Raw genomic sequence first — 56,389 nt, forward strand, 5'->3', positions numbered from 1 at the left:
GCCAGAAGCAGAAGGAGGATCTATTCTCCGAATTCTTCGCCAACTCGTCGATCACGCCGGAAGACGCACAGAAGCGTTTCGCCGACATCATCGCGAACGCGGAGTAACCGCAACTGCCTGATTGACCGGTCCCGCCGTAATGGCGTGGGCCGGCCAAGGCCTCCCTTTCGGTGCGGTGTGACCGCGCCGGTGGTCTGTGCGAACTCGGTTTCGCACAGCGCCTCGGGAGCGGTTGTCGCCCTGATGCGGCATGATGCCGGCGCGATCTCCGCGCGGTGCTGCCCATCGTCCGAAACCCAATGCAGTTCCGGAGGAACGAAACATGGCGGGTTACACTGAGGGTTCGGGCCGACCGAACCAGTGGCTGAGGAACCTGAACGCGAAGATTGCCTCCGTCCCGATGATCCTGACGGCCGTGGTGATTTTCCTCGGCGGCACGATCTGGACGGTCGTCTATTCCTTCACCAATTCCAAGCTCTTGCCGCGGCTATCCTTCGTCGGCCTCGATCAGTATGAGCGCCTCTGGGACGCGCCGCGCTGGCTGGTCTCGGTGCAGAACCTGGCGATCTACGGCATCTTCTCGCTGATCTTCAGCCTGGTCATCGGCTTCGTGCTGGCGGCTCTGATGGATCAGAAGATCCGCTTCGAAAACACCTTCCGCACCATCATGCTCTACCCCTTCGCCCTGTCCTTCATCGTGACGGGCCTGGTGTGGCAATGGCTGCTCAATCCGGAATTCGGCATCCAGTCGGTGGTGCGTTCGGCCGGCTGGGAGAGTTTCACCTTCGACCCGCTCTACAATGCCGACATCGTCATCTACGGCATCCTGATCGCCGCACTCTGGCAGGGCACTGGGCTCGTCATGTGCCTGATGCTTGCGGGGCTTCGCGGCATCGACGAGGACATCTGGAAGGCGGCGCGCGTCGACGGCATCCCGATGTGGAAGACCTACATCTTCGTCGTCATCCCGATGATGCGCGGCGTCTTCATCACCACGCTGGTCATCATCGCGAGCGGCATCGTCAAAGTCTACGACCTCGTGGTGGCGCAGACGAGCGGCGGTCCCGGCATCGCGTCGGAAGTGCCCGCCAAATATGTCTACGACTACATGTTCCAGGCGCAGAACCTCGGTCAGGGCTTCGCCGCTTCGACCATGATGCTGATCACCGTCGCCATCATCATCGTGCCTTGGGCCTATCTGGAATTCGGGGGAGGGCGCAAGCGTGTCTGATATCGTTGCTTTCAATTCGGTGGCTGACGAAGCCGCACCTCAGGCGCAGACGGACCGCGTTATTGCCGGCCCGCGTGGGCGCAAACCCCGCCGGGCGCTTTCGGGCCGTAACATCATGATCTACGGCACGCTGATCGTCGTGGCGCTCTACTACCTGCTGCCGCTCTATGTGATGGTCATGACCTCGCTCAAGGGCATGCCGGAAATCCGGCTCGGCAACATCTTCGCCCCGCCCGTCGAAATCACCTTCGAGCCCTGGGCGAAGGCCTGGGCCAGCGCCTGCACCGGGCTTAACTGCGACGGCCTTTCGCGCGGCTTCTGGAACTCGGTGCGCATCACCGTTCCCTCGACGATCGTTTCGATCGCGATCGCCTCGGTCAACGGCTATGCGCTTGCCAACTGGCGCTTCAAGGGGGCGGAGCTGTTCTTCACGATCCTGATCGTCGGCGCCTTCATTCCTTATCAAGTGATGATCTATCCGATCGTTATCGTGCTCCGGGAAATGGGCATCTACGGCACGCTGACCGGCCTCATCATCGTGCACACCATCTTCGGCATGCCGATCCTGACGCTGCTCTTCCGCAACTATTTCGCCGGGCTGCCGGAGGAACTGTTCAAGGCGGCGCGTGTCGATGGTGCCGGCTTCTGGACGATCTACTTCAGGATCATGCTGCCGATGTCGCTGCCGATCTTCGTGGTCGCGATGATCCTGCAGGTCACCGGCATCTGGAACGACTTCCTGTTCGGCGTCGTGTTCACCCGGCCGGAATACTACCCGATGACGGTTCAGCTCAACAACATCGTCAACTCGGTCCAGGGCGTGAAGGAATACAACGTCAACATGGCGGCGACGATCCTGACGGGTGCCGTGCCGCTCTTCGTCTACTTCGTCTCCGGACGGCTTTTTGTTCGCGGCATCGCCGCCGGCGCAGTGAAAGGGTAAGGACATGCAAAACGTCAGCGTATCGGTAAAGGACCTGTCGTTGAGCTTCGGTGCCGTCACTGTGCTCGACACGCTCAACCTCGACATCAAGGACGGCGAGTTCCTGGTGCTGCTCGGCTCGTCGGGCTGCGGCAAGTCAACCCTGCTCAACTGCATCGCCGGCCTGCTCGACGTCAGCGACGGGCAGATCTTCATCAAGAACAAGAACGTCACCTGGGAGGAACCGAAGGACCGCGGCATCGGCATGGTGTTCCAGTCCTACGCGCTCTATCCGCAGATGTCGGTGGAGAAGAACCTCTCCTTCGGGCTGCAGGTTGCGAAGGTCCCGAAGGAGGAGATCGACAAACGTGTGCGCCGCGCCTCCGAGATCCTGCAGATCCAGCCGCTCCTGAAGCGCAAGCCCTCGGAACTCTCCGGCGGCCAGCGCCAGCGGGTGGCGATCGGGCGGGCGCTGGTGCGCGATGTCGACGTGTTCCTCTTCGACGAGCCGCTCTCCAACCTCGACGCCAAGCTGCGCTCGGAGCTGCGCGTCGAGATCAAGCGGCTGCACCAGTCGCTGAAGAACACGATGATCTATGTCACCCACGACCAGATCGAGGCACTGACGCTGGCCGACCGTATCGCCGTGATGAAGAGCGGCGTGATCCAGCAGCTTGCCGACCCGATGACGATCTACAACGCGCCGGAAAACCTGTTCGTCGCCGGCTTCATCGGTTCGCCGTCGATGAACTTCTTCCGCGGCGAGCTGCAGCTTCGCGACCAGCGCGCCTACGTCCACGCCAACGACGTCGATTTCGACGTGTCCGCCTATCCGTCGCGAGCGCCGTTCGTGCATGGCCAGAAGGTCGTCCTCGGGTTACGGCCGGAACATGTGCGCGTCGACGAGGCGGCAAGCGGGGCTGCGGCCTCGCACCGGGCGGTGGTCGATATCGAGGAGCCGATGGGCGCCGACAATCTGTTGTGGCTGAAGCTCGCGGGGCAGTCGATGTCGGTGCGCATCGCCGGCCAGCGGCGCTATGCGCCGGGCACGGCGGTGACGCTCTCCTTCGACATGGCGGTTGCCTCGATCTTCGACGCGACGACCGAGAACCGACTCTAGCCGCATATCGCGCAAAAGTGTGAAGCGGTTTTGCGGAAACGATATGCGCGGAAGTAAAGAAATAAGGAGATGCCGGGCAGGGACCTCCGTCCGGCATCTCCCAGCAATGACAGCGCCGGCGCTCTGCCGGTCGATCGATGGAATACGACAATGCTCTCTGAGGACTACACCCGAACCGCCATCCGTCTCGACCTTTCGGGGGAATGGCAGCTCAGCTCCGTCGACAACAGCCATGCGCTGGCGATGGCTCTGCCGGGCGACGTGCACACGGCCTTGCAGAAAGCGGGCGTGATCAACGACCCCTATGTCGGCCGCAACGAAAACGACGTGCAGTGGGTGGCGCATAAGGACTGGGTGATCGAGCGAACGGTCACGGTCGCCGCCGACGAACTCGCGGGCTACTGGTATCTCGACCTCGAATGCCTTGATACTGTCGCCTCGGTCTTCGTCAACGACACGCTGGTGCTCGAAGCAGAGAATTGCTTCCGCCGCTATAGACCCGATGTTTCCCGCGCGCTCGTCGCCGGGGAGAACCGCATCCGCATCGTGCTGCATTCCTCGATCGCCGAAGGCGCGCGCCGGCAGGCCGAGCAGCCCTTCTACGTGCCTTACCATCCCGGCAATTCGCCGATCGCCAATGGCAACATGCTGCGCAAGCCCCAGTGCCATTTCGGCTGGGACTGGAACATCGCAATCGCGCCGCTCGGCGTCTATGGGGACATCGCGCTCTGCCGGCTGGAGATCGCCCGCATCGAGCATGTGACGACGAAGCAGGTCTGGCTTGAGGACGGTTCGGTCGACCTTCTGGTGACGGTGACGCTGTTTGCCGACGCGCCCGGCATCGTCCCCATACATTTTTCGCTCGACGAGGACCGCGAGCGGCTGGACTGCGCCGTCGGCAAAGGCGAGACGCGCATCACCCATGTTTTCACCGTTGCGAAACCGAAGCGCTGGTGGCCGGCGGGCAGCGGCGAGCAACATTTGTCAAAACTGACAGTCGAAGTGCCGCAGGAGCAGGCGAGCCGCCAGATCGGCTTCCGCACGATCGAGCTGCTGACCGACAAGGACGAGGCTGGCAGCCGCTTTGCCTTCCGCGTCAACGGCCGCGAGATCTTCTGCAAGGGTGCCAACTGGATCCCGGCCGATGCGCTGATGTCACGGGTGACGCCAGAGGGCGTCGAGGATCTGCTGACCTCGGCAGTGGACGCCAACATGAACATGATCCGGGTCTGGGGCGGCGGCTTCTACGAGCCGGACTGGTTCTACGATCTCTGCGATCGGCTCGGCCTTTTGGTCTGGCAGGATTTCATGTTCGCCTGCAATCTCTATTCCTCGATGCCCGATTTCCTGGAGAACGTCGCGTCCGAGGTGGATTACCAGGCCAAGCGCCTTTCGTCGCATCCGTCCATCGCGGTCTGGTGCGGCGACAACGAACTTGTCGGCGCGCTTACCTGGTTCGACGAGCCGCGCAAGGATCGCGACCGTTACCTCGTCTCCTACGACCGGCTGAACCGCACGATCGAGGTGGCGCTGAAGGCGGCGCTGCCCGAAGCGATCTGGTGGCCGTCGAGCCCGGCGTCCGGCTATCTCGATTTCGGCGACGCCTGGCATGCCGATGGCTCCGGCGACATGCACTACTGGTCGGTCTGGCACGAGAACAAGTCCTTCGACAATTACCGCACCGTGCGCCCGCGCTTCTGCTCGGAGTTCGGTTTCCAGTCCTACACGTCGATGCCGGTCATCCGGCAGTTCGCGGCGGAGAAGGACCTGAACATCGCGTCGCCTGTGATCGAGAGCCACCAGAAGAATGTCGGCGGCAACGAACGCATCGCCGGCACGATGTTCCGCTATTTCCGCTTCCCCAAGGATTTCCCGGCTTTCGTCTATCTCAGCCAGATCCAGCAGGGGCTGGCGATCCGCACCGCGGTCGACTACTGGCGCTCGCTGAAGCCCCATTGCATGGGCACGCTCTACTGGCAGCTCAACGACACCTGGCCGGTCGCCTCCTGGTCGAGCCTCGACTATGGCGGCAGCTGGAAGGCGATGCACTATATGGTCCGCCGGTTCTTCCAGCCGGTCTCGGTCGCGGCGATCCCATCGGCGGATGGCAGAGAGATCGCCTTCTCGATGGTCAACGACACGGCGGAGCCGGTGACGGTCGAGCTTCAGACCTTCCTGGTTTCTCTCGACGGGAAGCGCACGCCGTTGACGGCGGCCGCCGGCACCTGCAGCCCCGACCGGGCCGCCACGCTGGTGACAATTGCCGCATTCGACATTCCCGAAGGCGACCTGCTGTTCTGGAGCTTCGAGGCATCGAACGGCATGCGCGGCGAAGGGCACCACGTCAACGGCACCTACAAGGCGCTCGACCTTCAGCCATCTGGCCTGACGCTCGACGTCGCGCCGACAGGCGAGGGTGTGTTCGACGTCACGGTCAAGGCGAGCGGCCTGGCGCTGCATGTGATGATCGAGGCGGATGTCGCAGGGCGCTATTCCGACAACGCCTTTGATCTGCTGGCCGGCGAGACGAAAGTCGTTCGCTTCACGCCGAAGGTGCCGCTGGCAGCAGGCGAACGCCCGCGCTTTGCCGTCTTCGATCTCGAATCCTGCCAGGGGAAGGGTTGATCGCCATGAAACGCAGCCACGTCAACGGTATCATCGCCGAGAGCGATGCCTTCATGACGAGCTTCGGCTTCACGCTGCCGCCTTTTGCCTATTGGTCGCCGGAGCAGTTGAAGTCGCACGTTGCATCGGACAGCCCGACGATCTTCGAGGCCCGCCTCGGCTGGGACATTACCGACTACGGCAAGGGCCGCTTCGACCAGTTCGGGTTGGTGCTCTTCACACTGCGCAACGGCAATGCCGCCAATCTGAAAACCGGTCACGGCATGGTCTATGCCGAAAAGCTGATGATTACCGCCAAGGACCAGGTCAATCCGCTGCACCGCCATGCGGTGAAGACAGAGGACATCATCAATCGTGGCGGCGGGTCGCTGGTGGTGCAGATGTACAATTCGAAGCCTGATGGCAGCGTCGACGAGGAGAGCGACGTGGTCGTAGCTACCGATGCACGGCTGCGCACGCTGAAAGCCGGCGAACTGCTGAAGCTCAAGGCAGGCGAAAGCGTCACGCTTCTGCCCGGCAACTGGCACGCCTTCTGGGCCGAAGGCGCCGATGTGCTGATGGGCGAGGTTTCGACCGTCAACGACGATCTCACTGACAACTATTTCCGCGAGCCCGTCGGTCGCTTCTCGGCGATCGAGGCGGACGCGGCACCCACCCACCTGCTGGTGTCGGACTACGACACCTGGCTGAAGTGATCCCAACACAATCCCAAGACCCCCAGGACGAAATCGAGGAGGATTTCATGAAGGACGTCAGTTTCCAGCTTTATAGCGCCCGTAATTTCCCGCCTTTCGCCAATGTGCTCGAAGCGCTCGGGCAGGCCGGCTATAGCCAGGTCGAAGGTTATGGCGCGCTCTATGCGGCGCTCAGCGACGCCGAGATCGCCAGCTTCAAGGAAGGGCTCGACAGCAATGGTCTCGCCATGCCGACGGCGCACTTTGGCCTGGACATGCTCGAAAGCGATCCGGCCCGCGTGCTCGAAATCGCCAAGGCGCTCGGCATCAAGGCGATCTATTGCCCCTACCTGATGCCCGACCAGCGCCCGACGGATGCGGCCGGCTGGCGTGCCTTCGGCGAGCGGCTGCAGAAGGCCGGCAAGCCCTATCGCGACGCCGGGCTGATCTTTGGCTGGCACAACCACGACTTCGAGTTCTTTGCTCTTCCGGACGGCAGCATCCCGCAGGACCTGATCTTTGCAGGCGGACCGGATCTTTCCTGGGAAGCCGACATCGCCTGGATCATCCGCGGCGGCGCCGACCCGATCGCCTGGATCAAGAAATACGGCGACCGCATCACCGCCGTGCATGTGAAGGACATCGCGCCGACGGGCGAGAAGAAGGACGAGGACGGTTGGGCCGATGTCGGCGAGGGTACCGTCGACTGGAAGGGCCTGTTTGCGGCGCTTTCCGGCACCAAGGCCCGCTACTTCATCGCCGAGCACGACAATCCGAGCGATTTCAAGCGCTTCGCCAAGCGCTCGCTCGCCTCCATCCAATCCTATTGAGAAGCAGGTTCATCCATGACCAAGGAACTTGGCGTCGGCATCATCGGATGCGGCAATATCTCCACCACCTACTTCAAGCTCGCGCCGCTCTTTAAGGGCATCAAGGTTGTCGCCTGCGCCGACATCAACCCGGCAGCCGCCGAGGTGCGGGCGGCCGAATACGGCGTTAAGGCCCAGAGCATCGAGGCGCTGCTGGCCAATCCGGCTGTCGACATCGTCGTCAACCTGACGATCCCGGACGCGCACTATCCGGTCTCGAAGGCGATCCTCGAAGCCGGCAAGCATGTCTATTCGGAAAAGCCACTGGTGCTTTCGCTCGAGCAGGGCGAGGAACTCAAGGCGATCGCCAAGGCGAAGGGCCTCTCCGTCGGTTGCGCGCCGGATACCTTCCTCGGCGGCGCGCACCAGCTTGCCCGCAGCACCATCGATGCCGGCAAGATCGGCCGAGTGACCTCGGGCACCTGCCACGTCATGAGCCCGGGCATGGAGATGTGGCATCCGAACCCGGACTTCTTCTTCCTGCCCGGCGGCGGCCCGATCCTCGATCTCGGTCCCTATTACATTGCCAACCTGATCAACCTGATCGGACCAGTGAAGCGTGTGGCGGCTCTTGCCACGATGGCCAATCCGACCCGCACGATCACCAGCGAACCGCGCAAGGGCGAGGAAATCCCGGTCAAGACTCCGACCAACATCCACGCGCTGCTCGAATTTGCGAACGGCGCGACGATCACGCTGTCGGCGAGCTGGGATGTCTGGTCGCATCGCCATGCCAATATGGAGATCTATGGCACCGAAGGCTCGCTCTACGTGCCCGATCCGAATTTCTTCGGCGGCAAGGTCGAGGCCAGTGGGCGCGACAAGGATATCCAGCCGCTGGAGCCCTGGGATCATCCCTTCGGCATTGAGAACCAGGAACATCCGCAGGGACCGATGGCGAACTACCGCACCGCCGGCCTTGCCGACATGGCGCAGGCGATCCTCGAAGGCCGCGACGCCCGCTGCTCGCTCGACCGCGCGCTGCACGGCGTCGATGTCATGGTTTCGATCCTGAAATCCGGCGAGGAGGGTCGTTTCATCGAACTCTCCACCACCTGCACCCAGCCGGCCGGCCTCGGTATCGAGGAGGCAAGGGCGCTTCTGCGTGAGGTGGAAGAAGAGGTGTCCGTCGAACGAAGCGCCGCTGCCTCATAGCTGACCGCTCTTTTGTGACCAGGGGTTCACAACTACGCTCCCTGGTCATGAACACAGAAGGCTGGCTTTTGGGTAGGAGTGGCACCTATTCTCCCTCATCCTCGCCCTTGTGGCGGGGATCCAGCGACCCGACGTCCGTCGGGTCAAAAGACTTTTAAGCCCAAAGACTTGGGCTTGCTGGATTCCTGTGACAGGCACAGGAATGACGGAGGTTTTGGGTGGCGCCAAGCTTCCCTCGCGCGCTTTCGATGATAAGAGATGTCTTTGACAGCAGCTTGGGTTTCCGTACCGCGGAAACCCTTCTCCTTTAAGGGATGGTAGGTGCATGCCGCCATCCGGATACGGATCGCGGAGGATTGTGCGATGACCTGGCTACCGGCGGAAAACCGCTACGACACCATGAAGTATAACCGCGTCGGCCGCTCCGGCCTGAAGCTGCCGGCAATCTCGCTGGGGCTCTGGCACAATTTCGGCGGCGACACGGCCCATGACCGCAAGGTCGACATGTGCCGCACCGCGTTTGACCTCGGCATCACCCATTTCGACCTCGCCAACAATTACGGCCCGCCTCCGGGCTCGGCCGAGACTGCCTTCGGCGAAATCATGCGCACGGATTTCGCGCATCTGCGCGACGAGCTGATCATCTCGTCCAAGGCCGGCTATGACATGTGGGCCGGTCCCTACGGCGAATGGGGCAGCCGCAAGTACATGATCGCCTCCTGCGACCAGAGCCTGAAGCGCATGGGCCTCGACTATGTCGACATCTTCTATTCGCACCGCTTCGATCCGGACACGCCGCTCGAAGAAACCTGCGGCGCGCTCGACCATATCGTGCGTTCGGGCAGGGCGCTTTATGTCGGCATTTCCTCCTACAATTCGCAGCGCACCCGCGAAGCGGCCGCGATTCTGAAAGACCTCGGCACGCCGTGCCTCATTCACCAGCCGAGCTATTCGATGCTCAACCGCTGGGTCGAGGACGACGGTCTCATCCACACGCTCGAAGATCTCGGCATCGGCTCGATCGTGTTCTCGCCGCTTGCGCAGGGCATGCTGACGACCAAGTATCTGCAGGGCATTCCGACGGACAGCCGCGCGGCACAGAACCACTTCCTCAAGAAGGACTTCATCCGCCCGGAGATCATCGACAATATCCGCAAGCTCAACGGCATTGCCGAAAAGCGCGGCCAGACTCTGGCGCAGATGGCGCTTGCCTGGGTGCTGCGCAACGGCCGGATCACCTCGGCGCTGATCGGCGCCAGCCGCTCCGAACAGATCGTCGATTGCGTCAAGGCGCTGGAAAACGACACGTTCACGGCGGAGGAGCTGGCCGAGATCGATCTTTATGCGCGTGAGGCCGACATCAACCTCTGGGCATCGTCGGCCGAACGCTAATTTCGGCTGAAAACATTGATTTGCCTGCATTTTGGGCAAAATTGCCTGCTTTCCGGCGCATTAGACAAAAGTCGAATAGGTGCCGGAAAGCGCCTTCTGGACATGGTCCGGTGTTTCTGTAAGGTGCTGGAATGCCGGTCGATCGCGACGCCGATTTGCGTCGTTTCGGCAGGTTAACGAGGAGGAGCCACCGTCGTCCGGGAAGGGGCAGGGTGGATTGATGGGTGGTAGCGCTGATCGCGGCCGCCCTTTTGGCGAGAACTAGGGGAGGAACCATGGATCGCCGTTCATTTATCAAAAACGCAAGCCTCGGTGGCTTGGCCGCAGCGGGTGCTGCCGCGCTTGCAACGCCGGCCATTGCGCAGGCAAACCCCAAGATCAACTGGCGCCTGGCATCGTCGTTCCCGAAGTCGCTCGACACGATCTATGGCGGCGGTGAAGTGCTGGCGAAGCATGTGTCGGAAGCGACCGACGGCAACTTCCAGATTCAGGTCTTCGCCGCCGGCGAAATCGTCCCCGGCCTGCAGGCTGCTGACGCGGCGGCTGCCGGTACGGTCGAGGCTTGCCACACGGTTTCCTACTATTACTGGGGCAAGGACCCGACCTGGGCGCTTGGTGCCGCCGTTCCCTTCGCGCTCAATGCGCGCGGCATGAACGCCTGGCACTACCACGGCGGCGGTATCGATCTCTTCAACGAGTTCCTGGGAACCCAGGGCCTCGTCGGTTTCCCCAATGGTAATACCGGCGTGCAGATGGGCGGCTGGTTCCGCAAGGAGATCAAGACGGTCGCCGATATGCAGGGCCTGAAGATGCGCATCGGGGGCTTCGCCGGCAAGGTCGTCGAGAAGCTCGGCGTCGTGCCGCAGCAGATCGCCGGCGGCGACATCTATCCGGCGCTCGAAAAGGGCACCATCGACGCCGCCGAATGGGTCGGCCCCTATGACGACGAGAAGCTCGGCTTCTACAAGGTCGCGCCCTACTACTACTATCCCGGCTGGTGGGAAGGTGGCCCGACGGTCCACGCCATGTTCAACAAGGCGGCCTTCGACGGCTTGCCGAAGAACTACCAGTCGCTGCTGCGCACCGCCTGCCAGGCGACCGACGCGAACATGCTGCAGAAGTATGACTACCTGAACCCGTCGGCAATCAAGCGCCTGGTGGCTTCCGGTGCCAAGCTCAGCCCGTTCAGCGCCGAAATCCTGTCGGCCTGCTTCGACAAGGCGAACGAAGTCTATGCCGAAATGGAAGACTCGAACCCGACCTTCAAGAAGATCTGGGACTCGATCAAGGCCTTCCGCGGCGAATACTACCTCAACGCCCAGATCGCCGAATACAACTACGACACCTTCATGATGATCCAGCAGCGCGGCGGCAAGCTCTAAGCTTTCGCTGTTGCTGATGATTAAAGGCCGCTCGCAACGTCTGTTGCGGGCGGCTTTTTCGTTTCGGCCGGAGGCCGCCGGCGTCCCGACGACCCTGCATTTCTGATCCCTACGCATGCGCAGGAGGCGCGGCACGGCAGCGGTTTCGTGGTATGGTTGCGGCCTTGGATGGAAGGGAGAAGGTGCAATGCCAAGCGAAGGCCAATCGGTCGTGCTCCGCCCCGACGAGGGCCGTCGATACGACATGGGCGCCATACAGGCTGTCTTCAAAGCCGATGGTCCGGAAACCCTAGGCCGCTTTTCGATCTCGGAATGGTGGCTCGATGCCCGGCATGAAGGGCCCGGCGCTCACAAGCACGACGACAATGACGAAATCTTCTACGTCATCGAGGGCACCGCCAGCATCCTGGTCGGCGACACCTGGCACCAGATGGCCAAGGGCTCGCTCTGCGTCATCCCGCGCGGAACGATGCATGATTTCCGCAATGAGAGCGCATCGCGCATGGGTCTGCTCAACGTCTATGTCGGCGGCCCGTTCGAAGAGATGATGCCGATGATCGTCGACTGGTATCGAGACAATCCGGCGAAACGGCTGGAGTGAGTGGCATCGGTGGTCGAATACAGCAATCGCTCAGGTGGACGGACGGCACAAAGGGCTGCTCTTTGGCTGAAGTCAAAGTCGGAAGATGATCTCTCGGCGAGTGGGGTATTCCACTCCCCTCATCTTCGCCCTTGTGGCGGAGATCCAGCGAGCCGACGTCTGTCGGATCAAAGACTCTTTAAGCCCAAGGACTTGGGCTGACTGGATTCCTGTGACGAGCACGGGAATGAGGGAGGTTTTGGCAGGCACCAGCGCCTCTCGGCAAGCTTCCGATGATCGGATGCATCTTTTCGCCAAAATAGAAGGGCGGCCCTTTGCGGGGCCGCCCTCTGTCTGTCTGCCGGTCGCCCTACTTGAACGAAGGCGGCTGGCTGAGGTCGTTGGACGGAGCCGTCTGGGGCTGGGCGCCCGAGCCGCCGTTCTGATCGGCAGGCTTCTGGTCGAGCGGGCTGCCGCCTGGAAGCTGCAGGCCGCCGGGAAGGCCGAGGTCACCGCCATTGTCCGGCAGCGTCAGGCCGCCGCCCGGCGCAAAGCCCGGCACCTCGATCTTGATCGTGTTCGGATCGACGCCAGTGCCCGTTCCCTTGTAGTGCATGACCATTTGCGGGAACATGATCGTCAGCGCCACCATCACAATCTGGATGCCGACGAAGGGGACCGCACCCCAGTAGATCTGGCCTGTGGTGACAGGCTGGATCGTCTTGCCGGTGATCTTGTCCAGATAGGGCACCTTTGCCGCGACCGAGCGCAGATAGAAGAGCGCAAAGCCAAAGGGCGGGTGCATGAAGCTCGTCTGCATGTTGATGCCGAGCAGAACGCCGAACCAGATGAGGTCGATGCCGAGCTTGTCGGCGGCGGGCGCCAGGAGCGGCACGATGATGAAGGCGAGCTCGAAGAAATCCAGGAAGAAGGCCAGGAAGAAGACGAGCAGGTTGACGGCAATGAGGAAGCCGGTTTCGCCGCCCGGCATCGCCGTCAGCAGGTGTTCGACCCAGATGTGGCCGTTGACGCCATAGAAGGTGAGCGAGAAGACGCGCGCACCGATCAGGATGAACAGCACGAAGGCCGAAAGCCGGGTCGTTGCCGTGAGCGCCCCGCGCACCACGTCCATGTTGAGACGGCCCTTGGCGGCTGCCATGATCAGCGCACCGACGGCGCCCATCGCACCGCCTTCGGTCGGCGTCGCGATGCCGAGGAAGATGGTGCCGAGGACGAGGAAGATCAGCGCCAAGGGCGGGATCAGCACGATGATGACCTGCTGGGCAAGCCTCGACATTGCGTTGATCTTCAGACCGCGGTCGATAAGCGCGACGACGTAGATGACGATGACGCCGACGGTGCCGCCGAGGATGTCGGCATTCTCGCCCTGGGTCGGGTAGAGATAGACGTGGGCAGCATACGCGATGCCTACCGCCACCGCCAGCGCAACGGCGAGCGACGTGACGCCGGAACCGAGCGTGCGGGCTTCCAGCGGCAGGGCCGGCATCGAATCGCGCCGGATGAAGGTCATCAGCAGGATGTAGACCATGTAAAGGCCGGTCAGCACGAGGCCCGGGATCAGGGCGCCGGCGTACATGTCGCCGACCGAGCGGCCGAGCTGGTCGGCAAGAACGATCAGGACGAGCGATGGCGGGATGATCTGGGCAAGCGTACCCGAAGCCGCGATGACGCCCGAGGCGACCTTCCTGTCATAGCCGTAGCGCAGCATGATCGGCAGCGAGATCAGGCCCATGGCGATGACCGAGGCGGCAACGACACCGGTGGTGGCCGCGAGCAGCGCGCCGACGAAGATGACCGCATAGGCGAGACCACCGCGAATCGGGCCGAAGAGCTGGCCGACGGTGTCGAGCAGGTCTTCGGCCATGCCCGATTTCTCGAGCACGATCCCCATGAAAGTAAAGAAGGGGATGGCGAGCAATGTGTCGTTTGACATCACCCCCCAGAACCGGTCCGGCAGTGCATTGAGCAGCGGCCAGGAAAGATTGATCGAGTCCGACAGCGGCGCGAGCTCGACGCCGATGATGAAGAACAGCAGGCCGTTGGCGGCGAGCGAGAAGGCGACCGGGTATCCCAAGAGCAGGAACACGATCAGCGACGCGAACATGATCGGCGCCAGGTTTTCAGCAATGAATTCGATCATGGACGGGTCTCCGGAGACACAACATCGTCAAGCGGCGCATGGGTCGGCACATAGGGTGTCGGATCTTCCATGTTTCCGGTCATGATCGCGATCTTCTTGATGATTTCCGACACACCCTGGAAGGCGAGCAGCAGGAAGCCGACAAGCAGGATGGCCTTGGCCGGCCAGATGATCAGACCGCCGGCTGAGGAGGAGACTTCGCCCGAGATGTAGGACATCTTCACGTAGGGGAAGAGGTAATAAAGCACCAGGAGAACGAAGGGCATCAGGAACAGCAGGTGTCCGAGCAGATCGATCCAGTGCTGCACGCGGCGCGAGAACTGGCCGTAGACCACGTCGATGCGGATGTGCTCGTTCTGGCTCAGCGTGTAGGCGGCGGCAAACATGAAGGCGGCGCCGAACAGATACCACTGTGCCTCGAGCCAGGCGTTCGACGACATGTTGAAGATCTTGCGGATCACGGCGTTGCCGGCGCTGACGAGCACAGCCGCCAGGATCAGCCATGAAACGCTCTTTCCGATGAATTCCGTGATCGTGTCTATTAATCGGCTGAAGCCGAGCAAAGCTCTCATCGATTTCCTCCCCGCGATGGCTTTTTATGGTTGTTGTGCCAAGCACAGCCAGAGTGCCGATTTCAAGCGCGCGTTCAAGTCCGAGGTACGATTTTCCCGTGTAGTTCGGCCGCCTCCGACTAAAGTAGAATAAGCTGTCACGGCGCTCTGCCCATTGTTTGTGCAAACCCGTTACTCTTCGTCGGTTTGAGCACGGGCGGACGGTTGCCGCCGGCGCGTCAGCCGCGCGAATCGGTGTGGAAAGACGGCCACAGAGAGGTGCCTGAACGTCTTACTGCAACGTTGCAGTCTTGAAATCGTATGATTTTTGAGATCGGATGTGCGCACCAACGGAGGACGCCGAAACCCATGACTGCCATGATCCGCAACCCGATCCTGAAGGGGTTCAACCCGGACCCTTCGATCTGCCGCGTCGGCGACGATTACTACATCGCGACCTCCACCTTCGAATGGTATCCGGGCGTGCAGATCCATCATTCGCGCGATCTGGTGAACTGGCGGCTCGTGCGTCGGCCGCTGGAGCGGGCAAGCCAGCTCGACATGCGCGGCAACCCTGATAGCTGCGGCGTGTGGGCGCCGTGTCTGTCCTACAACGACGGGCTGTTCTGGCTGGTTTATACCGACGTCAAGCGCTTCGACGGCAACTTCAAGGACGCGCACAACTACATCGTTACGGCGGAGGCGATCGAGGCGACCTGGTCGGATCCGGTCTACGTCAATTCCTCCGGATTCGATCCGTCGCTCTTCCACGACGACGATGGCCGCAAGTGGTTCCTCAACATGAAATGGAACCATCGCACGGAGAGTTTCGGCGGTTCGCCGAAGCATCCGGCTTTCGACGGCATTTTGCTGCAGGAGTGGGACGAACGTACACGCAAGCTCGTCGGTCCGGTGAAGAACATCTTTGCGGGCTCGGCGCTCGGCCTGGTCGAAGGGCCGCATCTCTTCAAACGCAATGGCTGGTACTACCTGACGACGGCGGAAGGTGGCACCGGATATGATCATGCCGTGACCATGGCGCGGTCGCGCACGATCGATGGTCCCTACGAGATGCATCCGGATACCTACCTGATCACATCAAAGGATCACCCGGAGGCGCCGTTGCAGCGCGCCGGCCACGGGCAATATGTCGAAACACCTGATGGTCAGGCCTATCACACCCATCTTGCCGGCCGGCCGTTGCTGCCGCAGCGCCGCTGCACGCTCGGCCGCGAGACGGCGCTGCAGAAATGTGTGTGGCGAGACGACGGCTGGCTCTATCTCGAAAGCGGCGGCCCGGTGCCGGAGGTCGTGGTGCCTGCGCCGGCACCGGTAGAGCAGGTGGCGGCCCCGAGCGTCGTTGAGACGGATTTCAATGACTATGCGCTTCCGATCGAGTTCCAGTGGCTGCGCACACCGCAGCCGGAGCGGATCTTTTCGCTGGAATGGCGGCCTGGGCATCTCCGGCTCTTCGGGCGCGAGAGCATCGGCAGTTGGTTCGAGCAGGCGCTGGTCGCCCGCCGACAGGAACATCACTCCTTCCGTGCCGAGACGACAGTCGATTTCAAGGCCGAAACCTATCAGCAGGTCGCGGGCCTGACGCATTACTACAACCGCCACAAGTTCCATGCGCTCGGCATCACCTGGCACGAGACGCTCGGGCGGGCGCTGACCATCCTCTCATGCCCCGGCGATTTCCCGCATGGGCGGCTGGAGTTCCCTGTCGGCAGCGGCATCGCCATCCCCGACGGTCCGATCGACCTTGCCATGGAGATCCGCGACAACGATCTGCAGTTCTTCTGGCGGGAGACGCGAACAGGGGATTGGCACGCGATCGGTCCGGTTCTCGATGCGGGCGCCGTTTCGGACGAGGGCGGTCGCGGCGAACATGGATCCTTCACCGGCGCTTTTGCCGGCCTGTTCGCCTTCGACACGTCGGGGGGCGGCAAGTCGGCCGATTTCGACCATTTCCGCTACGTCAGCCTTGCGGAAGGTTGAATAATGGATATTAGGAATACAGCATAAGCGACGGATATCATTACGTATTTGTAACGCGGGGTTTCATATTCGGTTCAGGAAGCGGGGCCTATTTTCCGGGTGAAGACAACGAAAGGACACCCGAATGAAACGTCTCCTGATCGCGCTCGTCGCCAGCTCCGTTCTGATCACGCCGGTCGCGGCACTTGCCCAGCCGGCAGGATCCTTCGAGGTGGCGCAGAACTATGACCGCACGCGGCGCCCCGTTGATCGTCACGTCGATCGCCATGTGGATCGCCACGTCGACAAGCACGTCACGATCGAGAAGCGGGTGATCGTCAGGAAGAAGGAACGCTGGGCACGCGGTCATCGCCTGACGCCGGCCGAGCGTCGCCACATGGCCCAGGTGCGCGACTACCGCTACTACAGGCTGCGCCCGCCGCCGCGCGGCCAGCAGTGGGTACGGGTCGACAACGACTTCCTGCTGATCAGCCTTGCAACCGGCGTCATCGTCGGGCTGGCGAGCGCGCGGTGAGGATAATCTTCTGGCCAGGGGCGGTTGCGCCGCCCCTGGCCAGCAATGGCATTTCTATCATTCTGAGGATGCCCCCGGACGCCTGGCACCGACCAAGACCTCCCTCATCTCTGTGCTTGTCACAGAGATCCAGCCGCCGTGCGTCGGCACGGCGAAAGGAATGCTGGACGCCTGGAGTTTTCTCGCGCCGCCGACGCGGCGCGGCTGGATTCCTGTGACAAGCACAGGAATGAGGGAGGTTTTTGCGGCTGGTGCACTTCACAAGCGCCTCTTCGAGCCTTTGTTTGCCCTTTCACTTGGCGCGCACCGCTACCGTTCCGAGGGTCGGCGAGTTTCCCGCTCGCCAAACAGTAACCACTCGACCTCGCCCGGTACCTCAGGTGTCTCCTCATCCCCAGCCGTTTCCCCTAGAAACGGATCGAACATCGGCACCGGCCGCCCGGCGGCGCTGAGCGCCATGCACATGAAGCGCAGTCGGCGTGGAGTATGCACGGCTTCTGCCATCAGTCGGCTCGCGGCGACCAGTTGGCGAAGGGATCGGCGAGGTCACGCCAGCGCTCCGGTCGGAAGGCTTCCTCCGCGATGAGGCAGGCGTCGAGTTCGGCGCGAAGCTCTGCCTCGCTCATCGGATCTGCGCCGATGAAGACGATCTCCTGTCGTCGGTCGCCCCAGACCGGATCGATGTAGGGACCGACCGCGGCGAGAAACCCGGGTTCACGCGGCCATTGCTCCTTCGGTACTGCGGACCACCAGAGGCCCGCCTTGCCGGTCCTGACGAGCGGACCCGCCTGGCTGATCCCGCCGACATAATGCGGACGGGTTGCGAGCCAGAAGAAGCCCTTGGCGCGCAGAACCCCCGGCCAGGAGCGGTTGAGGAACGCGTGGAAGCGCATGGGATCGAGGGGTTGCCGCGCGCGATAGACGAAGGAGCGGATGCCGTATTCCTCCGTCTCCGGAATATGGTCCTTGAAGCCATTGAGCTCCTTGTACCAGAGCGGGTGCTGCTCGGCCTTGACAAGATCGAAGCGGCCGGTGCCGAGCACGTCGCGAAGCCTGACCTTGCCGAAGTCGGTTTCGATCAGGTGAGCATCCGGATTGAGGCCGACGATTATCTTGCGGGCAGCGTCCACCTGTTCGGGCGTGGCGGTGCCGATCTTGTTCAAAACGACGACATCGGCAAACTCGATCTGCTCGACAAGCAAGTCGACGAGCGTGCGCGCATCGCCTTCGCCTGCCGTCTCACCGCGATCGGCAAGGAAATCGAGCGAGGAATAGTCCGCGATCAGGTTCACGGCATCGACGACGGTGACCATCGTGTCGAGGCGGGCGACATCGGCAAGGCTATCGCCGTCCTCGTCGCGAAAATCGAAGGTGGTGGCGACGGGCAGGGGCTCGGAAATGCCGCTCGATTCGATCAACAGATAATCGAAGCGGTTCTGTTCGGCGAGGTTGCGGACCTCTTTCAATAGGTCGTCGCGCAGCGTGCAACAGATGCAGCCATTGGTCATTTCCACCAGCTGCTCTTCCGTGCGCGAGAGGCCGGCACCGCCATCGCGCACCAGCGCCGCGTCGATGTTGACTTCGCTCATGTCGTTGACGATGACGGCGACGCGCAGCCCGTCGCGATTGGAAAGCACGTGGTTGAGCAGCGTCGTCTTGCCGGCGCCAAGGAAGCCGGAGAGAACGGTGACAGGGAGCTTCTCCATCGATTATTCCTGTATGTTATATCGTTACGTTTGTTGCGGGTAAAAAGGGCGAGCACGATCGCCCGCCTCAGCCTGCTGACAAAGCCGCCTCTGATCGGGAGGGCCCGCCGATGAAGGCAGGGCCAACGCCTCCGTCATTCCTGTGCTTGTCACAGGAATCCAGCTGGCCCAAGTCATTGGGCCGGAGGATTCTTTTGACCCGACGGACGTCGGGTCGCTAGATCCCCGCCACAAGGGCGAGGATGACGGAGTGTGGGGTAACCGCTCGCAAGCATGCCATCTCACGCTTTGCCAGCGGAGCGAGGCGGGCGCTTCCCCACATTCGAGAGAAGCGAACGCCCACCCATACCGTCTTGGGAGGACGGATCAGCTTGCCGAGGCGAGGCAGGTTTTCAGCGACGTGCCGATTCCTTCCATCAGCTGGAAGTAGAGATCCGGGCCGGCATCGAGCGTTCCCGCTTCCGCGTCGAGTGTGCCGGACTTCGCTGGTGTTCCCTCGATCACCACGTTGATCAGCTTCGGCTCGAACTGCGGTTCGGCAAAGACGCAGGTCGCGCCAAGTTCCTTGATCTTGGCGTGGATCTGAGAGAGCCGCTCGGCACCCGGCAGCACTTCCGGGCTGACCGTGATCGAGCCGGCGACGCGGACCTTGTAACGGTGCTCGAAATACTGGAAGGCGTCGTGGAAAACGATGAAGGGCTTGTCCTTCACCGGCGCTACCGTTTCCGTGAGTTTGGCGTCGAGCCCATCCAGCCGCTTGTTCAATGCCTCGAGATTGGCCTTGTAGGCGCTGGCATTGTCCGGATCGGCTTCGGCGAGCGTCTTCTCGATCTCGGCAGCCATTGCCTTGGCGTTCACAGGGTCGAGCCACATATGCATGTCGGTATCGCCGTGGCCATGCTCATGATCATGGCCGTGATCGTGCCCGGCGGCAGCTTCCGGGGCTGCGGCGTGATCATGCTCCGCTTCGCTCTCTTCGTGCTTGTGTCCTTCTTCCCCGTGGCCCTCATCTCCGTGGTCGTGGGCTTCGAAGGCGCCGCCTTCGCGGAATTTCAGCTTCTCGATGCCCGGCGCTTCGCTGAGTTCCACCACCTTGGCGCTGCCCGAGAGCGCATCAAGCGGCTTGTCGAGGAAGGCTTCAAGGCCGGGGCCGACCCAGAAGACCACTTTTGCCGCCTGCAGGGCAGAGGCGTTGGACGGCTTCATGTTGTAGGTGTGCGGCGAAGCGGCGCCCTCGACGATCAGCGACGGTTCGCCGACGCCCTGCATGATCGAGGCGACGAGGGAGTGGATCGGCTTGATCGAAACCACCACATTGGGACCGGCAGCGGTGGCGGGCGCGGCAAGCAGCATGGTGGAGGCAAAAAGCAGGGCGGAAGTCGATTTCATCGGGTTCTCCGGGCTTGAATGGCGCGCCTGGCCCTATCGACCGGGCACGCTGTCGGGCATGCAAAGCATCGATGCAACAGGCCATTGAAGGGCTTGAAGCAGCAATGTAATGTTATTACATCAATTGCGTTATGCTATAACGTGTGCGATAGCCAGTGGCAACCATCCAATTCGGAATTTTTTCATGCTGAATGTCCGCTCCCCAGAAACGCTGCCGCTGGTCAATCTCAGCAATGCCGGCGTGCGCCGCAACGGCCGCTGGCTGGTGCGCGGCGTCGAGTTCTCGATCAGCCCGGGCGAGATCGTCACGCTGATCGGGCCGAACGGCTCGGGCAAGTCGACGACGGCAAAGACGGCGATCGGTGTGCTTAAACCCGACGAGGGCTATGTCGAGCGCAAGCCTGGCCTCAAGGTTGGCTACGTGCCGCAGAAGCTGGCGGTCGACTGGACGCTGCCTTTGACGGTGGAGCGGTTGATGACGCTGACCGGACCCTTGAAGGGCAGGGAGATCGAGGAGGCGCTGTCAGCGACCGGCGTGTTGCATCTGGCCAAAGCCGAAGTCCAGCATCTCTCAGGCGGCGAGTTCCAGCGGGCGCTGCTTGCCCGTGCCATCGCCCGCAAGCCCGACCTGCTGGTGCTGGACGAACCGGTACAGGGCGTCGATTTCAGCGGCGAGATCGCGCTTTACGAACTGATCAAGCAGATCCGCAACCGCACCGGCTGCGGCATCCTGCTGATCTCGCACGACCTGCATATCGTGATGGCGGAGACCGATACGGTCGTCTGCCTGAATGGCCATGTCTGCTGCCGCGGCACGCCGCAGGCCGTCAGCCAGAGCCCGGAATACCTGAAGCTCTTCGGCAGGCGCGCGGCCAATACGCTTGCGGTCTACAGCCACCACCATGACCACACCCATCTGCCCGATGGCCGGGTGCTCCATGCCGATGGATCGATCACCGAACATTGTTTCCCCGGTGACGGCCACCACCACGAAGACGAGGAAAACGTGCACGACCATGGCGAGGATTGCGGGTGCGGCCACCATACGCGGCTGCATGGTTACGACATGAAGGAGAAGCGCGATGCTTGACGATTTCTTCGTGCGCGCGCTCATTGCCGGCATCGGCATCGCCGTCATGGCCGGGCCGCTCGGCTGCTTCGTCATCTGGCGGCGCATGGCCTATTTCGGCGACACCATGGCGCATTCGGCGCTGCTCGGCGTGGCGCTGTCGCTGCTTCTTGAACTCAACCTGATGCTCAGCGTCTTCATCGTTGCCGCCGTCGTCTCGGTGCTGCTTCTCTTCCTGCAGCGGCGCGGGGCGCTTTCAACCGATGCGCTACTCGGCATTCTCTCCCATTCGGCGCTCTCCTTCGGCCTCGTCATCGTCGCCTTCATGACCTGGGTGCGCATCGATCTCGTCGGCTTCCTCTTCGGCGACATTCTGGCTGTCTCCGAATCCGACATCGACATCATCTGGGGCGGCGGCATCCTCGTCATCTTCGCCATCGTCTATCTCTGGCGGCCGCTCTTGGCCTCCACGGTCAATCCGGAACTGGCGGAGGCGGAGGGGCTGCAGCCCGAGCGCACGCGGCTCTTCTTCATGCTGCTGATGGCGCTTGTCATCGCGATCGCCATGAAGATCGTCGGTATCCTCCTGATCACCTCGCTGCTGATCATCCCGGCGGCAACCGCGCGCCGCTTCTCGACCTCGCCGGAGGTGATGGCGGTTCTCGCCTCCGTCATCGGTGCGCTTGCCGTCACCGGCGGACTTTTCGGTTCGCTGCACTGGGATACGCCATCGGGTCCGTCTATCGTCGTTGCAGCCGTTGGGCTTTTCGTTCTCAGTCTACTACCGATCGGCCGCCGCCCGGTTGAGGCGGCGCATCATTCTACGCCTGGAGGGCACCACTGATGGCTACGCAGCAACTGACCAAGAACCAGACGCTGGTGATGGATGCGCTCAGCCATTCCGAAGGGCCGATGAGCGCCTACACCATCCTCGACAAGCTGCGCGATCACGGCTTCCGCGCGCCGCTGCAGGTCTACCGGGCGCTCGACAAACTGCTCGAATACGGCATGGTGCACCGGCTGGAGAGCCTGAACGCCTTCGTCGCCTGTAGCTGCCCGCATGATCATGAGCACGACCATGGCGTCACCGCCTTTACCATCTGCGAAGGCTGCGGCCAGGTCACGGAGTTCCATGACGAGGCGATCGAGCAGCGGCTTTCGACGCTGACGCGGGGGCAGAACTTCAAGACCGAGAAGACCACGATCGAGATCCGCGGCCACTGCCAGAGCTGCGCCTGAGTCCGGTTCCGCCAATTCAGGGCGGAACCGCTTTCGCGCCTTTCGTTCCGTTGATCTGCTTCAGTCCAGCCGGGTCAGGTCCGAAGCGTAGCGCCGCCAGTTCTTGACGTAATGCGCTGCCGAGCGCTTCAGGCCCTCGACGGCCGCATCGTCCAGCGTACGGATCGCCTTGGCAGGCGCGCCGACGATCAGCGAATTATCCGGGAATTCCTTGCCCTCGGTCACCAGCGCATTGGCGCCGACCAGGCAGTTACGGCCGATCTTGGCGCCGTTGAGCACGGTCGCGCCCATGCCGATCAGCGAGTTCTCGCCGATGGTGCAGCCATGGATGACGGCGCCGTGGCCGATGGTGCAGCCTTCGCCGATCGTGACCGGGAAGCCCGGGTCGACATGGATGACGACATTTTCCTGGATATTGGTGCGCGCGCCGAGCCGGATCGGCTCGTTGTCGCCGCGTAGCGTCACGCCAAACCAGATGCCGACCTCGTCGCCAATCTCGACCTGACCGATGACGTTCGCATCCGGCGCCACCCAGTAGCTGCCTTTCGGTGGCGTCTGCGGGCGAAGCGATCCAAGGGCATAAAGCGGCATCGGCAGGTATCCTTCGTGTCGTCTGAAATGATGCAATGCCAGGAAGCGCGCGTCACGCCGCTCCTGGCACGGTTCCCCTAGAGAACTGTAACCGCAAGGGCCGCAACGCCATCGACGCCACAGGTGACCTCGTCGCCGCGCACCACGGCGCCCACGCCCGATGGCGTGCCGGTCATGATGACGTCACCGGGAGCGAGCGTGAAGAGCTTGGAGAGCTCGGCGATGATCTCCGGCACCTTCCAGATCATCTGCTCGAGATCGCCCTGCTGGCGCATTTCGCCATTCACCTTCAGCCAGATATTGCCGTTGATCGGATGGCCGATCGCTTCGGCCGGCGCGATCGCCGAGACCGGGGCGGAATGTTCGAAGGCCTTGGCGGCGGTCCAGGGCTTTCCGGCCTTCTTGGCCTCGGCCTGCAGGTCGCGGCGGGTGAAGTCGATGCCGACGGCATAGCCGTAGACGCAATCCAGCGCGTCCTCGACGGCGATGTCGCTGCCGCCGCGCTTCAGCGCCACGACGAGTTCGACCTCGTGATGGACGTCGGAGGTCAGTGGCGGATAGGGGAAGGCGCTACCGGCGGCAAGCAGGTTGTCCGGATTCTTCTGGAAGAAGAACGGCGGTTCGCGATCCGGGTCGTGACCCATTTCGATCGCGTGGGCGGCATAGTTGCGGCCGACGCAATAGACCCGGCGAACCGGAAAGCCGACCAGACTGCCGGAGATCGGCAGCAGCACGGGAAGCGGAGGAGGGATGATAGTTTCCATGATCGTCCGGTCTTGGGCGTCCATCGGTCTCAACGGACAGAAAGATCGCTGCGCATTTGATGGGCGCTCGCCGTCGACCGAGTGCGGTTTCAAGCGAGGCAGGGAAGATTCCGGACGTTACTGCATAAATCCGCGAATCGGAATCGATCCGATGAAAAATAAGACGAAGGATTGAGAAGGGTTTTTGTGGCTGAAGCGCGCCCGGACGGGCGCGCGAGATCACGGCACCAGAGAGGCTGCCGTGATCGGCAAACTCAGGCGCAGTGTGCGTAGGCCTGAAGCTGATCTCTGGTCAGGAACCGACCGTCGGAACGCGAATTGAGCTCCGGGTGGCTGTATTCGAGGCTGGGGACTTCGGGAAGCTGAAGGGCCTGGCGCACGGTCATGATGCCGAGATCGCGGCGGCCGCCTTCACGCTTCACGGTGACTTCAACGATGCGATAGAGATTGCTCTCGCTCATATGTTCTCTCCCGTATATCGTTTTTTTTGGTATCCCTTATGGGAATTAAGCGCTCCGAAATTGGTTTTTGTGAGGCACCTCAGAATATAGACGGAAGAAGTGAAGGCTTCACGACAGAAATCGGGCCGTTTCTGGAAAAATCATGCATGATTGGGCGATAATGCGCCGAAAAAATGCAGTTTTTGGGCAAATGCCCGGTATCTGAGCCGTTCATCGACGAGTATCGGGGTCTGCGGCTTCAACTAAAAGGCCATCTTGCGCCCGCCGTTGGCGAGCGTTCGCCGCTTGGAGCGGCGGGATCCGGTCCGGCGCGGCTGCGCCTCAGTGGGCGTCCAGCTCGGCCTCTTCGGCGGCCGATATGAACAGCGTTCGCGCCTCTTCGGCCGTGCGGCGCCCATCGATGGCGGCGCGGCAGGCACTGCGGGCGGCAACATAGAACGGCCCGCGGCGGGGCCAATGGTCGGCAAGGCAGGCGAGCGCGTCTGAGGGGCCTTTCACGGTGCGGCACATACCGCCAACAAAGTCGAGCTCGATCGGCTGTTTCCAGACTAATTGCATGCGTCTCCTCCTCGAGATCATCTCAATGAATGTCGGCACTGCGGCTGTCGGCCCCTTGGCTCCTCTCAAGTGGCATCGACAGTCGATCTTGCTAATGTAGCGCAGGAGGACGGATTTGTAAGCAGCTTTTCCGTGTTTGATCAGCGCGCTGCAAGCGCTGGCGGTGCGCGACGATGGCCGAAATGGACGCCGCGATCCTAAAGGGAGGCGTCGTGCTGTAGGCGCTCGGCAAAGACGCGGCCGGCAAGAAGCAGGTGCATCTCGTTGGTATTGCCGGCGAGGTAGTCGTCGATCAGCATCCGGGCATGCCGCCGCGCCCGTTCGCCGTCGCGTGCCCAGCCCTGTTCCCGGCAAAGCTCGTCGAAGACACGCTGCAGCCTCTCCATGTCGCCCTTCGACAGGGCAAGGCATTGTGTCGCTCGCAAAGGGGCCACCTGTTCCTCCCGCAGCACCCATTTCCCCGCCGGGCACTATGGCAGAACGCGGCCGAATTGAACCCCTTGGGAATGAGGGGTTCCAATGGTCCAGCGGTTGATCGGAGATCGGCGTATCAGGCCGCCGGCGCGACGCGGTCGACCTTGGTGCGGCGACCGCCTTCTTCTATGCGGTAATAGTCGGAGCCGATCAGCGCGTACTGGTCGCAGCGCCGGCCGCCGTCTTCGAATGTGATGCAGACTTCGTCCCCGGTGATCGTGTAGGTCCCGCCGTCGCGCACTTCGTAGTCACGATAGCCGTAGCGACCGTCGGCGAAAAAGGTGGAATTGACGCCGTTGAGGTTGTAGCGCAGCGTCTTGCCAACGAGGAAGGCCTGGAGCGCATCGCCCGAAAGCGTCGGTACGGAGGGGGCGGCAGGCCTCGGCCTTGCGACCTCAGGCGCCTCCAACTCCATCGACTGGCATCCGGCCAATAGAAGCGTGAGCAGTGCCGCGATCGCGCGTTTCATGCCGTCCGTCCTTTCCTTGCCAACTGTATCGATACAGGGGCATTGCCTTACCCTGCAGATCCCTCGTTCGAAATCGACTAAAGGGCGGAACTGGGGAGCGGGGTCTTGGCAGTGACCTCTGGCGTCTCGATAGACGCGCGGCGCTGTAATCGCCTTCGGTCGCTTCTGTCAAGTCCGGGAAGCGGTGTGACGGCGGATCGCGTCACGCGTCGTGGCGCGTTGGCGGGCCTGCGTAGTAGAGAAAGAGATCGGCGGACGACTGCGCGCCGGCCATCGCCGCTTCGCCGAACGAGCCTGCGTCTCCCACGTTCTGCCAGGCGGCCTTCAGATCGGCGAGGCAATTGGCGATGGAATCGACGATTGCCTGCTTGTCTTCGGCCTGCATGACGAGAGCCGCAACGGTCGCATTCAGGATCGACAATTGCCCGAGCTGGGCCGCGTCGCCGTGGAGGCGCAGCTCTTCATTGCTCATTTCGTCCGGGGATTTCGACATCGCGTGATTCCTTCGCTTGCTGGTTGCGGCGAAAGGCGATCATTTCCCGACGAAGAAGGCAAGTTGGCCGGAGTTCGGCAAGCGGTTCGGTCCGGCGTTGGTCCTGCAAATACAAGCAGGCGGCCTTTGCCGCCTGCTTCCCAAGAGGGTATCAGAAGATGCTGCCGGCAACGGCCGCGGCAACCGTGGCGGCCAGCGCCGCCAACAGGAACGCTGCACCTATGACGGTCGCTATTGCCCGCCGGCGCCGTGCGCCGCTCCAATCGTAGCTCATGTTTTCGCTCCGACGACGATCATGTCAAAGCGGAACAATCGGAGATTCTGCTTAACAAAACGGAAACCATGCTGCGGCAGACGCGCCCGCCGCAGCCTTGGGGTGATGCCATCAGCCCCGTATCGCAAGCAGTTCAGGAAAGTTGTAGTAGCGTAGTCTCTTGTCGCCGCAGCGGGAATCATTCGTGCTCGCGTCGATGATCTGCCCATCGCGCCAGGCGTAGCCACTCATTAGCAGCCGATGCTGGATCCGTGTTTCCCTGAAGCGGACGCAGAAGGCATAGATCTTGGCATCGGGGTTGAGCAGCACCACGCTCGAGATCTCGGCCATCTTGAACTGGGCACCCTTGGCGCCAACGCCCCGCGCCAATTTCACATAGGCGTTGCGCATGGCTGCCGACGGCGGCTTCTGCGACGCCACAACGGATTCCGGCGCCGGCGGCTGGCAGCCTGAGAGCGCGAGAGCGGCCACGGCGAGAGTGAGGTATTTCAGCATTCAATGTCCCCCTTGAACAAGTCGCAGAGGTTGTAGCCGGCGTGTTTCAACGCCGCAATATCAATTGGATAGGTGGCGGCGCTCACCTGGGCCATTGAGACTTCAAGTTGCGCAAAACGGCAGATCGCGGTGTCGCTTCGCGCGATCTCGCCTTCTCCTGATTTACGCTGTATAAGGCGCCGTCCCGAATGGGAGCTTTGGCGCACCCAATGGCGCCAGCGCTTTGGATCCGCTGGGAGTGCTACATTGTAGCGCCGGAGCGCAAAACCTGAATAACGAGAGCTGATCGAGCATGGCAGAAGGCCGCGCACAGCCCGGAAATCCGGGCAACCGTCACTATTTCAACGCACCGGTTTTCGCCGTGGCGCCGATGATCGACTGGACGGACAGGCACTACCGGTTCTTTGCGCGGCAACTGTCGCGGCATGCGCTGCTCTATACGGAGATGATCGTCGCCGATGCGATCCTGCGCGGCGACAAGCAGAGATTGCTTGGCTTCGATGCTTCAGAGCATCCGGTCGCGCTTCAGCTTGGCGGCAGCGATCCCCGGAAGATGGCGGAGGCGGCTGCTATCGCTGAAGCCTTCGGCTACGACGAGATCAACATGAATGTCGGCTGCCCGTCGGACCGGGTGCAGTCGGGCACGTTCGGCGCGTGCCTGATGCAGGAGCCGGAGACGGTGGCTGCCTGCGTTGCGGCGATGAAGGCGGCGGTGAAGATCCCGGTCACGGTCAAATGCCGCATCGGCGTCGACGAGCAGGACCCGGAAGTGGCCTTGCGAGCACTGGTTTCGCGGGTCGTCGACGCTGGCACGGATGCCGTCTGGGTGCATGCGCGCAAGGCCTGGCTGCAGGGCCTGAGCCCGAGGGAAAACCGCGAGATCCCGCCGCTCGACTATGGTCTGGTGCATCGGCTGAAGCAGGAGAATCCCAATCTTTTCATCGGCATCAATGGCGGCCTTCAGACATTGAATCAGGCGCTTGAGCAGTTGCAGCACCTGGACGGCGTCATGCTCGGCCGTGCGGCCTATCATGATAGTGCCATGCTGACGGCGGCCGATGGGCATTTCCCGCATCCGCTGACGCGGGCGGCACCGGTGATGCAGGAAGCCAACGCCTTCTCCGAGCGCGGCCATCGTCTCGATCTCGATTTCTGGGCGGATGTTCGTGATGTGATGGCGGATTATGCCGCCGTGCATATCGCCAATGGCGGCCGCCTGATCCATGTGACGCGACACATGATCGGCCTGTTCCAGGGGTGGCCGGGGGCGCGGCGCTATCGCCAGTTGCTTTCGGCGGATGCCACCCGCCAAGGTGCCGGGCCCGAGGTCATCCACGCCGCCTTCGACGCGGTATTCGCGGCGACGGCAGCCAAGCAGGCGGCGGAATAGGGTCGACTAGCGCTCGAAGTTTCTTCCCTCATTCCTGTGCTTGTCACAGGAATCCAGCAGCGCCGCGTCCGCGGCGCAGAAGAGGACAGAGGTCAATAGTCGTTGGGGGAGGTCTCGCCGTACCGACGCACGGCCGCTGGATGCCTGTGACAAGCACAGGCATGAGGGGAGCAGATGTAGTGCCTTCCAAAACCTCGTGCCCCCAAACGAAAACGGCGCTCCTTGCGGAGCGCCGTTTCCAAATGAATGTCCGACTGGACGATCCGGCTTAGGCAGCCTGGATGTTGACGGCCTTCGGGCCCTTGCCCATGCGATCCGGCTCGGTGTCGAAGGTGACCTGCTGGCCATCCTTGAGCGTTGCGAGGCCAGCGGCCTGAACGGCGGAGATGTGTACGAACACGTCCTTCGCGCCGCCATCCGGCGTGATGAAGCCGAAGCCCTTGTCCTGGTTGAAGAATTTTACGATGCCCTTGGTGGCCATGGAAGAAGTCCTTTTCCTTCAGTCAATTTGCGTTGCCCGCGCCCCCGAGGGGATGTGGGCATCTCGTCTTCCGCTTGCAAGCGGAAAGGCGTCGAGTGGTCACGATTCGGGGAAAAGACGTCTACGGTGCCGATGCCGGCGGTCCCGGCACGAGGCCGGGCGCAGTGGAAAGTCCAGTCTCCGGGATAGAAATCGCCCGAACGGCGCAAGAAGTGACAGGATTTGCAGAAAAAGGCAAGCGCCTTGTGCGACGCATCAAGGCACGGAGTGTCAGGCTTTGCAAGGCTTTGGCCGGTTCTCGCCACTCCATTCACGCCTCCGGCAGAAAAATCGGGGACGGTCCGTTTCTCGACACAATTTCGTCCCGACCGCGACCGAACGTGCGCGCCGCCGACGAGGCCGGTCGCGGATCTCAGCGGATGACTGTCTCAACGGGGCACCGCGTGCCCGAGGCTTGCACATCTTCGGGATAACGCGCAGGCTTTACCGAAGGTTGGTTCCGTCTTCGCTGGCGATGGCGTAGCCAAGGGCAAAGACGGCGGGCCGACATTTCGCCTGGAGCGGACGAAGGGTCGCCTAGCCTGGACGACGAAGTCGCCTCGGCCGGGCGAATAACCGGGAAGACTGGGCGAAGTGTCGCCCAGAGAATGCGCCGGCTGGCTCGACCGGGTGGCGGAAATGACAGACGAAGTGGGGACAGCGTGATCGACCCTTACGAATTGCTTGGACTGGAACGCGACGCCGACAATCAGGCGATCCGCAGCGCCTATCGCAAGGCAGCGAAATCGGCGCATCCGGATTCCGGCGGCGATCCCGAACAGTTTGCGCGGCTGCAGGTGGCCTATGAGCTGCTCAGGGATCCGGTGCGCCGCAAGGTCTATGACGACACCGGCTACGATCCGCAGCTTGCCGATCCGCGCGACCTCAAGGGGCTGATGATGCTGGAAACGCTGGTCAACGAGTTCATTCTCGACGAGCGCGAGCCGGGTACTTTCGATCCTGTCGCCGCCATGCGGCGCAAGCTCTCCGACGATATCGTCAAGAGCCGCTTCCATATCCTCGAGCTCGAGCGTCACCGCGCCCGCGTGCGCAAGCACCTGGACCGTCTCGGCCGCCGGCCGGAGACCGACGTGCTCGGCTCGATGCTGCGCGCCCGCTCGCGGTCGATCGCCGAGGCAATCAAGAATGCCGACGAGCAGATCAAGACGATCGAGCAGGCCTATGAGATGCTGGAAGGCTACAGCTACGAGCTGGAGGCGCTAGAGATTAAGGCGCACGCGGCGGAGTAAGGCGCCGCCTCGGGCGCTGTCGTGTTCGTCCCGACGAAAGTGAGGCGGCGCGCTTGAAGCGCGGATGCCGGCCACGTGTTCGCCTTCGCGCCGCCGCTGTGCAGCGGTCTCAGTCGGTGTCATAGTCTCCGTCTGTCCCGGGGGCGGGACCTCGGCCGAGCTTAGAGCGAAGGAGAGTGGCATGAGCCGTCGCTTGAACATGCGCGTTGCCTTTCTCCTTCTGGCGATCGTGCTCGCCGCCTATCTCGCAGTCAGCTACTTCCTGGTCCCGGAGCTATGGCTCTTCCACGATGACCGCCGGAAGATTCCGCTCAACCCCATGGTGACATCCACGGAGCAGGGCATTGCCGGCGACCCGATCAATGTCGGACTGGTCGGCTCCAAGGAGCAGATCATCCGTGCCTTTAACGCCGCAGGCTGGGATGCCGCCGACAAGGTCACGCTGCGATCGTCCGTCGACATCGGCCTCAGCGTTGTGCTCGACCGCCCGGATCTCGATGCGCCCGTCAGTCCGCTGTTTTACGAGGGGCGCAAGCAGGATCTTGCCTTCGAAAAGCCGGTCGGCCGCAGTGCCGACCAGCGCAACCATGTGCGCTTCTGGCAGACCCCAACGCCTGCCGAGGGCGGCGGCCCGCTCTGGCTCGGTTCGGCGAGCTTCGACCGCGGCGTGGGCTTGAGCCACGACACCGGCCAGATCACCCACCACATCGGTCCCGATCTCGATGCCGAACGCGATCTGGTGATCGGCGACCTCGACAAGGCCGGACAGGTGTCGCAGACCTATGAAATCCCCGGCATCGGCGCCACGAAAACCGGCCGCAACGGCGGCGGCGACCCCTATTTCACCGACGGCAAGGTTTTGGTCGGCGTGCTCGATGCAGCGCGGAGGTAGCGAAGAGCATATCAAGACGATCGAGCAGGCCTATGAGATGCTGCAAGGCTACTCCTACGAGCTGGAGGCGCTGGAGGTGAAGGCGCACGCAGCGGAGTAGGGCGGGTTCGCCCCCTCGGCAGAAGACAATCGAATGAGGTAAGGACGATTGCTATCTTTGATCGCCGGGTCGAGCCGTCCGCAAGGTCTCGGATGGCAGCTCGCCATAGCTGAGCTGATAGTATCGCGCGAAGGCGCCCAGATTGCCGAAGCCGCAATCAAAAGCCACCGACGTCACGCTTGTTCCGGGGGCCGGAGCGGCAAGCATGGCGTGGGCCTGGGCGAGCCGGACGCGACGCGCGAAGGCGATCGGCGAAATCCCGCGTGCGCGCTTGAACGAATGGAAGAGGCTTCTGGCGCTGGTGTTGGCGACCGCCGCCAGCGCTTCGATCGTGATCGGCTTGTCCCAGTTGTCGCGAATGTATTCTTCGGCGCGACGCACCTGCCAGAGCGCCGCTGCCGGAGAGATCCCTTCCAGCGCCTGGGAGTAGTTGTGCCGCGAATGGCACAGGTACGCGACCATGATCGCTTGCTCCATTTCGGCGAGCAGAAGGGGCGGCATCGGGGCATCGGGCCGACCCAGTTCGCCGGCAGTGAATTCGACCAGCCGGAACAGGGCATCATTCGGTGCGATATCGGCGATCAGGCGCAACGGCGGGTCGACGGGCCTGCCGATCAGGTTCGCCAGTTTCCTCACAAGGCCATCCGGCCTGATCCTGAGGATCAGATGCTCGAAATCCCGCGAGTATCGCAAATACATCCGCGCACCCGGCCCACCGACGATTCCCCGGTTGCGGGCCAATGTGCCCGACGCCCGATCGATGGTCGCGTCACCGTTGCCGCGCAAGGGAAAGCCCTGCAAAAAATGGTCCGACTGCTCGACCAGCGCATGCATCGGAGCGCCATAGCGCGCATAGGTCAGTCCGACGTCATCGATCTGGCAATGGTTCAGTTGGGCATCAAAATCGCGTCCGTGCCCGGGAAAATCTAGCGAGCGAACTGAAAACAGGCCCGACATCAGGGCCAGAAGTTCGTCCGGATCAGCAGTCACCAAATGTGGGAAGCGATCGAGCGGATGCGTGCTGACGGCGTCCATGGGCTGAATCCCGCGCTCCTCGCCCCTTATCCAGCTGCTTGCCGGCAGTCTGCGGCTGATTTTTGCGGGAATCAAGTAGCCCGTCCCCACCCGCTCAAATGAAACTCCCGGATGTCCCGCGGCCATCCTGCCTGTCGTGAAGGCGCGTGGCCAATGGATGCCTGCAGAGGAGGAAGGACATGAGCAAGGACATCAACAAGGACGTCATCGAGGCTCAAGCGGTCGACGGCAAGCCGGTTCGCAGTAGTCTCAGCCGCCGGAGCCTTCTGTTGCTCGGGGGCACTGCACTTGCCGCCGCAGCCTTTGCGCCGCCGGTCGTGACCAGGTCGGCCCGCGCGCAAACCGGCACGAAGCCGCCGAACATTCTTATCCTGTGGGGCGACGATGTCGGCTACTGGAACGTCAGCGCCTACAACCAGGGCATGATGGGTTACAAGACGCCCAACATCGACCGGATCGCCAGCGAAGGCGGGCTGTTCACCGACTACTATGGCCAGCAGAGCTGCACGGCCGGGCGGGCGGCCTTCATCACCGGCCAGTCTCCCTACCGTACCGGGCTCTTGAAGGTCGGCCTGCCGGGCGCGAAGGAGGGCATGCAGGCGGAGGATCCGACCCTTGCCGAACTTCTGAAGCCGCACGGCTATGTGACCGGCCAGTTCGGCAAGAACCATCTCGGCGACCTCGACGAGCATCTGCCGACCGCGCACGGCTTCGACGAGTTCTTCGGCTCCCTCTATCACCTGAATGCCGAAGACGAACCCGAGCATCCGGATTACCCGAAAGACCCGGCGTTCAGGGAGAAGTTCGGCCCGCGCGGCGTGCTCCATACCTATGCGGACGGCCGCATCGAAAACACCGGCCCGCTCACCAAGAAGCGCATGGAGACAATCGATCAGGAGGTCACCGACGCCTCGATCGATTTCCTGAAACGCGCCAAGGAACAGGACAAGCCGTTTTTCCTGTGGTGGAACACAACACGGATGCATGTCTGGACGCGCCTCAAGGCCGAAAGCCAGGGCAAGACCGGACTCGGCATCTACCCCGACGGCATGGTCGAGCATGACGAGATGGTCGGCCAGATGCTGAAGGCGCTCGACGATCTCGGCCTCGCGGAAAACACCATCGTCATGTACTCGACCGACAACGGTGCGGAAAAGTTCACCTGGCCGGATGGCGGCCAGTCGCCGTTCCGCGGCGAGAAGAACACCAACTGGGAAGGCGGATTCCGCGTTCCCTGCGCCGTGCGCTGGCCGGGGGTAATCGAGCCCGGGACGGTCTATAACGACATCGTCGCGCATGAAGACTGGATACCCACTCTTCTGGCGGCGGCGGGCGAACCAGACATCAAGGAGAAGTTGCTCAAGGGTCATTCGGTCGACGCCAAAACCTTCAAGGTGCATCTCGACGGCTACAACATCACCGATTACCTCGCCGGGAAAGGAGAGGATCCGCGCAAGGATTTCATCTACTTCGTCGATGACGGTTCGCTTGTTGGCCTTCGATATCAGCAGTGGAAAGTGGTCTTTGCCGAACAACGCGAGGAGGGCTTCAATGTTTGGCAAGAGCCGTTTGTGCCACTGCGCATACCCAAGTTGTTCAATCTTCGCTCCGATCCATTTGAGACGGCCGACCATGAGGGCATGGATTATGATCGCTGGCGCGTTGAACACATGTTCGTGCTGGTGCCGGCGCAGGCCTATGTCGCCAAGTTCCTGGAGACATTCAAGGAGTTCCCGCCCAGACAGAAGCCGGGCAGTTTCTCGATCGATCAGGTGATGGAGAACCTGCAGGCCTCGCGCGGGAACTAGGCGCATCGCGCCACTTCATGGCCCGACGTGTTGGTGCGCGCTATCGGGGCGGGCGAGGTGCTCCGCCCGCGTGATACGGACCGAATTGAAAACGCGCCGGGACCCATGGGCTCCCGGCGCACCGTCAGCTACTTCACCACCACGTGCAGCTTGCGGCCGAAGGAGAGCCGCAGCGGCAGCGTTTCGGGCCTGACTATCGTCTCGGCACCCTCGACGATGTCTCCAGCGATCCGGATGCTGCGGCCGGCGATTGCCCGCCGTGCCTCGCCCTTCGATGAGGCCAGTCCTGCCCGCACCACGAGGTCGACGAGACCTATGCCCATCAGGCGCTCGGCATCGCTGAGCACCACCGTCGGCAGCCCCTCGGCCGTTTCACCGTCGGCGAATGCCTGCCGCGCCGTCGCCTGCGCCCGCCGGGCTGCATCTGCCCCATGCACCAGCGCAGTCGCTTCATTGGCGAGGCGCTCCTTCACCGCGTTGAGGTCCGCGCCCTCGGCGCGCCCGAGCCTGTCGATCTCGTCGAGCGGAAGATCGGTGAAGAGTTTGAGGAAACGCACCACATCGGCATCCTCGGCATTGCGCCAGAACTGCCAGTAGTCGTAGGGCGACAGCCGGTCCTCGTTGACCCAGATGGCGCCGGCCGCCGTCTTGCCCATCTTGACACCCGAGGCCGTCGTCAAAAGCGGCGTGGTCATGCCGAAGACTTCCGCGCCCTCGATCCGGCGCACCAGGTCGACACCACCAACGATATTGCCCCACTGGTCGCCGCCGCCGAGCTGCAGCCGGCAGCCGGTGCGGCGAAAGAGTTCGAGGAAATCGACCGCCTGCAGGATCATGTAGTTGAACTCGAGGAAGCTCAGGTTCTCCTGCTGCTCCAGCCGCGTCTTCACGCTGTCGAAGGAGAGCATGCGGTTGACGGAAAAATGTTTGCCGACATCGCGGAGCATGTCGATCCAGGCCATCCGGTCGAGCCAGTCGGCATTGTTGACCATCAGCGCATCGGTCGGGCCGTCGCCGAAGGTCAGCAGCCGCTCGAACACTTTCCGGATGCCGGCGACATTGGCTGATATCTCGTCTTCCGACAGCATCGGCCTCGCTGCGGAGCGAAAGCTCGGATCGCCGATCCGCGTGGTGCCGCCGCCGATCAGCACGATCGGCTTGTGCCCGGCCTGTTGCAGCCGTCGAAGCGCCATGATCGGCATGAGATGGCCGACATGCAGACTGTCCGCCGTCGCATCGAATCCAGCATAAACGGGCACGATGCCAGCCGCAAAGGCGCGATCGACACCCTCAAGGTCGGTCACCTGGTTGACATATCCGCGCTCGACCAGCGTCCGGGTGATCGTCGAACGCGGCTGGAAGGGATCGGTGGGGCTGGCGGAATGTGTCATCGGTACTCTCCATGGCATTGCCGCCAGGGAGCACTGAACAAGACAAAGCCGCCTGACGGCGGCTTGTTTCAAGGCATGATCGAAACGCGCCGCTCCCTATGGAGACGTCGCATAATAGTTGGCAGCGATGAGCGCGGTTTTGATCATGCTGTGGTTGTAGCGAGGAATGGGGGAGGCGGCAAGGGTGGGCAACCTTTGATGAGTGCGAGTCGAAAATTCAGCATAGCGTTAAAGACAGAAAAATATTCCGTGCTCAAAAAGGTGGAAATGGGCCGACTTGGCGAACATCTACTTGAATTTCTGCTCCCGTATTGCCAGCCTACGGTTGCAATTTTGCGAGCTGCAGTTTTCGGGTAGGAAATACGATAAATTATGTTCAAAAGAATTGAGCTTCTCAATTTTAGAAAGCACGAACGATTTAGCGTATCGTGCCGGGAAAGAAATATTCTAGTCGGCCCGAACAACGCCGGGAAATCATCAATTCTAGACGCGCTTAGGCTTTTTGCCGATGTTCAACGTTTCGCAAGTCGTCGTGTTCCGCACTTTGAAAGCTATCCAGAAATTGGGGTTTGCGCGGCCTATGAGGCGAGCAACAGCATTTTTAGCGTAACTCTAGAGAACATATGTCGGAACAATTCAGAAGAGTATGCTAAAATTGTCATTCATAGTGAGAATGGTAGCAAGCTTCATATAAATATAAACCCAGAATTGACGCCGAGGATATACATAGAGTCGGATACAAAACTTGTGAAAAACAAAAGCTTCTTTTCCCGGTGCTTTCCGGAAAGGGTCGTTGTCGTTCCAACTTTGAGCCAGTTCGAGGAGAGTGAAAAGCCGAATGATCCTGAGTATGTCCGCTCAGTTGAATACACGCGGCTTGCCGCGAGAAATTTTCGCAATATTTGGCGCAACAAAAGTACGGCTGAGTTTGAAGAATTCCGGGAACTAGTCAGTGCGCACTGGCACGGCATTGAGGTTCATGCGCCCGAACTAAATGGTCGCTATCCACCTCAAATTCAGATGTTTTTTCAAGAGAACGGCCTGCATCGGGAAATTTACTGGTCTGGATTTGGTTTCCAGGCTTGGCTCCAAATGATGACTCATTTTCTGCGAGGGGAGGAGAGCGATATTCTTGTCCTCGACGAACCTGACGTTTACTTACACGCAGATTTGCAGCGCCGACTATTTCACGTCGCAAAAAAGAGATTCAAACAGATCTTTATCGCTACCCACTCTGCGGAACTTATGAACGAAGCAAATGCTGCGGATGTTATCTTGATCAAGCCCGGACTTGTGAGCGGTGCACGTATCACGTCGGACGCGGGGTATCGTAGCGCTCACGCTTTGCTAGGTTCATCAGAGAATGCAGACTTTGCTCGCTTGGCTCGCGCGAAGAGAATAGTTGCGTTTGAGGGAAATGACAGGACGCTTTTTAAGAAATTTGAACAAAAAGTATTAAAGGGAGGCGTTCTTTCTGATCCAGATACGCTATCTATAAAAATCGGCGGCTACGAACATTGGCACAGAGTAGATAATCTAACTTGGATGTTCGAAGAATTATTCGGGATGGAGGCAAAGATTGTTGCTTTGTTCGATCGAGACTATCGTTCGGATGCGGAGATCGACGATTTCCAACGAAAGCTGTCGGACTCTGGCGTCGTTTGTCGAGTACTTCAGCGCAAAGAACTGGAGAACTACCTGCTGGAAACTGAGCCACTATGCGCTGCAATCCAGAAAGCTGGCCTTCGACGGGAAGTACGTATCTCTGAACGTGAAGCGCAAGATTTGATTGCGTCCGTCGCTGAAGTCCATCGCGAGGATTGCTTAATAAATATTCAGTCTTTTGCGACCAAGTACTCTAGCTTAAAAAGAGATGGGAGAGATCCGTCGACAGTTCTAAAAACTGCAAAAATCGAGTTTGACAAGGATTGGTCCACCATCGGTTTCAAGAAGCGTATCGGTGGAAAACAGTTTCTTATAGATCTCAATGTCGCTCTAAGGGACAAATACGGGATCAACATTTCAAACGCGATGATTGCGGACGAGTTTGAAGTGCGCCACGTCGATGATGACATGTTAAGTATCCTGGGATTGGTAAATTCTGCTTTGTCGTGAGTAAGCGCTCTCAGCTTCATCGGCCTCATTTACTCACTTAGATCGATTTACCTCACCGCCCCGGCCGCCCCGTTTTCCCCTTCGTCCGGCCCTTCTGCCGCTTCTCGTCCGCCGGATCCTCATAGGACCCCACGCCCGGCTTCGCCCGGGTGAGGATCGGTTTTTCGGGGACGTGGCCGATGACCGGTTTTTCGGTGCGGCCGACGGTCATTTCGTCGAGGGTGTTCCGGCGGAACAGCGACTGGTCCGCGCCGGCGGGTGTGGCGACGTCGCGGCCCATGTCGTCGAGGTCGGGTTTCTGAAAATAGATGTCGGATGAGGAGGGCTTACCCCCCTTCTGTCCTGCCGGACATCTCCCCCACAGGGGGGAGATCGCGCTGGGCTCGCCCTTGCCGGCCCGATTGCCTTCGGACATTATTGCTGGCTGCCAAATGAAACCCCTGGGCTTTACGGTGAGCCGGTAGGTTGGGCCTCGGTATGAAGGCTATCGAGCGATTTGTTGAGCGGGTTTCAAGCGTAAGGTTCGAGGATTGCTTCAATCCCTATGCCGATACATGTGCTGTACATGACCAGAAATCAGCGCCCAACATACGGCGGAACAATCTTACCCAGATCCTCTTCGCGCTCGCTTCGGCGCCTTCAGTGGACGTTTGGGTCGGCAGGGACCTGGGTTACAAAGGTGGTCGCCGTACGGGGGTTGCCTTAACCGACGAATTTTGCCTCGATATTTACGCGTCCCATCTCAAGCTCAAAACACTCCGTCGCGCGACCAATGGGCCCGCCGTGAAGGAACAAACGGCATCGAGCGTTTTTCGTATATTGCATGGCGTCGATGTGCCGATTTTGACCTGGAATGTTTTTCCGTTGCATCCCTATTCTTGCGGGTTTCCGCTTAGCAACCGTCCGCATACGAGAGAAGAAGCCGAGGTTGGCTTTACATTCTTGCAGGAACTCTGCGTCTTGTATGAGGTGCGGCGGATAGTGGCCATCGGCAACGACGCCGCTCAATGGGTTCGCAAAGTATCTTGCGCGCATCTTCACGTTCGGCATCCAAGTTATGGCGGCCAAGCGGAGTTTTTGGAGCAGATGCGTTTACTCTACTCGATAGAGGGAAAATAGCGGCAGTTGCCGCGACTTTAGTTCTTCGTTACCGCCCGGGTCTTCCCGTCTTGCCCTTCGTCCGGCCCTTCTGCCGCTTCTCGTCCGCCGGATCCTCGTAGGACCCCACGCCCGGCTTGGCCCGGGTGAGGATCGGCTTCTCGGGGACGTGGCCGATCACCGGCTTTTCGGTGCGGCCGACGGTCATTTCGTCGAGGGTGTTCCGGCGGAACAGCGATTTGTCCGAGCCGGCGGGTGTCGCGACGTCGCGGCCCATGTCGTCGAGGTGGGGTTTCTGGAACAGCGACTTTTCGTCCGTGGTCTTGGATCCTCGGGTCGATCCTCGGGTTGAACCCGAGGACGAGGATGACGGAGAAGAAGGGGACGTCGACGCGGAGGCACCCTTGCGGCCCTCCTGCGACCTTGCCTCTTCCCGTGCCATAGGGTCGTCCATCGCCGCCAGTTCGGCGGCCTTGAGGCGTTTGATTTCGTCGCGCAGGCGGGCGGCCTTTTCGAAGTCGAGGTCGGCGGCGGCGTCGCGCATCTGTTTTTCCAGAGCGTTGAGGTGTGCCTGCAGGTTGTTGCCGACGAGGTGGCCGCCGTCGGCAAAACCCTTGCCGGCGACGCCGGAGATGTCGGCGCGGACGTGGTCCTTCTCGTAGACCGAGTCGAGAATGTCGGAGATCTTCGCCTTCACCGATTCCGGCGTGATGCCGTTGGCCTCGTTGAAGGCCATCTGCTTTTCGCGGCGGCGGCTGGTCTCGTCCATGGCGCGCTGCATCGAGCCGGTAATCTGGTCGGCATAGAGGATAACCTTGCCGTCGACGTTACGCGCGGCTCGGCCGATGGTCTGCACCAGCGAGGTCTCCGAACGCAGGAAGCCTTCCTTGTCGGCGTCGAGAATGGCGACGAAGCCGCATTCGGGAATGTCGAGGCCCTCGCGCAGAAGGTTGATGCCGACGAGCACGTCGAAAGCGCCGAGGCGCAGGTCGCGGATGATCTCGATGCGCTCCAGCGTGTCGATGTCGGAGTGCATGTAGCGCACGCGAATGCCCTGTTCGTGCAGGTATTCGGTGAGGTCTTCGGCCATGCGCTTGGTGAGCACGGTGACGAGCGTGCGGTAGCCGGCGGCCGCCGTCTCGCGGATTTCGCCGAGCACGTCGTCGACCTGGGTCTTGGCCGAGCGCACTTCGACCGGCGGGTCGATCAGGCCGGTCGGGCGGATGACCTGTTCGGCAAAGACGCCGCCGGACTGTTCCAGCTCCCAGGAGCCGGGGGTGGCCGAAACGGCGATGGTGTCCGGGCGCATCGCGTCCCATTCCTCGAAGCGCAAGGGGCGGTTGTCCATGCACGAGGGCAGGCGGAAGCCGTATTCGGCGAGCGTCGCCTTGCGGCGGAAGTCGCCGCGATACATGCCGCCGATCTGGCTCACGGAGACGTGGCTCTCGTCGATGAACAGCAGCGCGTTGTCGGGGATGTATTCGAACAGCGTCGGCGGCGGTTCGCCGGGATTGCGGCCGGTGAGGTAGCGCGAATAGTTCTCGATGCCGGCGCAGGAGCCGGTCGCCTCCAGCATCTCGATATCGTAGCGGGTGCGCTGCTCCAGCCGCTGCGCTTCGAGCAGACGGCCGCCCTTTTCCAGCTCGGCGAGGCGATGCACCAACTCTTCCTTGATCGCCTTGATGGCGCCGTTCAGCGTCGGGCGCGGGGTGACATAGTGCGAGTTGGCGTAGATCTTGACCGACTTCAGGTCGCCGGTCTTCTGGCCGGTCAGCGGGTCGAACTCGGTGATCGCATCGATCTCGTCGCCGAACATGGAGATGCGCCAGGCGGCATCTTCCAGGTGGGCCGGGAAAATCTCGATGGTATCCCCACGCACGCGAAAAGAGCCGCGCTGGAAATCCATGTCGCGGCGCTTGTACTGCTGCGCCACCAGGTCGGCGAGCAGCTGCCGCTGGTCGAGCCGGTCGCCGACGCTCATCTGGAAGGTCATGGCGGTATAGGTCTCGACCGAGCCGATACCGTAGATGCACGAGACAGACGCGACGATGATGCAGTCGTCGCGCTCCAGCAGCGAGCGGGTGGCCGAGTGGCGCATGCGGTCGATCTGTTCGTTGATCGAGGATTCCTTCTCGATGAAGGTATCCGAGCGCGGCACATAGGCTTCCGGCTGGTAATAGTCGTAGTAGGAAACGAAATACTCGACCGCGTTGTCCGGGAAGAAGTTCTTGAACTCGGAATAGAGCTGGGCGGCGAGCGTCTTGTTCGGCGCAAGGATGACGGCGGGGCGCTGCGTCGCCTCGATCACCTTGGCCATGGTGAAGGTCTTGCCGGAACCGGTGACGCCGAGCAGCACCTGGCTGCGCTCGCCGGAGTTCAGGCCCTCGACCAGATCGGCGATCGCCGTCGGCTGGTCGCCGGCGGGCTCGTAGTCGGAGGACATGCGGATTTCGACGCCGCCTTCGGATTTCGGCGGGCGGGCAGGCCGGTGCGGCGTCCAGAGCTTGCCGTCCTTGAACAGCGGATTGCCGCTTTCGATCAGCGCCGACAGCGCTTCGACGGTGGCGGTGACGCCCGACTTGGCCGTCAGCCTGTCGGCATCCTCCAGCGACACGTCGAGGCCGGCGACCGGGTTGAGGCCGGCGGCGGCACGGGTCTTCGGGTCGGTCGAGCCGCCCATCGAGGTACCGCGGGCGGACTTGCTGCCGACGATCTCGACCTTGCTCTTTTTCGCACCCTTCTTCGGCGCCGCGTCGTCATCCGCGCCCGCGGCCTTGCGCGCCGCCTTGGAGGCGGCGATCTCCACCGTCTTGCGGTGCTTGCCGGCCTTGGAAGCGATCTCGCGCTGGGTTTCGAAAGCGGAGGCTTCCGCATCCGCCTCGAGCTGCTTCACCCAGTCGGAGACATTGCCGCTGAGCGGCGTGCCTGAGAGCGGCGCCTGGGGCGCTTCTTCGAAACCGGACGGTGTGGATTTCTGCGGAGGATTTTTCGGCGCTTTGGTCATGGCGGGGAATATGGCGAGAGTCCGGTCGAAAGAAAAGGGGCGAGTGAGTACAAAAAGGCAACATTCCGCAGCGCTTCGGCGCAGCTTTGCACGCGAAACGGCAGGGGCGTGGCGTTGAATTTGCGGGTGACTGGGCGCCGAACGAGTGGCAGCGCCACCACTCGGGCCGACGGCCGGGTCACGCATGCCTCAACCGCGACGAGCCGGACTGGCTCGTTGATATAACTCTTACGGTTGCGATGTGCCGTTACGTTACCCAATTGGGCGACAAGACATAAATCCCTGCAGCGTGATAACAATAACACTTTGGAGGGTGCCATGTTCTACTTGCGTGGCGCCGCACTCATCTCGATTTGTGCTGCGTTTTACCAACCGCTTCCTGTCAGCGCTGCAGAGCCTGTCGGCCAGGCGGTGCAGATTCGCACGTCAGTCAGCGGCGCACGCGGTCCGATCGCGGTCAAGGACCCGGTCTATCGCGACGAACGGATTTCGACGTCGAAATCCGGTCTCGGCCAGTTCGTCTTCCAGGATGGCACCAAGCTGGCGGTTGGTTGGGGCTCGTCCGTGGTCATCGACAAGTTCGTCTACGACGACTCGAAGTCGGTGAAAAAGCTGACGATCATGGCCGCCAAGGGCACATTCCGCTGGATCAGCGGCAAATCCGGCCATTCCGCCTATGAAATCGTCACGCCGGCCGGCACGATCGGCGTTCGCGGCACCGCCTTCGATTTTTATGTCGGCCGCGACGGCACCACCGCTGTCGTGCTGCTCAGCGGAGCCGCAAGCTTCTGTGGCGCCGGCGGCTGCCGGCAATTGACGCAGCGTTGCGACTGCGTCGTCGCCAAGCCTGGCGGCGGCATCAGCGATCCGAGAAGAGTCAGTCGCAATACATTGAAATCACTAGGCAATGCACAAGCCCTTCCTTTCCTCTCCGGTGGGCAACGACTGTCCGGAGCGCTGGGCTGGGCGGGGGGTGGCTGCAGCCTTGCGGCGGTGTTCCAGGAGGATCTCGAACGCCAACCGCGAACTGTGCAACCCCCCGCCGTCGAGCAGGAAAAGCCTGCCGAGGAAAAACCGAAGCCCGAGGAGAAGCCGCACAAGCCGGAGGAGAAACCTCAGAAGCCTGTGCAGGAAGAAGGCTACCGCAATCGCCACTGGGAGATGAAACATCCGGATATCCGCGGCGAGGATGCCAACCACAAGGATGTGCTCGAACATGCCAACGGCCATCAGAACAAGGGGCATCAGAAGGGGCGCAGTCATCACAATGACTGACGAACCGGCAGGCCGCCTGACGCTCGGTACCATCCCCGCACGCCGCCGATTGCCTCCAATGGCCGCGACTGGGCAAGCGGCCATGACCACCTAACTCTTACGGTCGCGGCATGGCGTTACCCCGATTGGGCGACAAGACATAAATCCCTGTAACGTGATAACAATAACGCTTTGGAGGGTGCCATGTTCTGCTTGCGTGGTGCCGCGCTCATCGCGTTTTGTGCCGTGACGTTCAGTCCGACCATCGCCGCCGAACCTGTCGGCCAGGCGGTGCAGATTCGCACGTCAGTCAGCGGCGCACGCGGTCCGATCGCGGTCAAGGACCCGGTCTACAAGGACGAACGGATTTCGACATCGAAGTCCGGTCTTGGCCAGTTCGTCTTCCAGGATGGCACCAAGCTTGCGGTCGGGTGGGGCTCGTCCGTGGTCATCGACAAGTTCGTCTATGACGATGCGAAATCGGTGAAGAAACTGACGATCATGGCCGCCAAGGGCACGTTCCGCTGGATCAGCGGAAAGTCCGGGCACAACGCCTATCAAATCGTCACGCCGGCCGGCACGATCGGCGTTCGCGGCACCGCCTTCGATTTTTATGTCGGCCGCGACGGCACCACCGCCGTCGTGCTTTTGAGCGGCGCGGCGAGCTTCTGTGGCGCCGGCGGCTGCCGGCAATTGACGCAGCGTTGCGACTGCGTCGTCGCCAAGCCTGGCGGCGGCATCAGCGATCCGAGAAGAGTCAGTCGCAATACATTGAAATCACTAGGCAATGCGCAAGCCCTTCCTTTCCTCTCCGGTGGGCAACGACTGTCCGGAGCGCTGGGCTGGGCGGGGGGTGGCTGCAGCCTTGCGGCGGTGTTCCAGGAGGATCTCGAACGCCAACCGCGAACTGTGCAACCCCCCGCCGTCGAGCAGGAAGAGCCGCGTCAAATAATACCGTTGCTACCCTGGACGCAGCGTCAGGAACAGAGGCAGCGGCAGGAGCAGAACGGACAGAGTCAGCGGCAGCAACAGTCCCAGCGGCAGCAGCAGGCACAGGGACAGGGACAGGGACAGGGTAGCCAACGGCAGCAACAGTCCCAGCGGCAGCAGCAGACACAAGGGCAGGGACAGGGCAGCCAACGCCAGCAACAGCAGCAGCAACAGTCGCAACAACAGTCGCAACAGGGCGGTGGAACGCAGAGCCAGAGCCAAAGCCAGAGCCAGAGCCAGACCCAAAGCCAGAATTGAGCGCCGGCCGTTTGCGCCGCTGACGGCCTGTCGGTTGCAGACGCTTTCGTCGCAGCGTTCGCGATGCGTCGGCCACGATCTCTCGCCATGCAGAAGCGCACCGGCGCTAAATCAACGACAAGTCAAAGCTTTGGGAACATATCTGAGAGGTGAAGCACGCCGGCGCGCCATCGGTGGTAGCCTTGCCGTCGCTCACTCGGCCGGGCGCTTGGCGTCTTCGACCGGCGTTTCGGCAAAATGCTCCGATCGGCGCGACATGCGGGCATAGAAGCCGACCAGGCCCGGTGCCAGGGCGGCAGACTTCAGCTTCGCTGCGTTGATGATGCTGCGGCTCGAGGTCGCGCGCGTTCGCAGGGCCGAGACCAGCCTGTCATGCAGGAGCCGCAATTCCGCGAAGGCGGCCGAGGCGGCAAGGCTTTCGTCACCGGCGACCGCGAAAAGCCGGGTTCGCGTCGTCTTTCCCTTGAGGCCCAGGCTTCCCGCATCCAGCAGCGCGCAATCCGGCAATGCCTCGGCCGTCGCTTCCGACACGAGCACGTCGAAGTTGACGTCCTTGCAGGCCGCTTCGATGCGGGCCGCGATGTTGACGGTGTCGCCGACCGCCGAATAGTTGAAGCGGGTTTCGGCACCCATGTTGCCGACGCAGGCGAGCCCGGTATGGATGCCGATGCCGATGCGGACCTCATGGCCGGAGCCGAAACCGAATGCGTCTTCGGCATTCAGCCGGGCCAGGGTCTCGCGCATGCCGAGCGCGGCGCGAAGTGCCTTTTGCGGATGGTTGACCACATCGACCGGGGCGTTCCAGAAGGCCATGATGGAATCGCCGATGAACTTGTCGAGCGTGCCCTCATTGGCGAGTACATGGCGGCTCAGCGCGTCGAGCAGCGTGTTGAGGAAGGCAACGACCTCGGTCGGCGTCATGCGCTCGCTCATCTCGGTGAAGCTGCGCACGTCGACGAACATCACCGTCAGCTCGCGGTCGTCGCCGCCAAGGCTCAGCGCATTGCGCGTGTGCTCGATGCGATAGAGCAGCGATGGCGAGAGATAACGCCCAAAAGCCTGGCGGACCTCGCGTCGCTCGCGATCCGTCACCAGGAAGCGATAGGCGGTGGCGGAGAAATGGGTGATCGAGGCGGCAAGGATCGGCGCCAGCGGATCGACGAGCAGCCCGCCATAGTAGAAGGCGAGCCAGGAGGCTGCGAGCGCCAACACCGTGACCGCGAGGCCGCAGACCAGCGCCACCACGGGGCTGACGAAAGTGGTCAGCAGCACGAGCAGCGTTCCGGCCAGTGCGATCGAGAGGATTTCGAGCCCGTCGGCCCAGTCGGGACGCGAGAGATAGCGGCCGGAGAGGATCTGCTCGACGATCTGCGCGTGGATGGAGACGCCGGGCACGTTCTGTCCGAGCGCCGTGGTGCGCACGTCCTGCAGCCCGGCAGCCGACGTGCCGATGAAGACGATGCTGCCTTCGATTGCGGCGCGAACGTCCGGCGAGGAGGCTTCGTCCGTGAGAACCCGCCGGGCGGAAATGTAGCGCTCCGTCGTGTCCGGCGTGACGTAAAGCCAGAGCTCGCCGGTCGAGGTGAGCGGCACGACGAAGTCGCCGATCTTGACGGCGGTGAGCGTGTTGGCGACGTTGGGTGCTGCGGCGAGCACATAGGTCGAGGCGCCCTGCGCCACGCGCAGCGCCTCCAGAGCGAGGCTCGGATAGAACTGCTGCCCGTCGCTGAGGAACAGCGGTGCGGCCCGCACCACCGCGGAGGAGAAGCCGGGATTGAGGCTGATATGGCCGAGCCCGGCGGCGTTGGCTTCGAGCTGCGGCCGCAGCGGCGTTGCGGCGTGCAGGCGCGGCGGCGCCTCGGTCGCGGTTTCGCCGGTGAAGGCAAAGCCCGCCTTGACCGGCGGCAGGTAACTGCCCTCGTTGGTGAGGCCGAAACCGAGCACGACCGGCTTGTCGAGGATCGCCTGGGCAAAGATCTCGTCATTGTCGGGCAGGGTGGCGACGAAGGATGGATCGACGCCACCGACGTCGCGCACGACGGTGCGCGGAGAGAGGCGGTCGGGCTCGGCAAAGAGAACGTCGAAGGCGATCGCTGCCGCGCCCATCTCGGTCAGCCGGTTGGTCAAATTCGCCAGGCGGTCGCGCGGCCAGGGCCATTGGCCGAATTCGCGCAGCGACGCCTCGTCGATATCGATCACCTTGACCGGCATGGTCTCGAAGCTGCGCGGTGCGATGCGCTGGTATTCGTCGAAGGTGACGTCGCGGGCCTGCCTCAGAAGCTGCGGATCGTTGGCACGCAGGACCGTGAAGAACGCCACCACTGCGAGGCCGATGAGAACGCCGAACAGCTGGGCTCGTGTCATGGCGGCCTACGGGACGATGGGCAGGCCCGCCTTGACGAGCCCGTCTTTGAAATGCGCGTGGTCGGCAGGGTCGACATAGCCGGTGAAGAAGCGCCAGTAGCGCGGTAAATCGACAGGCGCGTTGGCGACGGCCTCGAGAACGATCCTGCGAGCTTCCTCGTTGCGGTCGAGCTGGCCAAGGCAGGCGAGCAGAACGACCAGGTTGAAATAGGTGCGGCGGAGCAGCAGCGCCCGCTCGGCGTGACGCAGCGCTTCCTCGTAATTGCCGAGGTGGTAATGGGCGAGCGCGATGCGGTTGAAGAAGAGGTAGGTCAGCGGATCGTGCGGGCTCAGCCGCAGCGCCTTGTGCAGCGGGTCCAATGCCTCGGCGAAACGGCCGATGTAGATACGCGCCCAGCCGAGCGCCATGTGAGCGAGCGCAAAATTGGGGTTGAGATCGATCGCCTGTTGCGCTTCCTGGACCGCGGCATGCGGCCGCCGGGCAGCGAAATTGGCGAGGCACATGACATAGTGGCAATAGGGATCGTGATCCTCGATCACGACGGCGCGTGCAGCCTCCGCCGCCAACTCCGCGCTGTCCCGGTCAATGTCGTCGCTGAAGCCGAAATAGCAGCGGGCAAACAGCGAGCGGGCCAGCATCATGTGCGCGCGGCCGAATTCGGGGTCGAGGGCGATCGCGCGGCGTTGCCACTCGATCGCGTCGTCGAAATGCGCGGCGGAGTCCTGCGCATTATGCAGCAGCGTGCCGCGCATGTGGCACTCATAGGCGTCGAGATTATCGCTGCCGCGTAACAGCGCCCGGCGGTTTTCGCCAATCAGGATCTCCGGCTCGATTGCCGCGACCACATGTTGGGTGATCTCATCCTGGATGGCGAAAATGTCGGCGAATTCGCGCTCGTAGCGCTGCGCCCAGAGATGGATGCCGGTTTCCGCCTCGATCAACTGTCCGGTGACGCGCACGCGCGAGCCTGCGCGGCGCACGCTGCCCTCGACGATGTAGCGCACGCCGAGATCGCGGCCGATCTGTTTGACGTCGACGGCGCGGCCCTTGTAGGTGAAAGAAGAGTTGCGGGCGATGACGAAGAACCAGCGGTAGAGCGACAACGCCGTGATGATGTCCTCGGTCAGACCGTCGGCGAAGAAGTCCTGTTCGGGGTCGCCGGACATGTTGACGAAGGGCAGAACGGCGATCGACGGCTTGTCGGGCAGGGCAAGCGGCATGCCGGGCAGATCCGGCCTCACCGGGTCCTCATGCCAGTCGACGCGGTGCACCGGCACCGGGCGCGGCATGTTCTTGAGCGCGCGATCGCCAAGCCGGTGCACGGGAAACTCCAGCTTGCCGACGATCTGGTCGTGCAACGCACCGGAGATGCAGATGTCGGCCGGCTTCGCCACCTGCTGCAGCCGCGCCGCCACATTCACGCCGTCGCCAAGCAGGTTGCCGCCGTCGACGACGACGTCGCCGAGATTGAGGCCGATGCGGAACTCCATGCGCCGCTCCGGCGCGAGGTCGGCGTTTCTCCGCTGCAGGGTCCGCTGGATGGCGACCGCTGCCCGAACCGCCTGCACTGCACTCTGGAATTCCGCGACAAGGCTATCGCCAGCGGCGCCGAAGATGCGGCCGCCATGCTCGGTCACAAGGCTTGAAATCGTTGCACAATAGGTGGCAAGCGTTGCGAGCGCACCTTCCTCGTCAATCGCGACAAGGCGACTGTAGCCAGCGACATCGGCAGCAAGGATCACGGCGAGCTTCCGTTCCAAGAGGGCAGCCCCTCCCGCGGCATCTGGTCAGAAGGAAAATAAGCGTAACTTAAATTAGAAAAGTCGAGAAGCATAAATTGCCCCGATTTGTGTCCATTGCTGGGCCGGAGGCGCAAATAGACGGTTCGCGTAGCCTCTACGACAGATTGTGTCCGGCGACGCTTCCGCGAGTGCCGCGATTGTGCAAGTTTCGCAAAGTCAGAAGCGCGCCGTCAGGCGTTCGCCATCCAAGGGCCGCCAATTGATCATCTCCTGCCTGCATACTGCCAACAGCAACGTCGCCCTCTTCGAGAATGCTGCGCGCGAACTCGGATTGTCCTCCGCGAACTTGCGCCACACGGTCCGCGCCGATCTGCTGCGCGCGGCGGAGGAAGCGGGCGGCCTGACCGAGGACATCACGCAGCAGACAGCGGCGGCTCTCTCGGCGCTGGCGGCAGAGGCCGACGTGGTGCTGCTCACCTGCTCGACGCTCGGCCCGAGCGTAGCGAAGACCGGGATGGGCAATGCTGTCCCGATCCTGCGCGTCGATGCGGCGCTGGCGGAGAAAGCGGCCGCGATCGGCGGCAAGCTGGTAGCGCTTTGCGCGGTGGAAACAACGGTCGCACCCACCAAAGCGCTTTTTGCCGACGCGGCGCGCCGTTCCGGCGCTGCCCTCGAGGTTCGTCTCGTCGAGGGTGCGTGGTCGCTGTTCAAGGCGGGAAGCCGTGACGGTTACCTTGCCGTAATCGCCCGGGCGGCAGAAGCGGCCTATGAGGATGGAGCCTCTATCGTTGCGCTGGCCCAGGCGTCCATGGCCGGCGCCGCCGATCATGTCGGCAACGGACCGCGGCCGCTGTCGAGTCCGGCGGCCGGGCTTGAGCAGGCCATGAATTGGATGCCGACTAGCGATATTCCGTTATCCGGCTAATGATTTTCGTGATTTCTGAAGGGCGGCAGCGAACTTCGCGCATCCCCTATGACGGTCTGCGCTGTAGGATGCGGTCACTATGTCCCTGATTCGACCCACACGTGAAGACGATACAGCTTTGCTGCCCGACATCGAGCGCTCCTCTGGCGCGCTTTTTCGCACCATCCCCGACCTGGCCTGGATTGCCGACGACGATGTCCAGTCCGCGGAAGCTCATGTCGACTTCCTGCGCACCGGCCTGTCCCTGGTGGCGGTCGACGAGCCGGATCGACCGCTCGGCTTCCTTTGTGCGGCGATCGCGGAGGGTGCGCTGCACATCTGGCAGCTTGCCGTGTTGCAGGAGAGCCAGGGCCGGGGGCTTGGGCGCGCCATGATGCTGGCTGCGATCGCGCATGCGCGCGCCCGTTCGCTTGCCGCGGTAACGCTGACGACGTTCCGCGATCTCAAATGGAACGAGCACTTCTACCGCACACTCGGCTTCGCTACGCTTTCCGGGAGCGAACTCGACGCGCGTCTCGCGCAGATCCTTGCAAACGAGGCCGCGCACGGCCTTCCGCCAGAGCGGCGCTGCGCAATGCGCCTGGCGCTTGCGTGACGACGCGCGTCGGCGATCCACCCGATGCGGCGATGCAGATCGCCGATCCGGTCGGGCTCTAGGCCGCCGGCGCTATGCCCGGTGCGACATGGTTCCCGCTCTAGCGCCGGACGCCGACGACCTGGCGGCGCGCGAACTGCGAGAGCCTGACCCCGCCCGACTGGTTGCCGCCGATCAACTGAGCCGTCGACTTCGACAGCGTGGACAGGATGCCGACGTGGTAGCCACGACCGGTGCGCACGACGACAATATCGCCGGCGCGCGCATAGGCGAGCTTCACTGGTGCACCGAACCGAAGCCACGAGCGGGCGAAGCCGAAGCTCTGCGGTGGACTGCGGCCGGACTTGCGGGCAACCATGCCCATGAAATGGCCGCACCAGGGGGTACGTGCAGGGTTGATGCCGAGCGCTGCGCGAAGGGTCTTGTTGTTCTTGACCTCGTGCAGGCCTTTGTATTGCTGCGCCTGGGCAAGCATGCCCGCGCTGGCGAGAGTTGGCGATAGGAGCGCGACATAGGCAGCCGCAAGAAACGCCAGGACCTTCATGGTCAGGTCTCCTTGACAAGTTGCTGGGTGCGAACGGTCGGGGCGGCCTGGCGATCGCCGGCATGGCACCCGGTTGCTCAACTGTTTCCAATGTTCCATTGGGAAATTTCAGCGGACATGCGCGTGCCCAGCGTCTGATACGCAGCATCGGCCTGTCGGCGAACCGCGCCCAAGGCGCGGAGCCAACTTCACGGCAACCGCCGTTTCGAAGTGTGGTATTCCCCTGCCTGTCCCGTCGGACAGTCGAGCGACATTGCTCATGCGCCAGTACAAAATTGTGGCAAAACCCGTAAAATATTGGGGCAGGACTTGCTAAATGACGGAAAAAATGCCGGTTCGTCGTCGATTCGACACCCTGACCGGTAGAAAATCCCGTATCGGCTCGCTCCGAGGCGTCACTTGAGCCGATGGAAGGCCGGCAGGACTTGCGCCCGGACGGGGCTGCGGGGCATCGTCGGAGCATGATTCGCGCCCCGAGGTTCTCGATGTCCTTCACTCTCTCTCCGGCCTATCTTTGGCCGATTCTTCTGCTCCTGTTTTCCAACGTCTTCATGACCTTCGCCTGGTACGGGCATCTGAAATACACGTCGTCACCGCTCTACATGGCGATCGTGGCAAGCTGGGGCATCGCCTTCTTCGAATATTGCCTGGCGGTGCCGGCCAATCGCATCGGCCACCAGGTCTATTCCGCAGCGCAGCTGAAGACGATGCAGGAGGTGATCACGCTTCTGGTCTTTGCCGCCTTCTCGGTTTTCTGGCTGAAGGAGTCGATCGGCTGGAACCATCTGGTCGGCTTCGCGCTGATCGCCGCGGGTGCGTCGTTCATCTTCAAGGGGTGACGACGGTCAACGCGCTGTTGTGGCGCCTCAACGCTGAAAACGAAAAGGCAGGGTGCGAGACCCTGCCTTTTTCGTGCGGAGTGATTTCGTGATGCGTCGCTAGACCATGGCCGCCACGGCTGCGACGGCCGGCGCGAGATGCGGCCAGACCTCGATGGCGCCGCGATAGATCATGTCGAGCGAGACATAGAGGATGATGGCGAGGCCGATATAGGCGATCCAGTGATAACGGTTGAGCAGCCGGGCGATGAAGCCGGCCGCCACGCCCATCATCGCAATCGAAAGCGCGAGGCCGATAACCAGGATCGTCGGATGTTCGCGGGCGGCGCCTGCGACGGCCAGCACATTGTCGAGCGACATCGAGATGTCGGCGATGACGATCTGGATGGCTGCCTGCATGAAGGTTTTCTGGGGCGCGTTGCTGGCAGCGCCGCTTTCGCCTGCCGCGTGCGCTGCCTGCTGCTCTCGGATTTCACGCCACATCTTCCAGCAGACCCACAGCAGCAAAATACCGCCGGCGAGCAAAAGGCCGATGATTTCCAGGAGCTGGACCGTGACGCTGGCGAGCGCGATGCGCAGCACGGTTGCAGCGATGATGCCGACGAGGATGACCTTCTTGCGCTGCTCCGTTGGCAGCCCGGCCGCGGCAAGGCCGATGACGACGGCGTTGTCGCCGGCAAGAACGAGATCGATGACGATGACTTGGAGAAGCGCTGCCAGACCGGTAGCGGTAAAGATTTCCATGATGCGACAGTCCCCCGACGTGCCATGATGCGAGATTCAAATATGTCTAACGGATAAAGCACCGCCTCGCCTCGGGATCAAGGGGCGAGGTGCACCCCCAGGCGGAAAACCTCCGCAGACGGTCCGATCGACGGTCTCAATCCAGGAGGTCGAAGGCCCGATACATCCAGAGAAGCTGATAGGCGACAGCGACGACGACGAAGGCCGCATGGAAGCGCCGATTCGCCGTCCAGGCGGCGGCGATACAAAAGAGGATATAGGCGGTGTTGCGGGCGGGGTATTCGAGACCGTAGGAGGCAAAATACTGCTTGCCCTTCAACGCGGTGTCGACGAGGTCGACGGCAAAGGCAAGCGCGAGGAAGCCGAAGAACCAGGCACGGCGCGACATGAAATAGTGTTCGTAGTCGCTATAGTCCTCGAGCGTCGTCGGGAACAACATCACGCAGAGGAAGAAGAAGACGCAGCAATAGAGGATGACGAACAGGTAGACGCTGACGTCGATCACGGCCAGCGAATGCAGGTGGAACTCCCACCACCAGAAATGCACGAGGAAGACGAACATGAACAGGACCCAGCCGAGGTGGATCCAGTAGACGCGCGTCTTACCGGGGTGCTGCACGAAGAGCGCCAGTCCGCTGAGCAGTCTCGCCAGGCTCAGGCTGACGACCATGCCCATGACGGTGCGGATATGCGGGAAGATTTCCGGGTTGGTCGGAACCTGATCCACGGCCGCCGCTCCTAATCCTCCGCCGGCACCGGCTTGGGTTTGCCGTTTTCGTCGAGCGCGACCATGACGAAGATCGCGTCCGTCACTTTTTCCATGCGATGCGAAGAGAGATAGCGTTGGGCCCAGGCCTCGACCTTGAGCGTCATCGAGGTGCGGCCGACCTTGACGACATCGGTATAGATGCAGAGCGTGTCGCCGATCTTGACCGGAAGTGCGAAGGCCATCTCCTTGACGGCAGCGGTGACCACACGGCCGCGAGCGCGCTCTGCGGCGCGAATGCCGCAGGAAAGGTCCATCTGCGCCATCACCCAGCCGCCGAAGATATCGCCGGCCGCATTGGCGTCGCCGGGCATGGCGAGCGTGCGCAAGGTCAGTTCGCCGGTCGGTTTGGTCTGTTCGGTCATGCGGCCTGTCTCCCTGTTGGATGAAAGATGTAACCCGACCGCGCTTGCCGAGGGAAGGCCCGCCGCCGCACAAATGCGGGCAGCATCCCGCCGTGCCGCCGCCTTAGACTTTCGAAGGGTTGCTTGAGAAATGTGAAATTTAGGGATCGGTTGTTAGGGGCTTTGCAAAGACCTTTCCCTATCCTGCAGGCTCTTGGAGTGCGGCCGGCCATGCCGGCGGCAGCGAGATTGCGAAGGGGCGGCGCCGGGGGCGCCGAAGGGGCAGGGGTTTGGCAATGAAGAAATTCAGGATCTCGGCGCGTCTCTACGCGCTGGTGGCATTTGCGCTTTTGACCATGGCAGCGGCGCTGACATTCGGTCTGTTTCAGGCGCAGGACAAGCTCGTCGGCGAACGCAAGGCGATGCTCGCGGCAATGGACGAGAACGCGATCGCGGTGTTCGGCGCCTATCACAAGCTGGAGGTGGCCGGCACGCTTTCGCGTGAGGAGGCGCAGAAGCGTTCTCTCGAGGCGATCAAGGCGATGCGCTATCAGGGCAACGGCTATTTCTGGGTCAACGACATGCATCCGACCATGGTGATGCATCCGATCAAGCCCGAACTCGATGGCAAGGACCTCACCGAAAACAAGGACCCCAACGGCAAGCATCTCTTCGTCGAGTTCGTGAAGACCGTCGAAAAGAGCGGCCAGGGCTTTGTCGACTACTACTGGCCGAAGCCGGGCGCCGACGCGCCGGTACTGAAGTACTCTCACGTCGCAGGCTTCAAGCCCTGGGGCTGGGTGGTCGGCACGGGCGTCTATGCCGACGACTTGGCGGCGATGTTCCGCGAGCGCGCCTGGCAGGTCGCCGGCATCCTCGCCGCGGCAGCCCTTGCCATTCTGATGGCGGCTCTTGCGATCGTGCGCAGCGTCGTCAAGCCGGTGGAGAAGCTGAAGGCGTCGATGCGGGCGATCGCCGATGAGGACCTTTCGTCCGAGGTGCCGGAGACCGATCGCGGCGACGAGATCGGGCAGATGGCCAAGGTGCTGGTGGTGCTGCGCGATTCCGTTCGCGAACGGCTGGAACTGCGTTCACGCGAGGCCGATCAGCAGGAGCGGCTCAATTCCGAGCGCCGCGGCAACGAGCAGCGCCAGCGGGCAACGGCGGAAGCGCAGGCGGACGCGATGGAGACCGTCGGTGCCGCGCTCGAGCTCTTGGCAAGCGGCGACCTGACCGCCGAGATCGGCCATATCGCGCCGGAATACGGCAAGCTGAGAGAGGACTTCAACACGGCCGTCGCCGCGCTTCGGGATGTCATCGGCTCGATCTCGCACTCGACCGAGATCGTCACCGCCAGCGCCGGCGACATTTCGGAAGCGGCGAACAATCTCTCGCGTCGGACGGAACAGCAGGCAGCGGCCCTCGAAGAGACGGCGGCCGCGCTCGACGAGATCACCTCGACGGTCCGCCACGCTTCCGAGCGGGCGAACGAGGCGCGCGACATGGTCAACGAGACCAGGGCGAGCGCTGCGAAGTCCGGCGGCATCGTGCGCAATGCCATCGACGCCATGGGGCGGATCGAAGGCTCGTCCGGCCGGATCGGCCAGATCATCGGGGTGATCGACGAGATCGCCTTCCAGACGAACCTCTTGGCGCTCAATGCCGGTGTCGAGGCGGCCCGTGCCGGTGAGGCGGGACGCGGCTTTGCCGTCGTCGCGCAGGAGGTGCGTGAGTTGGCGCAGCGCTCGGCGGGTGCCGCCAAGGAGATCAAGGAACTGATCGGCGCCTCGGTGCGCGAGGTCGGTGCCGGTGTCCAGCTGGTCCGGTCGACCGGTGAAGCGCTGACGGAGATCGAGACGCTGGTCAATCGGGTCAACGAACAGGTGGCCTCCATCGCGACCGCCGCGCGCGAACAGGCGACCGGCTTGCAGGAGGTCAATGTCGCCGTCAACAGCATGGACCAAATGACCCAGCAGAACGCCGCGATGGTCGAGGAAACGACTGCCGCAAGCCAGACGCTGGCTGCCGAGAGCCGGGAACTGAAGTCGCTGCTGACGAAGTTCCGGCTGCAGTCCTCGGCATCGCATTCGGCTTACGGCCGCGCCGCCTGAGCACGATAGTCTGGAATTGCACAAGGCCCGCGTGGCATTGCCACGCGGGCCTTGTGCACCGACAGGAAGAAGTGTCGCGCGGCTGCAACCGAGCTCCGCATCGATCCGTGAGCCGGGCAATGCCCCCGCCACGTGCGTCCGTGATTGCCGTGCAAACCAAGCCGCACAGTCTTGACCTTAGGATAGCCGCGGATAGATACGCGAGATGCGGGAGGTGTTTGACGGGGCGTCGCTCCGGTTGCTGACCGCTGCTTTAGAGGGGACACCATGGCACTTCTCAAACTTCTTCTGACGCGCCCGATCGCCGTGCTGATGCTGTCGCTCGGGTTTCTCTCGGCCTGTACCGTCGTCGTCGACGAGCCGCGCCCGGGCCCCCGGCCGAGTCGTCCGCCGGTCTGCACGATGGAATACGCGCCGGTTTGCGGTGAGCGCGGCAATCGCCTACGTACCTTCCCGAATTCCTGCCAGGCCCGTGCTGACGGCTTCAATGTCATCCATCGCGGCGAGTGCCGTCCGGACAACCGCCCGCCGGTGCGGCCGCCGCAGGCCTGCACCATGGAATACAATCCGGTGTGCGGCCAGCGCGGACGGCGCACGCAGACCTTCTCGAACGCCTGCCAGGCGCGCTCGGAGGGCTTCCAGGTGATCGGCCGCGGCGAATGCCGTCGCGACGATGACCGTCCCGCCGAAGGTCAGTTCTGCACCCGCGAATTCGCGCCGGTCTGCGGCCAGCGCGGCGGCCGCGTGCAAACCTTCTCGAACGCCTGCGAGGCTGGCGGTGCTGGCTTCCGGGTCGTGCATCGCGGCGAGTGCCGCTGATATCCAGCCGATCCGTAGCTGAAAGCTTGAGGCCCGCGTCTGACAAAGACGCGGGCTTCTTGCTGTCGGCAGTCAGTCGCAACGCCAAGCATCCGCACCCTTGATCAGGGGTATCGGATGCAAGGCTTCGTTTACCGTATTTGAATAAAATACTCGCAAAATCAGCTCTTTCGGCGGCTGTGCCCGGTTTGCGACACAGGCGAAAGGCAGCAATTCGATGTACTGCAGCGATCCTTGCGTGCCGGTGGGTACGTCGTTGCGGGGGCGGTGGGGTGATGAGTGGCGGTCTTCTGACCGCCCGGAGGAAGGCGCAGTCCGGTATGGCGTATGTTAC

General features: G+C 62.3%; 53 protein-coding genes and 2 pseudogenes (2 of these 55 only partly in view). 31 read left to right on the forward strand and 24 right to left on the reverse strand.

Annotated features, from left to right (window positions below):
- The 11 genes from V7S54_RS05670 to V7S54_RS05720 form a co-directional block, all read left to right on the forward strand.
- Positions 1-107: the end of an ABC transporter substrate-binding protein gene (locus V7S54_RS05670; protein WP_065377091.1), read on the forward strand. It extends 1,129 nt beyond the left edge of the window; 107 of the gene's 1,236 nt are visible here — the last part of the coding sequence; its start codon lies off the left edge, out of view; the stop codon is at positions 105-107.
- Positions 108-322: 215 nt separating this feature from the next.
- A complete protein-coding gene (locus tag V7S54_RS05675) occupies positions 323-1,231 on the forward strand; it encodes a carbohydrate ABC transporter permease (RefSeq protein WP_065377090.1) in 909 nt (302 codons plus the stop codon).
- 115 nt (positions 1,232-1,346) lie between these two features.
- Complete coding sequence (locus V7S54_RS05680; RefSeq protein WP_210334467.1) at positions 1,347-2,174, forward strand: carbohydrate ABC transporter permease; 828 nt, start codon at positions 1,347-1,349, stop codon at positions 2,172-2,174.
- A gap of 4 nt (positions 2,175-2,178) precedes the next feature.
- Positions 2,179-3,273, forward strand: a complete 1,095-nt coding sequence (locus V7S54_RS05685; RefSeq protein ID WP_065377088.1) for an ABC transporter ATP-binding protein — start codon at positions 2,179-2,181, stop codon at positions 3,271-3,273.
- A gap of 150 nt (positions 3,274-3,423) precedes the next feature.
- A complete protein-coding gene (locus V7S54_RS05690; protein ID WP_065377087.1) occupies positions 3,424-5,898 on the forward strand; it encodes a beta-mannosidase in 2,475 nt (824 codons plus the stop codon).
- A 5-nt stretch (positions 5,899-5,903) separates the two neighbouring features.
- The gene (locus V7S54_RS05695; protein ID WP_065377086.1) at positions 5,904-6,593 is read left to right on the forward strand and encodes a D-lyxose/D-mannose family sugar isomerase; all 690 of its coding nucleotides are present in this window, start codon (positions 5,904-5,906) and stop codon (positions 6,591-6,593) included.
- A gap of 47 nt (positions 6,594-6,640) precedes the next feature.
- Positions 6,641-7,402, forward strand: coding sequence for a sugar phosphate isomerase/epimerase family protein (locus V7S54_RS05700; protein WP_065377085.1), 762 nt, complete (start codon positions 6,641-6,643; stop codon positions 7,400-7,402).
- Between the two features lie 15 nt (positions 7,403-7,417).
- Positions 7,418-8,596 carry a Gfo/Idh/MocA family protein gene (locus V7S54_RS05705; RefSeq protein ID WP_336408416.1) on the forward strand — a complete coding sequence of 393 codons (1,179 nt, stop codon included), beginning with the start codon at positions 7,418-7,420 and terminating at the stop codon, positions 8,594-8,596.
- Positions 8,597-8,959: 363 nt separating this feature from the next.
- Positions 8,960-9,988 carry an L-glyceraldehyde 3-phosphate reductase gene (mgrA, locus tag V7S54_RS05710; RefSeq protein ID WP_065377083.1) on the forward strand — a complete coding sequence of 343 codons (1,029 nt, stop codon included), beginning with the start codon at positions 8,960-8,962 and terminating at the stop codon, positions 9,986-9,988.
- A gap of 275 nt (positions 9,989-10,263) precedes the next feature.
- On the forward strand, positions 10,264-11,370 hold the full coding sequence (locus V7S54_RS05715; RefSeq protein ID WP_057254265.1) for a TRAP transporter substrate-binding protein: 1,107 nt from the start codon (positions 10,264-10,266) through the stop codon (positions 11,368-11,370).
- Between the two features lie 187 nt (positions 11,371-11,557).
- Positions 11,558-11,971, forward strand: a complete 414-nt coding sequence (locus V7S54_RS05720) for a cupin domain-containing protein (protein WP_065377082.1) — start codon at positions 11,558-11,560, stop codon at positions 11,969-11,971.
- Between the two features lie 349 nt (positions 11,972-12,320).
- On the opposite strand, the gene V7S54_RS05725 is transcribed toward V7S54_RS05720, so the two are convergent.
- Positions 12,321-14,111: a TRAP transporter large permease gene (locus tag V7S54_RS05725; protein WP_065377081.1), complete on the reverse strand. Its 1,791-nt coding sequence runs from the start codon at positions 14,109-14,111 to the stop codon at positions 12,321-12,323.
- Positions 14,108-14,683: a TRAP transporter small permease subunit gene (locus V7S54_RS05730; RefSeq protein ID WP_065377080.1), complete on the reverse strand. Its 576-nt coding sequence runs from the start codon at positions 14,681-14,683 to the stop codon at positions 14,108-14,110. Before V7S54_RS05730 ends, V7S54_RS05725 begins: the two co-directional genes overlap by 4 nt.
- A gap of 348 nt (positions 14,684-15,031) precedes the next feature.
- Here V7S54_RS05730 and V7S54_RS05735 point away from each other — a divergent pair, with 348 nt between their 5' ends.
- Entirely contained in the window at positions 15,032-16,660 is a 1,629-nt protein-coding gene (locus tag V7S54_RS05735; protein WP_065377079.1) for a glycoside hydrolase family 43 protein, read from the forward strand.
- Positions 16,661-16,784: 124 nt separating this feature from the next.
- Positions 16,785-17,174 (forward strand): RcnB family protein, encoded by a 390-nt coding sequence (locus tag V7S54_RS05740; RefSeq protein WP_065377078.1) that lies wholly within the window; start codon positions 16,785-16,787, stop codon positions 17,172-17,174.
- 503 nt (positions 17,175-17,677) lie between these two features.
- Here the strand turns inward: V7S54_RS05740 and V7S54_RS05745 are convergent.
- Both V7S54_RS05745 and znuA read right to left on the reverse strand, forming a co-directional pair.
- A complete protein-coding gene (locus tag V7S54_RS05745; RefSeq protein ID WP_065377077.1) occupies positions 17,678-18,880 on the reverse strand; it encodes a GTP-binding protein in 1,203 nt (400 codons plus the stop codon).
- Positions 18,881-19,246: 366 nt separating this feature from the next.
- Positions 19,247-20,269, reverse strand: coding sequence for a zinc ABC transporter substrate-binding protein ZnuA (gene znuA / locus V7S54_RS05750; RefSeq protein ID WP_065377076.1), 1,023 nt, complete (start codon positions 20,267-20,269; stop codon positions 19,247-19,249).
- A gap of 184 nt (positions 20,270-20,453) precedes the next feature.
- Here znuA and V7S54_RS05755 point away from each other — a divergent pair, with 184 nt between their 5' ends.
- From V7S54_RS05755 to V7S54_RS05765, 3 genes are read left to right on the forward strand one after another with little or no spacing between them, the layout of a single operon-like run.
- Positions 20,454-21,359 (forward strand): ATP-binding cassette domain-containing protein, encoded by a 906-nt coding sequence (locus V7S54_RS05755; RefSeq protein WP_065377075.1) that lies wholly within the window; start codon positions 20,454-20,456, stop codon positions 21,357-21,359.
- Positions 21,352-22,182, forward strand: a complete 831-nt coding sequence (znuB, locus tag V7S54_RS05760; protein ID WP_058328725.1) for a zinc ABC transporter permease subunit ZnuB — start codon at positions 21,352-21,354, stop codon at positions 22,180-22,182. The genes V7S54_RS05755 and znuB overlap by 8 nt, the downstream gene beginning before the upstream one ends.
- On the forward strand, positions 22,182-22,577 hold the full coding sequence (locus V7S54_RS05765; RefSeq protein ID WP_065377074.1) for a Fur family transcriptional regulator: 396 nt from the start codon (positions 22,182-22,184) through the stop codon (positions 22,575-22,577). Before znuB ends, V7S54_RS05765 begins: the two co-directional genes overlap by 1 nt.
- Before the next feature lie 60 nt (positions 22,578-22,637).
- Here the strand turns inward: V7S54_RS05765 and V7S54_RS05770 are convergent, their stop codons facing one another.
- The 9 genes from V7S54_RS05770 to V7S54_RS05810 form a co-directional block, all read right to left on the reverse strand.
- Positions 22,638-23,168: a gamma carbonic anhydrase family protein gene (locus tag V7S54_RS05770; RefSeq protein WP_065377073.1), complete on the reverse strand. Its 531-nt coding sequence runs from the start codon at positions 23,166-23,168 to the stop codon at positions 22,638-22,640.
- A 77-nt stretch (positions 23,169-23,245) separates the two neighbouring features.
- Positions 23,246-23,932: a fumarylacetoacetate hydrolase family protein gene (locus V7S54_RS05775; RefSeq protein ID WP_065377101.1), complete on the reverse strand. Its 687-nt coding sequence runs from the start codon at positions 23,930-23,932 to the stop codon at positions 23,246-23,248.
- 254 nt (positions 23,933-24,186) lie between these two features.
- Complete coding sequence (locus tag V7S54_RS05780; protein WP_065377072.1) at positions 24,187-24,393, reverse strand: hypothetical protein; 207 nt, start codon at positions 24,391-24,393, stop codon at positions 24,187-24,189.
- Positions 24,394-24,714: 321 nt separating this feature from the next.
- Complete coding sequence (locus V7S54_RS05785; protein WP_083203850.1) at positions 24,715-24,951, reverse strand: DUF982 domain-containing protein; 237 nt, start codon at positions 24,949-24,951, stop codon at positions 24,715-24,717.
- Positions 24,952-25,148: 197 nt separating this feature from the next.
- Complete coding sequence (locus V7S54_RS05790) at positions 25,149-25,385, reverse strand: hypothetical protein (protein WP_336408415.1); 237 nt, start codon at positions 25,383-25,385, stop codon at positions 25,149-25,151.
- A gap of 116 nt (positions 25,386-25,501) precedes the next feature.
- Positions 25,502-25,894 carry a hypothetical protein gene (locus tag V7S54_RS05795; protein ID WP_336408414.1) on the reverse strand — a complete coding sequence of 131 codons (393 nt, stop codon included), beginning with the start codon at positions 25,892-25,894 and terminating at the stop codon, positions 25,502-25,504.
- 202 nt (positions 25,895-26,096) lie between these two features.
- The gene (locus V7S54_RS05800; protein ID WP_065377071.1) at positions 26,097-26,387 is read right to left on the reverse strand and encodes a hypothetical protein; all 291 of its coding nucleotides are present in this window, start codon (positions 26,385-26,387) and stop codon (positions 26,097-26,099) included.
- 151 nt (positions 26,388-26,538) lie between these two features.
- Positions 26,539-26,661 carry a hypothetical protein gene (locus tag V7S54_RS05805; RefSeq protein WP_268753079.1) on the reverse strand — a complete coding sequence of 41 codons (123 nt, stop codon included), beginning with the start codon at positions 26,659-26,661 and terminating at the stop codon, positions 26,539-26,541.
- 111 nt (positions 26,662-26,772) lie between these two features.
- Entirely contained in the window at positions 26,773-27,156 is a 384-nt protein-coding gene (locus tag V7S54_RS05810; protein WP_234793210.1) for a hypothetical protein, read from the reverse strand.
- 292 nt (positions 27,157-27,448) lie between these two features.
- Between V7S54_RS05810 and dusA the strand changes: the two genes are divergently transcribed.
- Positions 27,449-28,546: a tRNA dihydrouridine(20/20a) synthase DusA gene (dusA, locus tag V7S54_RS05815; protein WP_065377070.1), complete on the forward strand. Its 1,098-nt coding sequence runs from the start codon at positions 27,449-27,451 to the stop codon at positions 28,544-28,546.
- 268 nt (positions 28,547-28,814) lie between these two features.
- Here dusA and V7S54_RS05820 read toward each other — a convergent pair whose 3' ends face one another.
- Positions 28,815-29,027, reverse strand: a complete 213-nt coding sequence (locus V7S54_RS05820; protein ID WP_034788487.1) for a cold-shock protein — start codon at positions 29,025-29,027, stop codon at positions 28,815-28,817.
- A gap of 647 nt (positions 29,028-29,674) precedes the next feature.
- Here V7S54_RS05820 and V7S54_RS05825 point away from each other — a divergent pair.
- The 3 genes and pseudogenes from V7S54_RS05825 to V7S54_RS05835 form a co-directional block, all read left to right on the forward strand.
- Entirely contained in the window at positions 29,675-30,316 is a 642-nt protein-coding gene (locus tag V7S54_RS05825; RefSeq protein ID WP_141679579.1) for a J domain-containing protein, read from the forward strand.
- A 181-nt stretch (positions 30,317-30,497) separates the two neighbouring features.
- A complete protein-coding gene (locus V7S54_RS05830) occupies positions 30,498-31,208 on the forward strand; it encodes an LssY C-terminal domain-containing protein (RefSeq protein ID WP_065377068.1) in 711 nt (236 codons plus the stop codon).
- Between the two features lie 10 nt (positions 31,209-31,218).
- A pseudogene (locus V7S54_RS05835) lies at positions 31,219-31,308 on the forward strand (molecular chaperone DnaJ); the annotation flags it as partial.
- 51 nt (positions 31,309-31,359) lie between these two features.
- On the opposite strand, the gene V7S54_RS05840 reads toward V7S54_RS05835, so the two are convergent.
- Positions 31,360-32,469 (reverse strand): AraC family transcriptional regulator, encoded by a 1,110-nt coding sequence (locus V7S54_RS05840; RefSeq protein ID WP_336408412.1) that lies wholly within the window; start codon positions 32,467-32,469, stop codon positions 31,360-31,362.
- Between the two features lie 53 nt (positions 32,470-32,522).
- Here V7S54_RS05840 and V7S54_RS05845 point away from each other — a divergent pair, with 53 nt between their 5' ends.
- Positions 32,523-34,151: an arylsulfatase gene (locus tag V7S54_RS05845; protein WP_336408411.1), complete on the forward strand. Its 1,629-nt coding sequence runs from the start codon at positions 32,523-32,525 to the stop codon at positions 34,149-34,151.
- 128 nt (positions 34,152-34,279) lie between these two features.
- On the opposite strand, the gene tyrS is transcribed toward V7S54_RS05845, so the two are convergent.
- Entirely contained in the window at positions 34,280-35,542 is a 1,263-nt protein-coding gene (gene tyrS, locus V7S54_RS05850; RefSeq protein ID WP_065377066.1) for a tyrosine--tRNA ligase, read from the reverse strand.
- Positions 35,543-35,914: 372 nt separating this feature from the next.
- Between tyrS and V7S54_RS05855 the strand changes: the two genes are divergently transcribed.
- Positions 35,915-37,657, forward strand: coding sequence for an ATP-dependent nuclease (locus V7S54_RS05855; RefSeq protein WP_083203847.1), 1,743 nt, complete (start codon positions 35,915-35,917; stop codon positions 37,655-37,657).
- Positions 37,658-37,709: 52 nt separating this feature from the next.
- Here the strand turns inward: V7S54_RS05855 and V7S54_RS05860 are convergent.
- Positions 37,710-38,057 (reverse strand): annotated as a pseudogene (locus V7S54_RS05860) (excinuclease ABC subunit UvrB); the annotation flags it as partial.
- Positions 38,058-38,134: 77 nt separating this feature from the next.
- On the opposite strand from V7S54_RS05860, the gene V7S54_RS05865 reads away from it, so the two are divergent.
- Positions 38,135-38,776 (forward strand): uracil-DNA glycosylase, encoded by a 642-nt coding sequence (locus tag V7S54_RS05865; protein WP_336408410.1) that lies wholly within the window; start codon positions 38,135-38,137, stop codon positions 38,774-38,776.
- A 28-nt stretch (positions 38,777-38,804) separates the two neighbouring features.
- On the opposite strand, the gene uvrB is transcribed toward V7S54_RS05865, so the two are convergent.
- Positions 38,805-41,759 carry an excinuclease ABC subunit UvrB gene (gene uvrB, locus V7S54_RS05870; RefSeq protein ID WP_336408409.1) on the reverse strand — a complete coding sequence of 985 codons (2,955 nt, stop codon included), beginning with the start codon at positions 41,757-41,759 and terminating at the stop codon, positions 38,805-38,807.
- A gap of 318 nt (positions 41,760-42,077) precedes the next feature.
- Between uvrB and V7S54_RS05875 the strand changes: the two genes are divergently transcribed.
- Both V7S54_RS05875 and V7S54_RS05880 read left to right on the forward strand, forming a co-directional pair.
- On the forward strand, positions 42,078-43,034 hold the full coding sequence (locus tag V7S54_RS05875; RefSeq protein ID WP_336408407.1) for a FecR family protein: 957 nt from the start codon (positions 42,078-42,080) through the stop codon (positions 43,032-43,034).
- A 183-nt stretch (positions 43,035-43,217) separates the two neighbouring features.
- Complete coding sequence (locus V7S54_RS05880; RefSeq protein ID WP_336408434.1) at positions 43,218-44,261, forward strand: FecR family protein; 1,044 nt, start codon at positions 43,218-43,220, stop codon at positions 44,259-44,261.
- A 192-nt stretch (positions 44,262-44,453) separates the two neighbouring features.
- Here V7S54_RS05880 and V7S54_RS05885 read toward each other — a convergent pair whose 3' ends face one another.
- The gene (locus V7S54_RS05885; RefSeq protein WP_065373481.1) at positions 44,454-46,625 is read right to left on the reverse strand and encodes a CHASE2 domain-containing protein; all 2,172 of its coding nucleotides are present in this window, start codon (positions 46,623-46,625) and stop codon (positions 44,454-44,456) included.
- Positions 46,626-46,631: 6 nt separating this feature from the next.
- Positions 46,632-48,386, reverse strand: coding sequence for an adenylate/guanylate cyclase domain-containing protein (locus V7S54_RS05890; RefSeq protein ID WP_065373482.1), 1,755 nt, complete (start codon positions 48,384-48,386; stop codon positions 46,632-46,634).
- Positions 48,387-48,627: 241 nt separating this feature from the next.
- On the opposite strand from V7S54_RS05890, the gene V7S54_RS05895 reads away from it, so the two are divergent.
- Together V7S54_RS05895 and V7S54_RS05900 are read left to right on the forward strand one after the other, a co-directional pair.
- Entirely contained in the window at positions 48,628-49,293 is a 666-nt protein-coding gene (locus V7S54_RS05895; protein WP_065373742.1) for an Asp/Glu racemase, read from the forward strand.
- 79 nt (positions 49,294-49,372) lie between these two features.
- The gene (locus V7S54_RS05900) at positions 49,373-49,888 is read left to right on the forward strand and encodes a GNAT family N-acetyltransferase (RefSeq protein WP_065373483.1); all 516 of its coding nucleotides are present in this window, start codon (positions 49,373-49,375) and stop codon (positions 49,886-49,888) included.
- Between the two features lie 100 nt (positions 49,889-49,988).
- Here the strand turns inward: V7S54_RS05900 and V7S54_RS05905 are convergent, their stop codons facing one another.
- A complete protein-coding gene (locus V7S54_RS05905; protein ID WP_065373484.1) occupies positions 49,989-50,432 on the reverse strand; it encodes a TIGR02594 family protein in 444 nt (147 codons plus the stop codon).
- Positions 50,433-50,917: 485 nt separating this feature from the next.
- Here V7S54_RS05905 and V7S54_RS05910 point away from each other — a divergent pair, with 485 nt between their 5' ends.
- Positions 50,918-51,271, forward strand: a complete 354-nt coding sequence (locus tag V7S54_RS05910; protein ID WP_065373485.1) for a DMT family protein — start codon at positions 50,918-50,920, stop codon at positions 51,269-51,271.
- Positions 51,272-51,370: 99 nt separating this feature from the next.
- On the opposite strand, the gene V7S54_RS05915 is transcribed toward V7S54_RS05910, so the two are convergent.
- The 3 genes from V7S54_RS05915 to V7S54_RS05925 all read right to left on the reverse strand — a co-directional run bounded on the left by V7S54_RS05915 (position 51,371) and on the right by V7S54_RS05925 (position 53,146).
- Positions 51,371-52,015: a TerC family protein gene (locus V7S54_RS05915; RefSeq protein WP_065373486.1), complete on the reverse strand. Its 645-nt coding sequence runs from the start codon at positions 52,013-52,015 to the stop codon at positions 51,371-51,373.
- A 136-nt stretch (positions 52,016-52,151) separates the two neighbouring features.
- Positions 52,152-52,685, reverse strand: a complete 534-nt coding sequence (locus V7S54_RS05920; protein ID WP_419178157.1) for a hypothetical protein — start codon at positions 52,683-52,685, stop codon at positions 52,152-52,154.
- 68 nt (positions 52,686-52,753) lie between these two features.
- A complete protein-coding gene (locus tag V7S54_RS05925; RefSeq protein WP_065373488.1) occupies positions 52,754-53,146 on the reverse strand; it encodes an acyl-CoA thioesterase in 393 nt (130 codons plus the stop codon).
- 275 nt (positions 53,147-53,421) lie between these two features.
- Here V7S54_RS05925 and V7S54_RS05930 point away from each other — a divergent pair, with 275 nt between their 5' ends.
- The 3 genes from V7S54_RS05930 to V7S54_RS05940 all read left to right on the forward strand — a co-directional run.
- On the forward strand, positions 53,422-55,236 hold the full coding sequence (locus tag V7S54_RS05930; RefSeq protein ID WP_065373489.1) for a methyl-accepting chemotaxis protein: 1,815 nt from the start codon (positions 53,422-53,424) through the stop codon (positions 55,234-55,236).
- A 267-nt stretch (positions 55,237-55,503) separates the two neighbouring features.
- Positions 55,504-56,055: a Kazal-type serine protease inhibitor family protein gene (locus tag V7S54_RS05935; protein ID WP_065373490.1), complete on the forward strand. Its 552-nt coding sequence runs from the start codon at positions 55,504-55,506 to the stop codon at positions 56,053-56,055.
- Positions 56,056-56,375: 320 nt separating this feature from the next.
- Positions 56,376-56,389: the 5' end (the start) of an extensin-like domain-containing protein gene (locus V7S54_RS05940; RefSeq protein ID WP_065373491.1), read on the forward strand. Its footprint extends 1,243 nt past the window's final position; only the first 14 of its 1,257 coding nucleotides appear in the window; its start codon is at positions 56,376-56,378; its stop codon lies off the right edge, out of view.

The sequence above is a fragment of the Ensifer sp. CCNWLY38 genome, from assembly GCF_037120565.1.
Classification (GTDB): Bacteria; Pseudomonadota; Alphaproteobacteria; order Rhizobiales; family Rhizobiaceae; genus Ensifer; species Ensifer adhaerens_H.

Bases quoted from the DNA above. Each gene is read 5' to 3' on its own strand.
- V7S54_RS05675 (WP_065377090.1), top strand. From the start codon at position 323: ATGGCGGGTTACACTGAGGGTTCGGGCCGACCGAACCAGTGGCTGAGG.
- V7S54_RS05680 (WP_210334467.1), top strand. From the start codon at position 1,347: ATGATCTACGGCACGCTGATCGTCGTGGCGCTCTACTACCTGCTGCCG.
- V7S54_RS05685 (WP_065377088.1), top strand. From the start codon at position 2,179: ATGCAAAACGTCAGCGTATCGGTAAAGGACCTGTCGTTGAGCTTCGGT.
- V7S54_RS05690 (WP_065377087.1), top strand. From the start codon at position 3,424: ATGCTCTCTGAGGACTACACCCGAACCGCCATCCGTCTCGACCTTTCG.
- V7S54_RS05695 (WP_065377086.1), top strand. From the start codon at position 5,904: ATGAAACGCAGCCACGTCAACGGTATCATCGCCGAGAGCGATGCCTTC.
- V7S54_RS05700 (WP_065377085.1), top strand. From the start codon at position 6,641: ATGAAGGACGTCAGTTTCCAGCTTTATAGCGCCCGTAATTTCCCGCCT.
- V7S54_RS05705 (WP_336408416.1), top strand. From the start codon at position 7,418: ATGACCAAGGAACTTGGCGTCGGCATCATCGGATGCGGCAATATCTCC.
- mgrA (WP_065377083.1), top strand. From the start codon at position 8,960: ATGACCTGGCTACCGGCGGAAAACCGCTACGACACCATGAAGTATAAC.
- V7S54_RS05715 (WP_057254265.1), top strand. From the start codon at position 10,264: ATGGATCGCCGTTCATTTATCAAAAACGCAAGCCTCGGTGGCTTGGCC.
- V7S54_RS05720 (WP_065377082.1), top strand. From the start codon at position 11,558: ATGCCAAGCGAAGGCCAATCGGTCGTGCTCCGCCCCGACGAGGGCCGT.
- V7S54_RS05725 (WP_065377081.1), bottom strand. From the start codon at position 14,111: ATGATCGAATTCATTGCTGAAAACCTGGCGCCGATCATGTTCGCGTCG.
- V7S54_RS05730 (WP_065377080.1), bottom strand. From the start codon at position 14,683: ATGAGAGCTTTGCTCGGCTTCAGCCGATTAATAGACACGATCACGGAA.
- V7S54_RS05735 (WP_065377079.1), top strand. From the start codon at position 15,032: ATGACTGCCATGATCCGCAACCCGATCCTGAAGGGGTTCAACCCGGAC.
- V7S54_RS05740 (WP_065377078.1), top strand. From the start codon at position 16,785: ATGAAACGTCTCCTGATCGCGCTCGTCGCCAGCTCCGTTCTGATCACG.
- V7S54_RS05745 (WP_065377077.1), bottom strand. From the start codon at position 18,880: ATGGAGAAGCTCCCTGTCACCGTTCTCTCCGGCTTCCTTGGCGCCGGC.
- znuA (WP_065377076.1), bottom strand. From the start codon at position 20,269: ATGAAATCGACTTCCGCCCTGCTTTTTGCCTCCACCATGCTGCTTGCC.
- V7S54_RS05755 (WP_065377075.1), top strand. From the start codon at position 20,454: ATGCTGAATGTCCGCTCCCCAGAAACGCTGCCGCTGGTCAATCTCAGC.
- znuB (WP_058328725.1), top strand. From the start codon at position 21,352: ATGCTTGACGATTTCTTCGTGCGCGCGCTCATTGCCGGCATCGGCATC.
- V7S54_RS05765 (WP_065377074.1), top strand. From the start codon at position 22,182: ATGGCTACGCAGCAACTGACCAAGAACCAGACGCTGGTGATGGATGCG.
- V7S54_RS05770 (WP_065377073.1), bottom strand. From the start codon at position 23,168: ATGCCGCTTTATGCCCTTGGATCGCTTCGCCCGCAGACGCCACCGAAA.
- V7S54_RS05775 (WP_065377101.1), bottom strand. From the start codon at position 23,932: ATGGAAACTATCATCCCTCCTCCGCTTCCCGTGCTGCTGCCGATCTCC.
- V7S54_RS05780 (WP_065377072.1), bottom strand. From the start codon at position 24,393: ATGAGCGAGAGCAATCTCTATCGCATCGTTGAAGTCACCGTGAAGCGT.
- V7S54_RS05785 (WP_083203850.1), bottom strand. From the start codon at position 24,951: ATGCAATTAGTCTGGAAACAGCCGATCGAGCTCGACTTTGTTGGCGGT.
- V7S54_RS05795 (WP_336408414.1), bottom strand. From the start codon at position 25,894: ATGAAACGCGCGATCGCGGCACTGCTCACGCTTCTATTGGCCGGATGC.
- V7S54_RS05800 (WP_065377071.1), bottom strand. From the start codon at position 26,387: ATGTCGAAATCCCCGGACGAAATGAGCAATGAAGAGCTGCGCCTCCAC.
- V7S54_RS05805 (WP_268753079.1), bottom strand. From the start codon at position 26,661: ATGAGCTACGATTGGAGCGGCGCACGGCGCCGGCGGGCAATAGCGACC.
- V7S54_RS05810 (WP_234793210.1), bottom strand. From the start codon at position 27,156: ATGCTGAAATACCTCACTCTCGCCGTGGCCGCTCTCGCGCTCTCAGGC.
- dusA (WP_065377070.1), top strand. From the start codon at position 27,449: ATGGCAGAAGGCCGCGCACAGCCCGGAAATCCGGGCAACCGTCACTAT.
- V7S54_RS05820 (WP_034788487.1), bottom strand. From the start codon at position 29,027: ATGGCCACCAAGGGCATCGTAAAATTCTTCAACCAGGACAAGGGCTTC.
- V7S54_RS05825 (WP_141679579.1), top strand. From the start codon at position 29,675: ATGCGCCGGCTGGCTCGACCGGGTGGCGGAAATGACAGACGAAGTGGG.
- V7S54_RS05830 (WP_065377068.1), top strand. From the start codon at position 30,498: ATGAGCCGTCGCTTGAACATGCGCGTTGCCTTTCTCCTTCTGGCGATC.
- V7S54_RS05840 (WP_336408412.1), bottom strand. From the start codon at position 32,469: ATGGCCGCGGGACATCCGGGAGTTTCATTTGAGCGGGTGGGGACGGGC.
- V7S54_RS05845 (WP_336408411.1), top strand. From the start codon at position 32,523: ATGAGCAAGGACATCAACAAGGACGTCATCGAGGCTCAAGCGGTCGAC.
- tyrS (WP_065377066.1), bottom strand. From the start codon at position 35,542: ATGACACATTCCGCCAGCCCCACCGATCCCTTCCAGCCGCGTTCGACG.
- V7S54_RS05855 (WP_083203847.1), top strand. From the start codon at position 35,915: ATGTTCAAAAGAATTGAGCTTCTCAATTTTAGAAAGCACGAACGATTT.
- V7S54_RS05865 (WP_336408410.1), top strand. From the start codon at position 38,135: ATGAAGGCTATCGAGCGATTTGTTGAGCGGGTTTCAAGCGTAAGGTTC.
- uvrB (WP_336408409.1), bottom strand. From the start codon at position 41,759: ATGACCAAAGCGCCGAAAAATCCTCCGCAGAAATCCACACCGTCCGGT.
- V7S54_RS05875 (WP_336408407.1), top strand. From the start codon at position 42,078: ATGTTCTACTTGCGTGGCGCCGCACTCATCTCGATTTGTGCTGCGTTT.
- V7S54_RS05880 (WP_336408434.1), top strand. From the start codon at position 43,218: ATGTTCTGCTTGCGTGGTGCCGCGCTCATCGCGTTTTGTGCCGTGACG.
- V7S54_RS05885 (WP_065373481.1), bottom strand. From the start codon at position 46,625: ATGACACGAGCCCAGCTGTTCGGCGTTCTCATCGGCCTCGCAGTGGTG.
- V7S54_RS05900 (WP_065373483.1), top strand. From the start codon at position 49,373: ATGTCCCTGATTCGACCCACACGTGAAGACGATACAGCTTTGCTGCCC.
- V7S54_RS05905 (WP_065373484.1), bottom strand. From the start codon at position 50,432: ATGAAGGTCCTGGCGTTTCTTGCGGCTGCCTATGTCGCGCTCCTATCG.
- V7S54_RS05910 (WP_065373485.1), top strand. From the start codon at position 50,918: ATGTCCTTCACTCTCTCTCCGGCCTATCTTTGGCCGATTCTTCTGCTC.
- V7S54_RS05915 (WP_065373486.1), bottom strand. From the start codon at position 52,015: ATGGAAATCTTTACCGCTACCGGTCTGGCAGCGCTTCTCCAAGTCATC.
- V7S54_RS05920 (WP_419178157.1), bottom strand. From the start codon at position 52,685: ATGGTCGTCAGCCTGAGCCTGGCGAGACTGCTCAGCGGACTGGCGCTC.
- V7S54_RS05925 (WP_065373488.1), bottom strand. From the start codon at position 53,146: ATGACCGAACAGACCAAACCGACCGGCGAACTGACCTTGCGCACGCTC.
- V7S54_RS05930 (WP_065373489.1), top strand. From the start codon at position 53,422: ATGAAGAAATTCAGGATCTCGGCGCGTCTCTACGCGCTGGTGGCATTT.
- V7S54_RS05935 (WP_065373490.1), top strand. From the start codon at position 55,504: ATGGCACTTCTCAAACTTCTTCTGACGCGCCCGATCGCCGTGCTGATG.